Raw genomic sequence first — 54,947 nt, 5'->3', positions numbered from 1 at the left:
ACCGGTCTCGAGCCCGGAACCGAGTACGAGTTCACGTCGCACATCCGCACCGAACGGGAACACGGGCTGTCCACGGGGTACGAGCAGTTCGCGACGGAGACTCGCTTCGCCGTCGAGACCGGGTCAGCGACGGGCGTGACGGCAACGAACGCGACCCTGTCCGGCGATATCGCGGACTTCGGCGACGCGACCGCGGCGACCGCCCGGTTCGAGTACCGACGGCTTGGGGCTTCCGAGTGGACGACGACCGAGGCGGTCGAATCCGGCTCCGCGGGGCAGGTCAGTACGACCGTTCGCGACCTCGAGCCCGGAACGAGCTACGAGTTCCGCGTTGTCGGCGAGGCGGCCGACGGCGATTCGGCCGTCGGCGCGGTCGAGACGTTCGAGACGGTCATCGATCCCGACGTCGAGACCGGGGGCGCAGTCAGCGACGACGAGTCGGCGACGGTCTCCGGCGAACTGATCGATCTCGGCGGTGCCGACGCGGCGACCGTCGCCATCCAGTACCGCGAGCCGGGCGCGAATACGTGGCACGAGACCGACGATGAGACGCTGACCGCTCCCGGGGCAGTCGAGACCTCGCTTACGGGACTCGAGTCCGGAACCGAGTACGAGTACCGCGCCGTCGTCCGCGCCGATAGCGTCACCGAATCGGGAGCGACGGCGACGCTGACCACCGACATCGCGACCCACGAGCCGACCGTCGACGCGCTCTCGGGGAGCGACGACAGCCCGCCGAACCCGCACGCCGAACTCGCCGCCGACTGGCGCGTCAGCGATGTGGACGGTGATCTCTCGTCAGTCACGGTAACGATCCGAGATGGGAACGACCGAGTCGTCGTCACCGACGAGGCGTCCGTCGAGGGCGAGACCGCCGGCGGATCGCTCGCCGAGACGGTGAAACACGGTGCCGGCGACGACTACGGCGTGACCCTCGCGGTTACCGACGAAACCGGAACCACCGTCACGGACCGAACGACCGTCGCGGCGTAACGACGGCGACCGGCGACAGCGAACGCGGATCGACGACTGAGGCGCGACTCGCAGTTTCTGACGGTCGTTTTATTCGAACATCGCGAGAACGAGTAGACGTGTTCGAGATCGTCACGCTGCTCCTCATGGCGGCCGTCGGGACGGCGGTCGTCTGGAAAGGGAGCGCCTGGCTCGAGGACGCGGCGAACGACCTCGCGGTCGCGTACGGGCTGCCGGCGGTCGTTCAGGGGGCCGTAATCGCCGCCGTGGGCTCGAGTACGCCGGAACTGGCGAGCGTCCTGCTCGCGACGCTGTTGCACGGCGAATTCGAGCTCGGCGTGGGTTCGATTGTCGGTTCGGCGACGTTCAACCTCCTCGTGATCCCGGGACTCGCGGTGCTCGTCGGCGGCGACATCGATACGACCCGCGAACTGGTCTACAAGGAATCGCTGTTCTACATGCTCGCGGTTGCATCGTTGCTGTTGACGTTCTCGCTCGCGGTGATCTACAATCCCGCCGACGCGGCCGGCGTCCGGATCGGGGGAACCGTCTCGCGGCCGCTCGCCCTGTTTCCGGTCGCGCTGTACGGGCTCTACCTGTTCACGCAGTACCTCGACGCCACCGAATCAGACGACACGACGGACGCGTCGATCGCGCTCGCACGGACGTGGGCCCGGTTCGTCGTCGGGCTGGTACTCATCGTCGTCGGCGTCGAAGCGCTTGTTCGGTCGGCGATCGGCCTCGGAGACGCGTTCGGAACGCCGTCGTTCCTCTGGGGGATGACCGTCGTGGCCGCCGGCTCGAGCCTGCCCGACGCGTTCGTCAGTCTCACGGCCGCGCGGGCCGATCGGCCGACGGTCACGCTGGCGAACGTCCTCGGGAGCAACACCTTCGACCTGCTCGTCGCCGTCCCGGTCGGCGTCCTCGTCGCAGGGTCGCTGACGGTGAACTTCGCCCACATCGTGCCGATGATGGGGTTTCTCGTCCTGGCGACGATCGTGTTCTTTGCGATCTCCCGGACCGGCATGGAACTCTCTCGACGGGAAGCGTGGGTCCTCCTGGGGTTGTACGCGGCGTTCGTCTGCTGGCTCCTGCTCGAGAGCCTTCGGGTCGTTAGCGTACTCCAATTCTGACGGAATAACGGGTCGTGTACTCGCTCGAGAATGATATACATCGCATACAGTAAATATCACGAATATGTTCGTCTAATGATTTTACCGTCTCCCGTTTGATATCCGTGTATGAGCGACGATCCCGATTCCGACGAGCACCGATTCGCCACGAACAGCGTCCACGCCGGCCAGGAGCCCGATCCGACGACGGGGGCTCGCGCGCCGCCGCTGTACCAGACCACTTCCTACCAGTTCGAGGACACCGAGCACGCCGCCGCGCTGTTCGGGTTAGAGGAGACGGGCAACATCTACTCGCGGATCATGAACCCGACGAACGCGATGTTAGAGGAGCGCATCGCGACGCTGGAGGGCGGCGTCGGTGCGCTCGCGACCGCCTCGGGGATGGCCGCCTTCGATCTGGCGACGTTCATCCTCGCGGACGTCGGCGACAACATCGTCTCCTCGTCATCGCTCTACGGGGGAACCTACACCTATCTCACGCATACCGTCTCGAAACGGGGAATCGAGACGAAGTTCGTCGATACGCTCGACTACGAGGCTTACGCGGACGCCATCGACGATGACACCGCGTTCGTTCACCTCGAGACCATCGGTAACCCCGCGCTGGTGACGCCGGACATCGAACGGATCGCCGACATCGCCCACGACCACGACGTGCCGCTGTTCGTCGACAACACCTTCGCGACGCCGTATCTCTGCCGACCCTTAGAGCACGGAGCCGATCTGGTCTGGAACTCGACGACTAAGTGGATCCACGGCGCGGGGTCGACGGTCGGCGGAATCCTCGTCGACGGCGGCTCCTTCCCCTGGGAGGAGGGCGACTATCCCGAGATCACCGAGCCGAACCCGGCCTATCACGGCGTGAACTTCTACGAGACGTTCGGCGAGGCAGCGTTCTCGGTCGTCGCCCGCACTCGCGGCCTGCGCGATCTGGGCAACCAGCAGGCTCCCTTCGACGCCTGGGTCACGCTCCAGAAACTCGAGTCGCTCCCCCTTCGCATGGAGAAACACTGCGAGAACGCGATGGCCGTCGCGGAGTATCTCGAGGACCACTCGAAGGTATCGTGGGTCAACTACCCCGGCCTCGAGAGCCACGAGACCCACGAGAACGCCCAGAGGTACCTCGAGGGCGGCTACGGCGGCATGATCACGTTCGGCCTCGAAGGAGGGTACGACGCCGCGGAGACGGTCTGTAACGAGGTCGACCTGACGAGCCTACTGGCCAACGTCGGCGACGCGAAGACGCTGATCATCCACCCCGCGAGCACGACCCACCAGCAACTCTCCGAGGAGGAGAAACTGGCCAGCGGCGTCACCGACGACCTCATTCGGATTTCCGTGGGGATCGAGGACGTCGACGACGTGATCGCGGACCTCGACCAAGCGATCGAGCAGGCGTAATTCGGCCGTGACTGCGGCTCGCTCGGCGGTGACTGCGGCCCGGATCGACCGCGGCTCGGAGTGACTGCGACCGCGGTCGGGCGACGATTCCAGTGCACTGTGACTAGCCCTCGTCGTTAAGTTCTCGGGGTCCGACTGATCGACTATGCCGACCGGGCTACTCACGTCAGACGCGTCGGAACAGATCGTTGCGACCTGTCGAACGGCCATCGGCGACAGCCTCCGTTCGGTCACCTACTTCACGCGGGACGACTACGAGCAGCTCTACCTCCGGGAGGACTTAGAGCGCGACGCCGACCTCTCGACGTTCATCGGCCACGAGTGGCGCGGGTTCAAGACGACCCAGACCGCCTACGAGGGGTCCGAACTCGGCGCGTACGACTACACGATTCGGGTCTTCGAGAACGGCTTCCTGATCCGCGTGACCAACGACAGCGAGGGCGTCTTCGTCACCACCGACGGCCTGACGGTCAAGGACTTCGAAGAAGTCGCGACGGCGCTCGACTCGTTCCTCAGCAGTCACGAGATTTCGTAACGGAGTCGTCGCCCGCACTCGAGCGGTCGTCGTCATCGGACTCCGTCCGATCGTCCGCCTCGTCGTCGGCGTCCCGCCCGCCGATCGGCAGGCCGGACCCGTGGTCGCCGTCCGTTCCGAGGAGGCGAGCGAAGCGACGACGTTCCGCGGCGTGTCTGTCGAGACTCATGCCGCCGCTAGAGGATCGTTTCCCTTGTAGTAATGCGGGCCGTTTCCGGGAGAAATTCGGTACTTCCCTCGCGAAACGGTCCCGTCGCCGCCCCGCGATTTCCGCTGCGTAACAGTTTCCTACGAGGTGGACCGCGCAACGTCGGCACAGCGTAACACCCTTTTCCGCCACGCCCGTGGATGTCTCTAATGACCGATCTTCCAGACCCCGTCGCCAGCGAACTCGAGTCCCACGACGCGTTCGACCGGACCGGCGACGGCTACGATCTCGCGACGACCGTCTTCGAGACGACGATCACGGCCGACGACGCCGACGGGAAACGCGACGGCCGATTCCGCGTCACCGTCTTCCTCCCCAGCCTCGACGCCGCCGTCGCCGACGAGGTCGTCGCGGATCCCGTCGAGGACGGCTGGTTCGAGACCCTCGAGCGACGCCTGCAGGACGTCTTCACCGTCGCCCACACGAGCACCCACGACGAGCCGGTCGTCGAACGCGACGCCGACGAAGTCCGCGTCCGCCTCGAGTACACCGCCTGGGACGCCGGCGAGGGCGTCGACGATGCCAAGGCCCTGATCGAGTTCGTCGAGGGCACCTTCGCACAGGGAATCATCCCCGGCTACGAGTATCAGGGCGAGGCGGCGACGCTGCTCGAAAACGCCCAGAGCAGAGGGCAACAAGCCGCGGACGGGGACGGAAGCAGCGGCGGTATGCCGCTATAGCCCGCCGACGAGCGTTTCCCACTCAAGGTTTTGTTCTGTGGCCGAGAATGGGGCTCGAGCAGACGCGAGATCCTCACGACTCGGGGGAGAGCAGGCGGTTACCCGAAATTCACCGCGAGCGAAGCCGCAGGCTGAGCGAGCGGGCCGACGACTGACCCGGAACGAGAGCGCGGCTTCGCCGCGCCCTCGGCAAAAATTCGTCTTTAGTCCATCGCGATGTACGTCTGTGTGTCTTCGACGCCCTCGATGGCCTGGATGTGGGTGGCCGCGATTGCTTTGACTTCAGCGGGCGTCTCGACCACCGCTTTCGCGATGAGATCGACGTCACCGGCGACGATGTGAGCCGATTGAACGCCGTCGATGGATTCGATACTGTCTCTGAGTCGATCCGCCTCGCCCGTGTTCGCCTTGATCATGATGAACGCGGTAACCATCAGTTGACACCTCCGGAATCGGACTCGGTCTCCGGCTCCGAGTCCGTCTCGGTCTCCAGCAGTTCCGTCGCCGCTGAACTCGAGCCCGCGCCCGCGTTCGCGGCCGCACGCTTCGCCGTCTCGCCGACCAGGAGCTGGCGGACCTCGCTCAGGACGGCGAAGTCAGCCAGGACGACGAGTCGGTCGTCGTCCTCGATCGAGAGGTCTTCGGTGGGAATCTCGAGCGGGGCCTCGCCCTTCCCGAAGGCGAGGAGGGTCGCATCGGCGGGCAGTTGCAGTTCGCTGATCGTGTAGCCGTTGACTGGGGCCTCGCTGGTGATCGTGAGTTCGACGACCTGCAGATGCGGGGCGATGTCGGCGATGGCGCGGATCGTCCCGCCGAGCAGGGCGTTTTTCGCGCCGATCGCGCCGAGGCGTTCGGGATAGATGATCTCGTCGACCTGCTCGGCGTACTTGCGATAAATCCCCTCGCGGTAGGCCTCGTCGATCCGCATGACGGTTCGACAGCCGTAGTGGTCGCCGATCATGCAGGCGGTGAAGTTGACGTTGAGGTCGCCGGTCAGCGCGCCGACGGCGTCGGCCTCCGTGATGCCGGCCTCCTCCAGAACGTCTTCGCGGGACCCGTCGCCCTCGACGACGGGAAAGCCCTGGTCACGGGCGCGTCTGAGCGTCGGTTCGTCGCGTTCGACCATCGTCACCTCGTGGTCCTCGTCACGCAAGACGCGTGCTGTGCGCAGACCGACCCGTCCGGCCCCGATAATCACGAACCGCATGGACGGGAGTACACCGGCCCCGGTGAATAAGTTTGCCCCCGACTACCATGGGATACCGTCGAACGGGTCGTTCGACTCGACGATCGATTCCGACGGAGAAAGGAAGATCGAACGAGCGTCGACGGCCGCGACGACCGTCTCGCGAGAACGAGTGACCGAGCCGTTATCCCATCGCAATGTACGTCTTCGTGTCGGTGACGCCGTCCAGCCCCTGAATGCTCGAGGAGACGGTCTGGAGCACGTCGTAGACTTCCGCTGCGTCGACCTCCGCGATGATATCGTAGTTGCCCGCGACGATATGCGCGTCGGCGACCGACTCGAGGCCGTCGATCTCTGCGAGCAGCCCCTCGGACTTTCCGGCGGCCGTCTTCACCATGATGAACGCGTGGACCATCGAAGGTGTGGTACACTCTGGCACGACTAAAGGCTTTGCCCGAATCCGGCGTCGAGATTTCTCCGCCGAACGCGGACAGTCGAAGCGATGAGAGCCGAGAGAGCGACTACTCGGAGTCCGCCGCCGTCGCGATCGCGTCCGTCACCGCCTCGAGCACCGCATCGGGCGACTGCGTCGCGTCGACGCGGACGAACCGGTCGGGGTCGCGCTCGATCAGCCGCTCGTAGTTCTCGCGGACCGCCTCGAGGTACTCGGCTCGTTCGAACTTGTTCGTCGTTCCCGCGCGGGTCGCGGCGGCCTCGGGATCGAGATCGAGGTAGACTGTCAGGTCCGGCTCGGTCGAGAACGGCCGGTGGATGTCGATGACGTACTCGAGCGGATCGTCGAGGTCGTGGCCGTCGGCTGCGGCGAGCGTCGCACCCTGATAGGCGAACCGCGAGTCCGAGTACCGGTCGGAGATCACGAGGTCGCCGCGCTCGAGGGCGGGGTCGATCACCCGCGAGAGGTGGTCGGCGTGATCGGCGGTGTAGAGGAAGAGTTCCGCCAGCGGGTCGGCGTCGTCGTCCTCGATCGAGCGATAGACGGCGTCGCCGTACCAGGAGTCGTCCGTCGGTTCGCGCGTGAACACGGCGTCGGGATAGCGCTCCTCGAGCGCCTCCCGGACCGTCGTCTTGCCGCTGCCGTCCAGTCCCTCGAGCGTGACGAGCATGGTCGCCTCTCGTCGTGACGGCTACTACAATCTGTCGAGCCTCGAGTCGCCTTCTCACGTAGCCGCCCACTATTTATCGCTGCGGAGTCATATTCCGTCCATGAACGTCCTCGTCGCCGGTGGCACCGGCTTCATCGGCACGAACCTGTGTGCGGAACTGGTCGAGCGCGGCCACGAGGTGACGGCACTCTCTCGATCCCCGGACGATGAGGGGCTCCCCGACGGCGTGGAGTCTGCGATGGGCGACGTCAGCGCCTACGATTCGATCGCCAATACGGTGGCGGACCACGACGCCGTCGTCAACCTCGTCTCGCTCTCGCCGCTCTACAAGCCCCGCGGCGGGCCGGGTCACGAGGAAGTCCACCTCGGGGGCACCGAGAACCTCGTCCGGGCCGCCGAAGCCGGCGACGCCACTCGATTCCTTCAGATAAGCGCGCTCGGTGCCGATCCGAACGGTGCGACGGCCTATATCCGCGCCAAGGGGAAGGCCGAGGCAGTTGTCACGGAGTCCTCGCTCGAGTGGACGATCGTTCGCCCGTCGGTCGTCTTCGGCGACGGCAGCGAGTTCATCGAGTTCACGAAGACCCTGACGACGCCGTACGTGACGGGATTGCCGGGCGGTGGAAAGACGCGGTTCCAGCCTATCTGGATCGGCGACCTCGTCCCGATGCTGGCCGAGACGCTCGAGGACGACGCCCACGTCGGCGAAACCTACGAGCTCGCCGGGCCACAGATCGCTACGCTCGCAGACATCACGGAGCTGGTCTACGCGGCCGAGGGAAAAGACGTCACGATCGTCTCGATCCCGATGGGGCTGGCGAAACTGGGCCTCTCCGCGGTCGACTCGCTCCCGTTCGTCCCCTTCGGCCCCGATCAGGCCCGATCGCTCGAGTTCGACAACACGGTCGACGACAACGACGTGACCGCGTTCGGCCGCGATCCCGCGGACCTGCGGACGCTCGGTTCGTATCTCGGCCTCGAGCGAACCGGTACCCGGGAGAAACGTCCGGAAACGGTTTGACGTCGCCGCCCGGTCGTTCGGATTTCACTCGCCGCCTCTGATGTAAAAATATCTATGGGTCGAGTGACACCGTTTTTTCGGACACAGAATCGGCCCGAATACCGTCTCGTTCCGTCGATTAGCTTCAATAGTAACTCAATCGAGAAAGTCAGATTTGCACAAGATTTATATCCTCCATTGCACTGGTACCAATCCAACGGAGCCCCCTGACAAACAATGAAGCTGGCGATGATCGGATTCGGACAGGCCGGTGGCAAAATCGTCGATCGGTTCCTCGATTACGACGATCGGACGGGTAGCGGAATCGTCCGGGCAGCGATCGCTGTCAACTCCGCGAAAGCGGACCTCATGGGTCTGGATAATATTCCACAGGAGAATCGCGTACTCATCGGCCAGGCCCGGGTGAAGGGCCACGGCGTGGGTGCTGACAACGAGCTCGGCGCGGAAGTCGCCGAGGAGGACATCGACGAGGTCCAAAACGCCATCGACCAGATCCCGACTCACGAGGTCGACGCCTTCCTGATCGTTTCCGGGATGGGCGGCGGTACCGGATCGGGCGGCGCGCCGGTCCTCGCCAAACACCTCAAGCGAATCTACACGATCCCCGTCTACGGGCTCGGCGTCCTGCCGGGCACGGACGAAGGCGGAATCTATACGCTCAACGCGGCGCGGTCCTTCCAGACGTTCGTTCGCGAAGTCGACAACCTGCTCGTCTTCGACAACGACTCCTGGCGACAGACCGGCGAGTCCGTTGAGGGCGGCTACGACCAGATCAACGAGGAGATCGTCCGCCGGTTCGGCATCCTCTTCGGAGCTGGCGAAGTCGGCGACGGCCAGGAAGTAGCCGAGAGCGTCGTCGACTCCTCGGAGATCATCAACACGCTCTCCGGCGGCGGCGTCTCCACCGTCGGATTCGCCTCCGAGGAAGTCGAACTCAACTCCGGCGGCGGGCTGCTCTCGCGGTTCACCGGCGACGGTGGCGGCGGGACGGACGACGATCTCGACGCCGCGAACACGACCAACCGCATCACGAGCCTCGTCCGCAAGGCCGCACTCGGCCGACTCACGCTCCCCTGCGAGATCGAAGGCACGGAGCGCGCCCTGCTCGTGCTCTCCGGTCCGCCGGAGTACCTGAACCGGAAAGGCATCGAACGCGGCCGCAAGTGGCTCGAGGAGGAAACGGGCAGCATGGAAGTTCGCGGTGGCGACTTCCCCCGAGAAGAGCCCGAGGTGGCCGCGGCGATCTTGCTCTCGGGCGTGACGAACGTCCCGCGGATCAAGCGCCTCCAGCAGGTCGCTATCGAGGCACAGGACAACATCGACGACATCCAACAGGAGAGCGAGGAGAACCTCGAGGAACTCGTCGAGGACGACGAAGACGAGCTCGAGCCGCTGTTCTAGGCCGCCGTTCTTTCGTATTCGACGGCGCGAGGGCCGGACTCGTGTCAGGGGGCGCGGCGATCGATACCACCGTTCGATAGCGGCGAGTGATCCGCTCGCGACGGCGGTCACCGCCGACGGCCGGTCACACTCCGACGCGCTTTTGAGCGCGCTCGGAGTACCACAATCAGATTCAGATGCGCGTCGTGGTCCCGTTCGCCGCCGAGACGCCGAAGACTCGCCTCGAGTCCGTGCTCTCTCCGGGCGAGCGCTCGCGGTTCGCCCGCGCGATGCTCGCCGATGTACTGCGTGCGATCGTCGCAGCGGGCCACGAGCCGACGGTCGTCTCGACCGCCCCGCTCGCGGTCGACGACCTCGAGCTTCCGGGCGAGGTCACTGCGGCCACCTCGGTCACAGTTGACGAGCGGCCACTGACCGAGGCGGTCAACGCGCGGCTGCCCGGCAGCGACGGCGGGAACGAGGGAGACGGCGTGGACAGTGGTTCCGATTCCGATCCCAACCGCGACCCCGTCGCCATCGTCATGGCGGACCTCGCGCTGGCGACTCCCGACGCGCTCGAGACGCTGCTGACGACGTCGGCCGACGTCGCGATCGCACCGGGGCGGGGCGGCGGGACGAACGCGCTCGTCGTCCGCCACCCCGCGTTCCGCGTGGACTACCACGGGACCTCCTATCTCGACCACCGCGAGATCGCCCGCGAGGTCGAGGCCGACCTCGAGACGGTCGACTCGTTCCGGCTGGGGACCGACATCGACGAGCCGGCGGACCTGGTCGAAGTACTCGTCCATGGGCGCGAGAGCCACCGTGCGCCCGCCCGCCTCCGCGAGTTCGGGTTCGTCCTCGACGATCGGGACGGGCGGGTCGACGTCGCTCGCGAGGACGATCGTCCGCCGGAGTGATGTCTTCTTGTCATGAATATCACCGCGAAGTGAAGCCCTTATGTGCCGAGCGACGACACTGAGAGGTAATGTTTCCCGGGGCGAGCGAGTACGGCGTCGATATCGCGGTCGACGATGCGGCCGTCGAAGACCTCCTGCAGGTCAGTCCGAGCGACGTCGAGGCACCGTCGGCGCTGACGTTTTCGCGGAACGTGTTCGTTCCGCTCACGACGGCCTGTCGCTACACGTGTACCTACTGTACCTACTTCGACCCGCCGGGCCAGGCCTCCCTGCTCTCGCTCGAGGAGATCCGCGAGATCTGTCAGCGCGGGGCCGACGCGGGCTGTACGGAGGCGCTGTTCACGTTCGGCGACGACCCCGACGAGCGCTACACCGAGATTCACGCCCAACTCGCAGAGTGGGGCCACGACTCGATCCACAGCTACCTGCGCGAGGCCTGTGAAGTGGCACTCGAGGAGGGGCTGCTCCCCCACGCGAACCCGGGCGACCAGACCCGCGAGCAGCTGGCGACCGTCGCGGACGTCAACGCCAGCATGGGCGTGATGCTCGAGACGACCGCCGAGGTCGGAGCCCACGCCGGGCCGCGGCGCAAGGTGCCGGGCCAGCGGCTGCGCACCCTCAAAAACGCGGGCGGACTCGACGTCGCCTTCACGACCGGGATTCTCGTCGGGATCGGCGAGAACTGGCGCGACCGCGCGGAGAGCCTGCTGGCCATCCGCGAACTCCACGAGCGCTACGATCACATCCAGGAGGTGATCGTCCAGCCCGTCGTGGACAACGAACGCTGGTCGGACGGCTCGCCCGATCTCGCGACGATGCGGCAGGTGACGGCGATGGCTCGCGTCGCCCTACCCGAGGAGGTCTCGGTGCAGGTGCCGCCGAACCTCGCCCCCGCGAAGGAACTGATCGATTGCGGCGTCGACGATCTGGGGGGCGTCTCGCCGGTCACCGACGACCACATCAACCCCGACTACACGTGGCCCGCGCTCAGGGAACTCGAGGAGATCGCCGCGTCGGCGGCCCTCCCGCTCGGGGAACGGCTCCCGGTCTACGAGCGGTTCCTGCCGCCGGCCCTGCGAACGGACGGGTTCGACGGGCGGGTCGCCGACGGTGCAGGGAGCGGCGGGTCGGACGGAAATCGCGACTGGATCTCGCCGACGATCCGGGACGCGCTCGCGGCCGACGATTCGGCGGGCGAGCGCTATCGCGCAGTGCTTCGGGACGAGACGGCGACGGCCTCGAACTGAGCGCGGCTACCGGTACGCTACCGGACGAATGTCGATCGGACTGCTCCGGAGAGCCGACACTACCAGTAGTTTGTACTATAGTTTCGGTATTCAGAGTTGGCCACGGAATTCACGATACGTACAGGACAAGCAGTTACCGAGGCAGCTATTGATTTATCCGAAGGATGCCAAAAGTTGCCTGCTGAATATAGAGAATGGATGCAGTAAACCGACTCTATTTATCCCAACCAACTGTGCTGAAGTAACTGGTTAATAGAGATATTGTGGTCGGACGCTGAAGTCAGAGGAGGTCTACGATAGTATGGGGCCTATTCTCGTCGATCCGATCGAATTGTGCCGTACTGACTGCAAAAATTTTATCATGTTGACGTTTGCACCTCGAAGGTATGTACCGCCGTGCCCTCCTCACACTCGTCGGCGGGAGTCTCACCGCCGTAGCAGGGTGTAGCGATGTCGCCGACGAGCAGACAACCAGTCCACAGTCGAACGACATACCTGATGACACCCCTACCGGGGTCCCGTCGGAAGATCCCCGCATCGATGTCGACCTAACGACGGCACAGTACCGCGTCCACGTCGACGAGGTGAGCCACCCGACAGGAATTAATCAAGGGATTAATCAAAGAAACATCCTCTCTGCTGAGGATCGGCATCCGGACTTCGAGACGGCGATACGGGAAGCTCGAGACGACGGCGAGTTCCAGACAGTGGATCCCTCCGAGGGGCTGCTACAGTCGATCGACGAGTTCCGGCGGTTCGGGATCGGCTATCGGTACCTCCCGTATGTCGAACTCGATGGCCAGGAGTACAAGTTCGCTGCCGCGGTTCCGGAGTACGTCTACCGATTAGACAGAAACCATTCCGACGCTGGCGATCCCGACGACATCGATGTCGACCCCGACCGCATCGCCCACTTTGAGGACGATGTTGACTCCGAACTCGTCGAGGCGTTTGTCGACACGCTCGCCGCCCTGACGCCGGGCTCGCCACGTGACTCGTATCGTAGATCGATCGTTCCCGAGGAGGTTGCGTCTTTCGTCGAGACATACGATTACCTCGAGACGCCACAGATAGTTGCTCCCATCGAGGCCGACGTTGAGGACCCCGGCGTCCCGTACACGATCAGGGTCGAGGAACTCACTGAGAGGGATCTGAGGGGGCAGGAAATCCTCGATATTGACGAGTTCGATCCCGAACTTCGCTCATTTCTCGGGACTGCGATTGCCTCGCCACATCGTGCTGAGACCATCTCGACCGACCAGCGGGAGTATCGGACGGATGAGATTCCCGACCTGTACTGGGAATACGTCACCTCCTCTCGCAGGGACGTCATGGATCCGTACGTCCGGCACGAGGGCGAGGTGTACGAGGTCCGCGTCGAGGAACCCGACCGCGATCACCCCATCAACCTCACAGTTACTCCGGTCTCCGACGTAGAGCGTCCGACTTTCGAGATCACGATCTCGCCCGACGAGACCGTCGAGGAGGACGACGAGGTAATATTGCAAAGCCACGGACTTCTCCCGAGTGTACTGTGGGTCGGCGATGGGGACGAACGTCATCTCCCGAGTGTACTGTGGGCCGGCGATGGGGACGAACGTCACCGACTGGAGACGCCTGTCGATGACCGCATCGAGTGGCAGGAGGTGGATCAGGACGAGGCTGACAGAAAAGATGCCGAATATGCTACCCCTGACCGAGTGATCGTCAACCGCCAGCGTGACACCCTGGTTGCGGGCCAGTCTATCACTCGAGCGTACACGTTACCTGAGTCTGTATCCGATGGGACCTACCGTGGGTGGGCATCGCTCGAGGTAGGGCTGAACGGCCCTCATTATGATATGACGGCACATCCATTCGGCGTCACGCTGGAGATAGACACCGAGTGAGTTGAAGCTTACTGACTACATTCTCTGTACTGTCTGATCACTCCCCTTCACAAATTGACTCATAGTCTGTGCCACATTCGCGCTCTGTATTCAGCACGAGAGTCTGAATGCCTCTCAGTCCTGATAAAAACCCTGTTCAATAAGCACACGCAGCTATCGAATCGCCCGACCCGTTTTCAAGTGGAATCCCGATAGAGAAATCGTGCTACTATCTACTGGTAGGTGAGTCCCCGACGACCCATCCTGCACGTCGCTGCGGCGCTCAGTTGTAGAATCGCATGACTGCGAAAAGAATCACCGGTGGGATCATGATGATGCCGATGGACACGATTGCGGCGAGCGAAGTGAATGCCGCCACGACCGGGAGAACGGATACGAGCAGTAGTCAAACCAGTAGCACGATAATGATGTTGAGACGAAATATTACTTCTTTTTCTGTCCTTGTACCAAATTCTGATTTTTGATATAAAAATACTCGGGTGCGACCGAGTCGGTTACTCGCGCTCGAGGCGACCCGGTGCGACGGCACAGCCACAGGGGGAGGCGGTCGCCTCGAGCGGCCCGCTTACGGTCACGACCCAGACGGAGCGACCGCAGGTGGGGCAGTCGGGGAGCGACGATTCGACCGCCTCGAACGATTCGTCGTCGGTCATCGCGACCCTCCGGGACGGCGCGACCGCCGAGGGCAGTGCGAACGGTCCCGGGAATCGGGCGCTGTCGCTGGTCGTTGGAGTTGATTCCACCGTCGTTCGGGACGTTTATATCCCGGTAGAATGTACGCGTTCATGGCTTTCGAAGCCTTCCGGCTTGGAAGCCAGGTCTCGGGTGGCTCTAGCACCCGGGACATTTCGATGCGTGCCCCATTGTGTGTGCGCTCGGAGACCGGCTTCCGCTTGAATGTTCGTACGGCATGACTTATAACTACTGGATAGTACTATGAGAATTATCCGATGCGGCTCGAATAGAGGTGGTTTCTTCGCTGGAATTCTCGAATGAAGCGGTTCGGTCGAGAGTGAGACTGACAGCGACGGGCGTCTTGCTCATGCTGGCAAGAGGGAGTCGCCACGCCCTCCCCAGCCGATTCACTCGTTCCCGCTGGTCACTCGTTCATCCCTCGCGCGAGGTCGTGTCGCGGTTCGTCTCTCGAGGCGCTCCGCCCGTCGCACCTCGCACTCACCGCGACACAGCACGCGCCACCGCACGGTAGAGGGCAGGGGCTGTGGAAGAGCCGACGACTCGATCCGTCTCGAGGTTACGGCGAAAAGTACGCCTCGTGAACCGCCAGCCCCTCGTCCTCGAGCACCGGACCCTCGACGGTCGTCGATCCGCCGGCCCGGTCGACGACCTCCTCGCAGGGAATTTCGATCACGCCGTCGTCCCGCAGTTCCGCCAGCGAGTCGACGGGGACGCTGTAGACGACCCGACCGAGCCCCGCGTAGACGATCGCGCTCGCGCACATAGGACATGGCTCAGTGCTGGTGTACATCGTACACGCTGCGCGATCGCTCGGCTCGAGTTCGCTCGCGGCCCACCGGGCCAGTTTGAACTCCGGATGCGCCGAGATGTCGTCGTCGGTGAGCGTGGTGTTCTCTGCCGTCCGGACGATATCGTCGTCGAGGACGAGTAAGGAACCGAAGGGGGTGTTGCCGCCCTCGACCGCCGATTCGGCGAGTTCGATCGCGCGTCGAACGTGAGATTCGTCGGTCGCCATACCGGCCGCTTCCGTCGCCGCAACCGAAACGCTTCCCCTCGCTCGAGCGGCGGCGGCGGTCGCCGATCGCGCTCGCCCGGCCTGCTGACTACGAACAGGAGAAGCCGCCGTCGACGACCAGCGCGTGTCCGGTGACCCAGTCCGCTTCGTCGCTGGCCAGGAACAGCATCGCGTTGGCGATGTCCTCGGGCTCCCCGAGTCGCTTGAGCGGATAGTACCGCGCCAGGTCCTCCTTGGCCTGTTGCCACTCCTCTTCGGTCCGGTTCTCTCGAGGCATCGCCGTGTCCGTGACGCCCGGACAGACCGCGTTCGCCCGGACGCCGGCTGGGCCGACCTCCGCCGCGACGGTCCGCGTGAAGTTGACGACCGCGCCCTTCGACAGCGAGTACGCGCCGAGTTCCGGCGCGCCGATGACGCCGGCCAGCGACGCGGTGTTGACGATCGCACCCGATCCCTGCTCCTTGAAATGCGGAATCACGGCGTGGCAGCCGTTCCAGACGCCCTTGACGTTCACGTCGATGACCCGATCGCGCTCGCCCTCGTCGATCTCCTCGATCTTCGAGCGCTGGTGGCTGACCCCCGCATTGTTGAGCATGATATCGAGGCCGAACTCCGAGACCGCCTCGTCGACGGCCGCGTGGACCGCGTCAGCGTCGCGGACGTCCAACTCGAGAGCAGTCCCCGCCTGACCCGCGCTCTCGACGCGATCGATCGTCTCCTCGGCTCCCTCGAGGTCGATGTCGGCCGCGACGATCGTCGCGCCCTCCTCGGCGAACAGTTCGGCCGCTTCCCGGCCGAGTCCGGATCCTGCACCCGTGATAAACGCTGTCTTGCCTTCGAGTCGCATACTCATGCCTTCTCGAGTAACCACATAAATTATCGGACCGACGCGTCAGGACGACGATTCAGGAACGATCGACGCCATCGGTTCGCTCCGGCGGTATTGACAATAATAAAACAGATATACGACCACGGTTTTGTCGTTTCCACCTTCAGCGTCAGGCGGAACCATCTTCCGGTCATTCACTCGGAGGTAGATAATGATAGTCCGATTTCAAATAGAAGTCGGTGAAGATCACGAACATCCATCATTCTACGTTTCGTTTCCGTAGCGAAACGCTCGAGCGGGCTTTCATGACCGTTGTAACGAACGACGGAAGCGGGACGGTCTCGGCGGACGATTTCGAAAGACGAACCTTATCAGTCGCTATATCGGCGATTCATCCCCCGATTATCGGTCATCGATCTACTAATCATTGATGAAGGAATCTGTGATACCGCTAAGAAGAGCGAGTAACGTACCTGACTACGGCAATTTCACTACCGCGAACGTCCGACTATCACGTTCTCGAAGGGAAGCGTCCGGAACGTTCGGAGCCGTTTTTGCGAGTTCGGGGCCCCGTTTCACTTGGATCGTCATGAGAGAGAATCCAAGCCGACGGACGGTATTGAAAAGTGCAGTAGCAACAGGTGCGGTAGCGACAGGTATCGGTGCAATCGGCGGACAGGCAGCCGCACAGCAGGACGCAGATATTACCGTAGACGCGAGTGACCTCCAGATCACCCCTCAGCGAGGACAACAGCGAGCCGCTGGCCTGATCAACGTCCAAGTTCAGAATCTGGCGATTCAAGACGTTCTCGAGGTGACCATTGCCGGTATTGCAGTCAACATCCAGAACGTTAACATTCTGTCTGATAACGTAGTTAACATCAATGTTTCTGACGCAGTTGACATCGAAGGAAACCAAGTGCAAGTAGCTGTTACCGTCCTCGGAGAAACGGTACAAGGGGCGGAACAGACTGTTACTGGGACCGACACGATAGACGTTCAACAGACTGGTCAAACAGGCAACTGACCAGCGGTCTCGACTTGGCGGAGCTTCCCACCGGAAGTAAATTTCTAAGAGAGGAATACTTCCGGTGCCAATTCTCTCATCTATATTAGTTACCTGTAATCGTTGAGTATGACTCGTCATCCCTCGTAACACTGTGAGAGGGACTGTCCATACGCAGTGAACTGCTGCTCAAGCAGCGTCGTCAACAAATACGCGGCTGATCGCGCCGCGTCGTACGGCGGCGCGACCTCCATCGGGTCGGCAGTATCGTTGGCGGAGAGTTCCCCCGAGGATTTCGACGACGGCCAGCGCCTGTGAGACCGAGAGGCCACTGGGTTCCGGCATGCCGAGAACGACTGGGGATCGAACGAGTCGATGTCGAAGGTGACGGAACCGATATCGGTCCTGGCCGCGGCGTCTGCGATGACGTCGCGCACGATGGGACAATTCTCGACAGTGCGCGCGGTGTACTGTTGTATAGAGAACACCACACACTATTATGCTGCTCAACTGCCGGGTACCCCGTATGCACGTCGATCTGACTCACCCGATCGAGACTGGGATGCAGACGTATCCCGACGACCCCGCGGTCACCGTCCGGCGACATGCGACGCACGAGGACCACGGCGTCCGCGTCGACGCCCTCGAGTGTGGGAGCCACACCGGCACTCACGTCGATGCGCCCGCACACGTCGACCAGGACGGGAAGACCCTCGACGCCTATCCCCCGGAGCGGTTCGTCTTCGACGCCGTCCGGGTCGACTGCCGCGATCTCGGAGCCCGCGAGCCGATTCCCGCCGCTCGAGTGCCCGACGTCGACGCCGACCTCGCGGCGTTCCGGACCGGTTGGGACGCTCACTGGGGGACCGACCGATACCTCGAGCATCCCTATCTCTCGCCGGCGGCGGCCGAGGCCTGCGTCGAACGGGGGTTCGACGTGGCCGTCGACGCGCTCAATCCAGACCCGACGCCGACGGACGACGCCGGCGAGGACGAGCCCGAGGGGTTCCAGGCGCACCACGCGCTGTTGGGGGACGATCTGCTGATCCTCGAGAACCTGACGAACCTCGGGGCGGTCGAGGAGCGGTTCGAACTCCGGGCGTACCCGATCGCGCTCGCGAGCGACGGCGCACCGGTGCGAGCCGTCGGCGTCGAGCGGACGGACGAGTGACGCCAACCTTGTGTGAGCCGTGGGTTCGATTCGGTTCAAAACGAGTGACCCGAAAGCGTCGGCCGGGAGCGCCGCTCGGATAGCGAGCGACGCCCGACCGAGAACGGGCTACCGACCGCGTCTGCCGTTCGTTTCCGGCCCGGACAGGAGCCACTTGAGCAGGGTCGCTTCGCCGCGACGGAGAATCGTGCTCGCCGTTCCCTTATCGATCCCGACCGTCTCGGCGACTTCCGCGAGCGTACACTCCCGCGGGACTTCGTAATAGCCCTCCCGTATCGCGATTTCGAGGAGTTCACGCTGGCGATCGGTCACCAGGGTGTCGGCGTCCGTAGTGCTCACCAGCGACTGCAGTTCGTACGCCGCGTCCGACGCCTCGAGCGTCGCCTGGAGTCGGTCGAGTTCGTCGCGCGTCCCGGTCAGGTCGAATTCGAACCAGCCATCTCGAGCGGTGACTGGGAACTCGACGGGGAGCGACGACCGTTCGACGAAATCGTAGAGGCCGGTATCGGTCGTCTCGTACTTGCCGAGCGCGCGTCCGTCGGCCAACTCGAGCAGTTCGAACCGGGTGGTCGCAGGATGAGAACGCAACGCGTCGACGCTCGCGTCCGGGTTCTCCGCCCTGATCTCACCGAGTTCGATCGCGCGGTCGCCGGTTCGGTATCCCGTCAGGAGCGTAAACGTCGCGTCGGGGAACGTCTGTGAGAGCTCTCTCACCCAGATGCCCTCCGGGAGGCGGATCCGAAACTGTGCGCGAATCATGGCCCGGTACCGGTGAGAGCCGAGAGCCGTCGGACGCTGGACTCGCGCCGGTCTCCGCCGTTCGGATAGCGGCCGATCGGGTCTGACGCCAACATGTTGGGGTAATCGGCACGGACGATCCCCGCGATCATTAACGTGATGTCGGAACAGCATCGCAGCGCCGACGGAGTGATCGAGAGGAGAGTGACCGCCGACCGCGACGAGGCGTTCGTCGTCTTCCAGATCGGACTCCGTATCAACGCGTTCTGGAAGGTTCACCGCTGGCTCCCGTTGTTGCTCGTCGCACCGCGGATGGTTCGAGAACTGGTCGCCGATTCGGAGTCGGGACTGCTCGAGAGTCGAACGGTGGTCGGTCCGGGACTCCGCCATATCGGGTTCGTCCAGTACTGGGAGTCGTTCGACGCCCTGCGAGAGTACGCCCGTGACGGCGACCGATTACACGCTCCCGCCTGGCGAGACTACTACCAGAGTGGAACCGGATCGGACGCTGCCGTCGGTATCTGGCACGAAACGTATCTCGTGCGGGCCGGCGAGTACGAGACCGTGTACAACAACATGCCGCCGCACGGACTCGCGGCGTGCGACGGGACTGAGATCGTGCCAGCAGCCGACCAGCGGGAGACGGCCGCCGGCCGGCTGGGTCACACGGACGAAGAACCGGATTCCACCGGCGACGTGAGCGAGGCGAACTGACCGCGGAGCTCGGTCTCGTTACGCTTCGAGCGAGTTACGCGCTGGATCGACGGCTATCGTCCGTTGCTGATCGACGCGGCTCGCCGATCAGTCGTCGGCGAGAACGCGTTCCTCGCGCTCCGCTCGAGTCAGGAGCGGCGTGCCGTCGGCCTTCGGCCCGAGCCGGGGAGCGAAGGGCGGTTCGTCGGGATCGATGACGCGGCGCTTCTCGTAGTCGGTCGAGCGCTCGACGGGGACCCGCCCGATCGAGGCGATCATCTCGACGTAGTCCTCGAACGAGCGGAACTCGCCGTGCTCGCCGCCGGCACGGGTCGTGATCTCCTCGGAGAGGATCGTCCCCATGTAGTCGTCGGCCCCGCAGTTGAGCATCTTCAGTCCCTGCTCGTCGCCGTACTTGACCCACGAGGACTGGATGTGGTCGATGTTGTCGAGGAACAGCCTCGAGACGGCGATCATCAGTTCGTCCTCGTCGATGCTCGGGCCGCTCGAGACGACGTCGTGTTCGAACAGCGGCGTGTTCTGGTGGATAAAGGAGAGGGGGACGAATTCCGTGATGTTGCCGGTTCGATCCTGCAAGTCCCGAATCCGCTTCAGGTGCATCGCGCGATGGGCCTCGTTCTCGACGTGGCCGTACATGATCGTCGCCGTCATCCCGAGACCGGCGTTCGCGGCGGCCTCCATGGCCTCGAGCCAACCGTCGGTACTGATCTTGCCGGGGCAGATGACCTCGCGGACCTCCTCGACGAGGATCTCCGCCGCAGTGCCGGGAACGGTATCGAGCCCCGCCTCCTGCAGCCGTCGGTAGACCTCCTCGTAGGACCAGTCGGTGCCCCGCCGGGCGTGGTAGGCTTCTTCGGGCGTCATCGAGTGGACGTGAACGCCGTCGACGCTCATCGCCGAAATCTGGTCGGTGTACGTGCCGGGGCTGGTCTCGTAGACCGCCGGCGGCTTGTAGTTGACGTCCTTTGGGTTCGGGTGGTCGTCGAGGATCTCGCGGTGCTCCGCGTCGAGGGCGAACGCGGGGTGGAGACCGGAGACCGAGGTGACCTCGTAGATGCCCCGATCGACGGCGTCGGCGACGATCTCGCGGGATTCGGCGGGCGTCTTCGTGAAGCCGGCCGTCTCGATCTCCGTCTCGCTCTCGAAGGTGTGGGCGGCGTCCTTGAAGTTACAGAAGAGACAGCCCACGTTACAGGCCGTCGTGACGTTGTTGTTCAGGTTCGCGATGAAGGTGACCTCCTCGCCGACCTGCTCGGCGCGGCGGCGGTCGGCCGCCTCGAGCACGCGCTCCTTGCGTTTCCGGTCGATCCCCTCGCTGTCCGTTCCCGTGGTGAATAACTCGATCGCGTCGTCGACCGTGAGTCGGTCGCCGTCGCGTGCCTTTGCCAGTGCGTTCTCGAAGGACTGGTCGGTCTCGGGAACGTGATCGAACGTGAGGTCGGCCTCGGTCACCGGTCGCTCCATCGACGTAACGATACCCGTACAGCGAGAAAAGCATGGTGGATGCGGTATCGCGGGGACGACGCAGCCGTCGCTCGAGGCGCGCCGCCGGCTCACCATCGAGCGGACCCACCGAACTGTCCGGGACCGGTCTCGAGGCGAGACGACGCTCACGCCGATTCCGCGGTCGGCCACTGGCGGACGTCCGATTCGACGAGCGCGAGCAGCAGTCGGCGGCGCTCGCGCAGGTCCGCCACGGACGCGTCGAACGACTCGTCGGAAACGGTCGGCACGTCCCCATCGCGCAGCGGCTCGAGCGACGGGGCCGGCGGGGACCGATCGGCGGGGTCGATGAACGCGTCGTCGAGCGTTCCGAGATAGCTGCGGACGCTCGCCCGCGCGTTTCTGACGATCGTGTCGCTGGGCCGGTCCCCCTCGGGAACGCCGAAGCGCAACAGCGTGAGCGTCTCGTCGAGGAGGGCGACGCTCGTCACCGGCGCTCGGTCGGTCTGCCCGCTGTGGAAGTAGTGGAGAATCGGGTACGCCTTGTGGTTCGCCGTGAGCGTGTTCAGCTGCGACGTGAGCTCGTTCAGGGACAGCGCCAGCCCGTCGAACTCCTCGCCGTTCCAACTGGTTCGGAGGATCCCGTCGCTTCGGGTCCCGAGGCCGCTCACGCTGCTCGCGAACGACCGCTTTTGCGTGACGGCGTCGAGAACGGAGAGGACGTAGGTGACGCTCAGGGTGACGAAGAGCATCCCGCTGGCCGTCGCGAGCGTCGTCGCGATCTGCCACGGTCCCTCGCGCGGAACGAGGTCGCCGATTCCCAGGGTGAATATCGTGTAGCCGGTGTAGTAAATCCGGTCCGACCAGGAGATCGGACTCCCGTTGACCGTATCGACGAGGGGATATTCGGCGCTCGCGAAGAGAAGCGTCCAACCGGTCCAGAGGAGGACGAGCCAGGTGACGAGGCCGACGACGAGGATCGATGGCCCCGAGAGAGTGAGCAGGCGAGAGCCCGGATCGCCGACCCGCCGGAACCCGCTCCACGTCGCCGCCATCAGCCACGAGGTGAGCGGCCCGGCACCCCCCTCGACCCAGAGCGTCGTCCACAGGAGATCCGCGACGACGGCGGCGAGCAGGAGTATCCCGAGACCGAACGGGATCGGATTCATCGCATCGCCACCTCGAGACCGAACGAGTCGCCGATCCGTCGCGGTCGTCGGCCCGCGGACGAGCGGCGGTCGGACGCGGCGTCCCGGGCCGAAATCGGTATCTGCACGCAATCGCGTTCGGTCTCGAGGCGGAAAATACTCCGACCGGATGCTCCCTGCCGTCGAACCACCGCTTCGGTCGCGGTCCGCCCGTCCGTCGAACGCAGGTCTCGGAATTATCGGTGTGGACCGCGAACGCTCACGCATGAGCTCACGGACGCCGGACGAGTGCGTGGATCTCGCCCTCGACGAGGGGGCCGACGAGGAGAAGCGAGCGGACGCGATTCACGAACTGAAAACGGCGAACGAGTGCGACGAACTCGCCGCGCTCGTCCGCGAGAACGGTATCGACGAGCGGTATCGCCGGCAGGCCCTCGAGGCGTTAGCGACGCCCCAGTGTGATTCGACGCTGCGCGAACTCGTCGAGGAGGAGCCGCTCGAGGGATCGCTCGGCGAGGAGGCCGAGGAACTGCTGGCGACCGTCGAGGACGACTGAGCGCGGCGGAGCCGTCCGAACGCGGCGAGGGACGTCCTCGACGGTCGCGAACCGTCCGCCCGATATTGAAACCTTCTTACGGTCCGGCCACGGCAACTGGAGTATGAGCGACGGCGGCGAATCCATCCTGAGGTGTCACGCGTGACGAGCGTCAAAGAGTTCCGCATCGAGGACGCGGCGACCGACGAGGAGTTCGGCCGCGGAGCGTTCGTCTTCACCGACGACTACTCGGTGTTCGACTGGGGGAAGATGCCCGACCAGATCCCCCAGAAGGGCGCGAGCCTCTGTACGATGGGCGCGTTCAACTTCGAACTGCTCGAGAGCGAGGGCGTCCCGACCCACTACCGCGGCGTCGTCGAGAACGGCGACGTCGTCGCCCTCGAGGACGCTTCCCACCCGCCCTGGGAGATGGCAATCGACCTCACGCAGGTGCCGGACCTGCCCCACGAGGGTCGGGAGTACGACTACGAGCACTACCACGATGCGGCCGGCGAGAACTACCTGATTCCCCTCGAGATCGTCTTCCGCAACCGGGTCCCCGTCGGCTCGAGTCTGCGAGACCGAACCGAGCCCGCCGATCACGGTCTCGACCTCGAGAGCTGGCCCGACGAGGCCGTCGACCTTGACGAGCCGATCGTCGAGTTCACCACGAAGTACGAGGAGAGCGACCGCCAACTCGAGCGCGACGAGGCCGACTCGATCGCCGGCAAGGCGTCGATTGGGGACCTCGAGTCGCTCGCCCGCAAGGTCAACCGGATCGTCACCGAGCAGGCCGACTCGGCCGGATTGGTCCACGAGGACGGCAAGATCGAGTGCCTCTACTATCAGGGCGACCTCCGCGTCGCCGACGTCGTCGGCACGTTCGACGAGAACCGCTTCAGCTACGAGGGCACCCAGCTCTCGAAGGAGGTGCTCCGCCAGTACCACAAGCGCACCCAACCCGAGTGGGTCCAAGCCGTCGACGCCGCCAAGGCAACGGCGAAGCGGAAAGACGTCGCCGACTGGAAGTCCCTCTGCGACGAGGAGCCCGAACCGCTCGACGACGACGTCCTCGAGACCGCCAGCGATCTCTACCGCGCCGGTGCCAACGCCTACACCGGCCGGGACGTCTTCGACGCGCCCCCGCTCTCGAGCGCGATCGGTGCAGTACAGCGGCTGTAACGACCGACTTCTGTCGCGACGCTCTCGATCACGCGCGACCCGAGACTCAGTCAAATGGTATCGGTTCGCAATCGCGGTCGGACAAAGTAACCCTCATATTGGGGGACTGGCCACATTCGGACGACCGCAAATGAGCCTCGCTACCAGTGGAGTCACAGCGGGTATCGTCCTGTTCAACCTTACCACCGGCATCACGGCCGTCGCGAGCGCCATGTTGACGCTGTTCGTGCTCGTGATGGTGCTGTTCGCCGCCGCACCGCTGTTCTCGTCGACGTGGGTCGGCCAGCAGGACGTGACGTCGACCGCCGGGTCCCGCGCCGAACCGAGCGACGACTGACGGGCCATTTTTCGGTCGCCGGTCGCGAGTCGACGCGGAGCCACTCTCTTGTCCGTCCGCGACGACGACCGACTATGGAAACGGCAGTTACGGTGTACGGTCCGCTCCGGAGTGCGACCGGCGGAAAAACCGTGACGCTCGAGTGGGCGGGCGGGACCGTCGCGGACGCCCTCGCGGCCATCGTCGAGGCGTATCCGCGAGCGGAGCCCCACCTCTTCGACGGCGACGCGGTTCGCTCGAGCGTCAGAGTCTCGATCGACGGGGAGCGTGCGGGGCTCGAGCGGGCGGTTCCGGACGACGCGTCGCTGACGGTGGTTCCGGCGGTTCAGGGCGGCGCTGCGGAGAAGTGGCCGGCGTGAGGAGAACGTGTCAGGAAGGCTGAACGGGACCTGTCGACGAGCCGCGACGGATTCGATACCGCAGCGGGCTCGATCAAGTAGCGCTTTTCGTGCTCCGATTCGAAGGAGGACCGTGGACCCAGACACTGCTGAGTTCGGGTTCGAGCTCCGGGCCTGCCGGTGGGCCGAACGCGAGTGGCCGCCGGGAGGGGACCCCGCCGGCGACGACACCGCGATCGTCGTCGCCCGCCAACTCGGGACGAAGCGCCGCCGTTGGGACACCATCGTCCTCGAGTGCGATCCCGAGGCTCTCCGCCAGCGAGCGAAATTCGGCCTCGAGCGGCTCGACGATGATCTCCGCCACGTCGTCCGAAACGCCCCCGAAGAGTGGGCCTACTACCGCGACGCGCTTCCCCACCCCGGCTACCCGTGGCGATACGTCCGCGAGGCGATCCACGGCGCCGCCGACCGCGGAATCCTCGAGACCAGAAAGAACGGTAATCGCATCGAGATCCGGCGAAAGTGGGTCTATCCGGACTGGCTCGAGCGGATCGTCGCGATCGAGAACAAGCCGGATCTCGACGCCAGCGCCGCCCGCGCGCTCGCCTCGCAACTCGAGTACGACGTCGCGATGGGGCTGGCCGACGAGGTCTGGGTCGCGACCCGGCAGACGGGCGACGCCGTCGAACCCGCCCTCTTCGAGGACCTCCCGATCGAGGCGGGCATCCTCTCGCTCGAGCCCGATGACCTGACCGCCGCGGTCGAATGGTACCCTCGATCGCTCGCGGTCGACGAGCCGGGGAGCCGGATCCTCGATCGGCCGGCCGGCGGCGAGCGCGACGGCTCCGCCGCCCGCTTCGAGTACGTCGATCCCGACTGGAAGGCCGACAAACGGCTCACGATCGCCGAGCGCGCCTACGAACGCGGCTGGCGCTCGTTCGTCGACACGATGCGTCCCGACTGCCGCCACTTCCAGTTGCGCGCTCGAGACGCGACCCAGGCGCTGCCGTACTGCGCCGCCGAGGACCGGTGCCAGACGGCCGCCGAGTGTTCCGGCTCCTGTGGCGAGTTCGAGCCCGAGCCGCCGGTCTGGCGCACCCGCGGCTGGCCGATCGAGGGCGGCCCCGGAAAACGATCGCAACGGGTTCTCGAGGAGCGCCGGCGGCGACGGCGACCCGGACTGTAGCGCCGCGAACGCTCGAGGCGTCAGTCCGAGACGGCGACCTCGAGGTCGTCGCGCTCGACTGCCAGCCGGAACGTCGGAACGGTGCGGTACTCGACCTCGACGACGCCCTTCCGGCGCAGACTCTGGAGCCCCGAGCGGACGTCCTCGGCCTCGGGGTCGATATCGTACTCGTCTCGGAGCTTGTGGAGCACCGAGACGACGCTCTCGGATCGCTCCTCGGGACCGGCTAGCACCGCGACGATCCGGGCCTGGAGTTCGGGCACGCGGATCTTGGAGGGAGCCCCGTCGGCCTCGGGATCGCTCTCGATGCCCGGTTCGACGTCGACCAGATCGGCCGCCTCCGCGGTCGCGCGGATCAGGCTGTTGTCGTCCCGGAAGTAGTAGTCGCCGAGTTCGTTCTCGAGGTACTGGTGGACCTCGCTGCCGCTTTCCATCCCCCATCGCTCCTGTAGCTCCGAGTTCTTCGTCGGCTGTAGCTCCACCACGTCCGCCAACCGATCCTTGGCCTCCTCCGAGAGCGTCATCGTCAAACCGTATGCGCATCCGGTACTTTTGCGTTGCGTCCCACCGCGGGCTCGAGGTCTCTCGCCTCGCCTCTCTCAGCCGACCTCGTCGAGGAACGACCGCAGGTCCTCGACGAACAGGTCGGGAACTTCCATCGCCGCGAAGTGGCCGCCTTCCGGCATATCGTTCCAGTAGGCGACGTCGTAGACCTCCTCGGCCCAGGCGCGGGGCGTCTTGTACACTTCGGCCGGATAGCGGGCGTGACCGGTGGGCACGTCGACGGACTCCGGCGTCGCCGCCCCCACGTCCGTTTCGTAGTAGAGTCGCATCGAGGCGTTGATCGTTCCCGTCAGCCAGTAGACGCTGAGATTGTCGAGCAAGCGGTCGCGGTCGATCCACGACTCGAGGTCGCCGTCGCAGTCGCTCCAAGTGCAGAACTTCTCGACGATCCAGCCGGCGAGCCCGGCCGGCGAGTCGGTGAGCCCGTACGCGAGGCTCTGCGGTTTCGTCGCCTGAATCTCGTGGTACGCGGTCTCGCCGTCGCGAAACGCCGCGGTCTCGCGGTAGTCGGCCATACCTTCCTCGTCCAGCAGCGCGGTCGGATCGTCGCCCTCGAGCGACGACGGGTTCAGGAAGAGCATGTTCGTGTGGATCGCGTCCACGCGGTCTGGATAGTTCGCAGCCAGGAGAGCGGTGACCAGCGCACCCCAGTCGCCGCCCTGGGCGACGTATCGATCGTAGCCGAGGCGAGCCATCAGTTCGGCGACGGCGTCGGCCACCCGCGGCACGTCGTACCCCCGTTCGGTCGTGGGACCCGAGAACCCGAATCCCGGAAGCGACGGCGCGACGACGTGGAACGCGTCCGCCGGATCGCCGCCGTGGCTCGCCGGGTCAGTGAGCGGACCGAAGACGTCGAGGAACTCCGCGACCGACCCCGGCCAGCCGTGGCTCACGACCAGCGGCGTCGCGTCCGGTTCGGGCGAGCGGACGTGATAGAAGTGGAGCCGCTGACCGTCGATCGTCGTCACGTACTGGTCGAACGCGTTGAATCGGTCCTCGAACGCCGCCCAGTCGAACGCCTCGCGCCAGTACTCACAGAGGTCCCGGAGCGACTCGCGTTCGGTCCCGTACGCCCAGCCCGCGTCGGGGAGTTGATCGGGCCAGCGGGTCCGTTCCAGTCGCGTCCGGAGGTCGTCGATCTCGGCTCGATCGACCGATACCTCGAACGGACGAATCGAGCCGTCCTCTTCCGTCGTCACGGCGAGCCCCCGTTGCCGGTGCCGTCGATTCGTATAGTATTGATAGCAATGCGCATATAGACTGCAACTCGGTCGCGCCACAAAGTAATGCCGCGAGTTCAATCGCTCCCGACGACCGGCACGGAGGCCGTCGCCTCGAGCGTCTCTTCGACCTGCGTATAGACGAGAATCGTCCCGAGCACGGCGAGCGCGGTCCCGAAGACGAACGGGACCTCGAAGCCGAATCCCACCAGCGCGCCCGAGGAGAGCGGGCCGACGGCGATGCCGTAGCCGAAGGCCATCGTGAGCACCGACAGCTTCGAGCCGGACTCGCCCTCGCCGGCGAGGTCACCGACCAGGGCGAGCGACGGGGCGAACACCATCGCAGCGGCGATCCCCTGACACAGCCGCGCGAGAAACATCAGTTCGGAGGAGAGAATGAACCCCTGCACGAGCGTCGTCGGGATCAACAACACCATGCCGGTGACGATGAACGGCCGGCGGCCGTAGCGGTCGCAGGCCCGCCCGATCGGCGTCTGCAGGGCGACCTGCGCGATGATGAACGCCGCGAACTGCAGGCCGAACCAGGTCGCGCCCTGCTCGAGGCGGGCGTTGACCTGGGGCTGGATGGTCGCGAACAGTGCGATCGCGGTCGCCATGAACAGCGACGCGACGCCGAGCGTGAAAACGGGATCGAGCAGATTGGTGCCCGACCGGTCGAGGATCGGAATCGAGAGGTCCGCGCCGGCGTTGGCCACCGTCGACTCGGGGTCGGAGACGAGGATCGTCACCAGGACGTAGCTGATCGTGGCCGTGATCGTCGCGACGTAGAAGGCCGCGTCGAAGCCGTCGACTCTCACCCCGGCGGGGAGCGCGTACGGGCCGCGACTGACGACTGCACCGGCCACCGCCGGACCGGCACCGAAGCCGACCAGTCGGAACGTGTTGTAGACGCCCATGTTCCCACCGCGGTCGCCGGTCGTCGCGAGTTCGTTCACGAGCGCGACCGACGCCGGGATGATGAAGGCGACGCTGACGCCCTGGAGCCCGCGGATGACGAGCAGGGAGACGTACGTCTCGGCGAAGACGTAGATGAGGTTCGTCATCGCGAGGCCGGCGAGCCCAACCAAAATAAAGGGCTTTCGACGGCCGAGACGGTCCGATAGCCGTCCGGTAAACGGTTGAAAACTGCTGTTGAGGAACCCGAACAGGGAGAGGATCACTCCGATGATCATCGACTCGCCGAACCCGAACGTCATCCCGTCGACGACGCCGCTGGTCACGTACAGCGGAATGACGATGATCAGAAACGAGTTCCCGATCCCGTCCGCCATTCGAGCGCCCGCGAGCGCGAGCACCCGACGATCGACGGCGAAGGGTGCGACGATCCGATCGACGATCCCTCGCATCGGCTCTACCTGCGATAGCCCGCCCGATTATAGTTTCGAAACGAAATGTTATATTCCGTGACAGTGTCCCGAATTATCGCGGAGCTACAAGCCTGTCGCCCGCGTTCGTTCGCCCATGTCCGACGTCAAACTCAGCCGCATCGAAACCGTCCTCGAGGACCTCGAGTACCCGATCGAACGGGACCGGGCCGCCGCCGAACTCGAAGACGTCACGCTCCTGCTGGCGGACGGCGAGCGAAACTTGGGGTCGCTCATCGAGCAGAGCGGCAGCGACCGCTTCGAGTCGATGGACGACCTCGAGTCGGAACTCAACAATGTCCTCCCGCGGGAGGCCGTCGGCGAGCCGTATCAGTCCGAGGGCGAGGGGTAGCGCTCTGCGGCGGGAGCGCCGCCGCGACCGATCAACGATCCTAAACAGGTTCCTTAAGTCGCTCCACCTCCGTAGCCCGGACAACGATGGAATTCTGCGACGAATGCGGTTCGATGATGAAAGCCGAGGACGGCATCTGGGAGTGTGGCAGCTGCGGGTATACGGAGCCGAAAGGCGACGCTGATCAGTACGTCATCACCGACGACCAGGAGATCGGCGAGGTCATCGAGTCCTCCGGCGAAACGTCACTGCCCGAGACCGACGCCCGCTGTCCCGAGTGCGGCAACGACCGCGCCCACTGGTATATGCAACAGATCCGGGCGGCCGACGAGTCCGAGACGCGCTTCTTCATCTGTACCGAGTGCGAGCACAAATGGAGGGAGGACGACAACTAACGAAATTTTGCTCTGCGGTCTATCGCGAGCGAGGCGCTCAGCGCCTCGCTCGCGATGTCCCTCGGCAAAATTTCGATTAAAAGCACTCCTCCCTCCGGTCCGTTCACTACGTTCACTTCACATCGGTCGTCGGCCCGCTCGCTCCCTTCGGTCGCTCGCGGTCGTGTCGGGTGACGGCCTGCCCTCCCCCGGATCGCGGACTCCTCGCGTTGCTCGGAGCCCGCTCTCGGCCGCTGTTCTCGAGTTACTGGTAAATCCGAGCTAGAACTGACTGAAAAATCGTCTCGCTGAACGGTGACGCAACTCGAGCAAAGAGAGGCCGCGCTACTCGTTGCGCGCGATCGTCAGATAGCCGGTGTGACCGACGGGGGCGGTCGACGGCCGCGATCCCCGTTCGTCGAACTGCATCTCGCGCTGAATCGTCTCTCGAGTCGTCACGTTCGCGAGGCCGACCTCGCGGGCGGTCTCCGCGACCTCTCGAGTCGACTCGATGAACGGACTGTAGACCGCGACGAACCCGCCGTCGACGAGCAGTTCCGGCGCGTGCTCGACCATCGCAGGCGCGTCGGCCGTATCGAGCGTGAGCACGTCGAACGACGACGGCTCGAGGTCGTCGAGCTGCTCGAGAACGTCACCGGTTCGGACGTCGACGGCGTCCGCAACGCCGCCCAGTGCCATGTTCTCGCGGGCGACATCCGCGAAGTCGGCGTCCTGCTCGTAGGTCACGACGTCGGCACCGGCCCGTGCCATCAGTGCCGTGAGCACGCCCGTTCCAGTGCCGGCGTCAAGCACGCGGTCACCCTGGGCGATCCCCGTCTCGCCGATCACCAGTCCGATGTCGCGGGGAACCATCGGCGCGCCCGTCCGCTCGAAGTGATGAAAGAGGTCCGGCCCTCGCAGTCGGCGGACCCGAAACTCGTCGCCCAGATGCGTCTCGATCGTGTCGCCCGACTGGACGTCCTCCGGGACCTCGAGCACGCCGAGGTCGGTCCCCATCTCGTCGCCGGGTTCGACGAGGTACTCGCGGTCGCCGCGAACGAGCAGGACCGGGACGCGGTCGTCTTCGCTCTCAGTCTCTACTTCGGTCTCCGTCTCGGCGTCGTCCCCGTCGTCCGCGATATCCTCACCGCTCACGCGAGTCACTCGAGGGACTCGACTGCTGCGGCGAGGTCGCCGTCGTTGTCCTCGAGGGCCGCGCGGGCCTCGTCCTCGCCCACGCCGGCTCGCGTGGCGACGAGTTCGACGTCGTCGTCGGGGATCGCCGGACCGGCGTCGCTACCGGAGTCGCCGCCGGCGCTGCCACCGGCCGAGCCGGCCTCGACCTCTTCGGGTGAGCCGATGACCTGGTAGGTCTCCTGGCCGCGGGCGTCCATCTTCGTGACCTCGGCGTCGTCGAAGACGAGGTCGTACTCGTCGGTCCGGATGATGACCTCTTCGGCGTCGATGTCCTCGACGTCGATGCCCATCTGCTCCATCATCTGTTCCATCTTGCGCGGGTTGAGTCCGCCGCCGCCTCCTCCAAACATACTCGACACGTCGCCACCGGCGACCTTTTACTTTGTCGTTCGCTCGAGCGTCACCGCCCGCTCGAGCGCGAGTACTCCGGATCGAAGATCTGCGCCGACATCGGGTCCGGATCGCCCTCGGTGAGGTTGTATCTCGCGAAGTCCTCGACGCCGGCCTCGCGGAGGAACTCTTCGTCGTAGACGCAGTTTCCGGTGAACTCGGCCGGGTCGCGGGTCAGTATCTCCAGGACGGTGTCCGAGACGATTTCGGGCGTCCGCCAGTCGTCCTCGGTCCCCATCTCGAAGTAACGCGTCGCGCGCGTATCGATGGCAGTCACCGGCCAGAAGGAGTTACAGCCGACGTCGTCGTCCGCCAGTTCCTGGGCCAGCGACAGCGTGACGAAGGACATCCCCATTTTCGACCAGGAGTAGGCCGCCGCCCCCGGCGCGCGGTCGATCTCGACTGGTGGCGCGTTCGTCAGAATCCAGGCGTCCGCCTCGGCGTCCCGAAGGTGATCGATGAAGCCCCGCGAGACGAGATAGGTGCCGCGGACGTTGACCTCGTTCAGGAGGTCGTACCGGTCGGCCGGCAGCTCCTCGACGGTCCCCATCTGGATGGCCGAGGCGTTGTTGATGACGATGTTGATCTCGCCCATCTCCTCGATCGCTTCGTCGATGGCCGCGTCGACGGCGTCCTCGTCGCGGACGTCCAACTGGATCGCGTGCGTCTCGACGCCCTTCGCCGCGCACTCCTCGGCCGTCCGGTGAATCGTCCCCTCGAGGTCGGAGTCCGAGTCGTCGACGGTCTTGCCCGTCGAGACGATGTCACATCCCCGTTCGGCGAGCGCGAGCGCGAGTTGCTTTCCGATCCCCCGCGTCGTTCCCGTGATAAACGCGGCTTGGCCGTGTAGATCTGGTTGCTGTCGCATCCGTGTTTGATACACACTGTCACACACTATTAGTCCATTCAAACTCCCGGAGCGTCGACCGACGTTTTCAATCGGTCCCGGCGCGTGGTGTCCCGCAATGGTCGACGAATTCGACGCCCTGCTCGAGGCGTTCGAACTGAAAGACGAGCGCCGGACGGGGTGGGTACTCCGCGGGATCGAATCACCGGAGTCGGTCGCGGCCCATACCTGGGGCGTTGCGACGCTGTGTCTCCTCTACGCCGACCGCGCCGACGGGGACGTGGACCGCGAGCGGGCGGTCTCGATGGCGCTGGTTCACGACCTCGCGGAGGCGCGCACCGGCGATATCGCGACTCGAGCGGACGACGGCGACCAACGGGTGTCCGGTGAAGAGAAGGCCGACCGCGAGCGGACGGCGATCACCAACCTGCTCGAGCCGTTCGGCGGTGCGGAATCGGACGTCGACGCTCGGTCGCTCTGGGTGGAGTACGAGGCCCGCGAGACGCCGACCGCACGCTTCGTCAAAGACATGGATCTGGTAGATAACTGTCTGCAGGCGCTCAAATACGAGCGCGAGAGTCGCTACGACGACACCGACGAGAACGATGCGTTCGACCGGTACGAGAATCTCGACGAGTTCTTCGCGACGGCCGCCCCGCGGCTCCGAACGGGGATCGGCGAAACGCTGTTCGAGGAGGTCAAAACGCAATATGAACGAGAGATCGGGCGGGAGTGTCGGCTGTAGCGGTCTCGCTGTGGCATCGATAGTCGTCGATTCGGCAGCCGTCGGTCACGTCTCCGCGGGCGCGCCCTCGCGGACGTTCACCGCCATCCCCGTCTCGAAGTCCCGAATCGCCCCGGCATCGAGCCGTGCGGTCCCGACCGCGAGCAACTCGCCGCGCTCGTGGACGACCAGCACCTCGTCGCCCGGGCGGATCTCGTCGCCGACCTCGAGGACGAACTTCGTGAAGACGTTCTTCTCGTCGCGGACGAAGGGTTCGCTCTCGTCGTCGACGACGACCCGGTAGGCGGGCTCGGCGAGTGCCGCGTCGAGCCGGCGACCGCCCTCGAGACCGAGGGTGAACCGGCCGTCGGTGCCGAAGGAGACGATCCGACCGGCGTCGGCGTGGACCTGCTGGGGCCGCCCCGAAGAGGTGCGTTTGACCGTCAGCGATTCGGCGGGCGGGAATAGCGCCGCGCCGGCCCCTGACCCGAACTGGTAGTCCGCGATGGTCCGGAGCTGTGGCAGTCCCGCGCTCCCGTCTGTTGCGCTCATTACCTGGAATTCGAGACGGCGGGTCGAAAGCCCTTCGACCTGACTGCACGGGCCGCTATCGGTGTCCCCGCGGTGCAGTCGCCGTCGGCGAACTCAGCCAGCGGCGACGCTGGACGAACCGTCGATTATCAGTCGTCGGGTCGGAATGAAATGGTGAATGTTATAATAACCGATGCGGTACTACCGGCATCGCATGGACGTCACGCAAATCGGGCTCGGGGTCGCCTTGCTCGTTATCGGTACCCTGACACTCGCTGGCCCGGCCGCGCTCGTCACGGGCCCGTTCGTCTATCTTCTGACCGGCGCGACCCTGCTCGTCACGGCATACGCGCTGTTGATCGGCCTCTGGCAGTCCCGGAAACCGAACGCTCGTACCAATTGAAGCGGTCGGTACGATAGACCGACGGCCACGCATCGCCGCTCTCGAGGGGCGATTTCGGTCGACTGCGATCGGGATCTCCCGCCAGTTCAGAGCAGGAACGTCTCGTGGCGATCGCCGAGATCGAGGAACGAGTCGGCCGCGTCGATGAGTTCCTCGGCCGTCGAGGACTGGAATGCCATCACTTCGACGCGGACGCCCTCGTGACGCAAATGCGAGCAGAGCCGCGAGAAGTCGCCGTCGCCCGTACAGAGGACGATCGTATCGACGTGGTTCGCGAGCGTCACCGCGTCCAAACTCATCCCGACGTCCCAGTCGGCCTTCTTCGTGCCGTCGGAGAACGTCTTGATATCCTTGATCTTCGGCTCGAAGCCGATATCGACCAGCGCCTCGAAGAAACTCTCCTCCTCGGGCGAATCCGCCCGGATGACGTACGCGATCGCGCGCGTGAGTTGGCGGTCCTGAACGGCCTTCTCGAGCAGCGCGGAGTAGTCGATATTCCGGCTGTGAAGGCTCTGTGCGGTGTGATAGAGATTCTGCGCGTCGACGAGAACGGCGACGCGCTGCCCGGGATGAATTTCCGTCATACACTAGCATGGCGCGGGCGACCATAAAAAATCGCGGCGTTTGGTCCCGCCGCGGTGCCCGCCGACCGGTGTTCAGTTCCGGAGCTTCTGGATACGCTTTTCCGTCGGCGGATGCGTCGCGAACAACGTCTGCAGGAGCCCCTTCTCGGAGTTGAAGATACACAGCGCGTTCACGCTGTCGTCGATCTGCGACTCGCGGCCCTGCGATCCCTGCGAGATCTTCTCGAGGGCGCGGGCGAGCGGGTCGCCACTGCCGATATACTGGCGGGCGTCCTCGTCGGCGACGTACTCGCGGTACCGCGAGATGGCGAGGACGAAGATCATCACGAGCATCTGTGCGATGTTCGAGAGGACCATGCCGACGATGATCCCGCCGATTCCGCGCTCGCTACTCATGATGTAGACCATGTAGGCGACCCAGCCGACCATCATGGCGATGGAACTGCCCAGCACCATCGCGAGGACGTCGCGGTTCTTGATGTGGGCGAGTTCGTGGGCGATCACGCCCTCGAGTTCGTCGCGCTGGAGGAGGCGGATGAGTTCCGTCGAGACGACGACGACGCCCTTGCCCTTTCGGCCGGTCGCGAAGGCGTTGGGGACGCCCATGTCCATGACCATCAGTTTGGGCTTTTTGATGCCCATATCTCGACAGAGAGAGTCAACCATATGATGTATTTCCTGATACTGGCCGTCTTCGGGCATCGGTTCGGCCTTTCTGGTCGCCGACCACGTCCCGATCTTGTACTGGATGACCGGCAACACGAGCAGTCCCAGCGCCACTAACGGCCACGCGCCGAAGCCGAACATCGCCAGGCCGAAGGCGCCGACGAGCATGTAGAACGCGAACAGGATCGAGCCGACGATCGCCATTCGCACTTTCAGTCCGAAATCTGTCATAGATGCTGGTAAGTAACGCTCGGGCATAAATTACGCGGAATTGTATGTCAGGTATTGAATAGCACGGGACTGATCCGACCGAAGACACAACTAATAAGTCTGGGTAGGCCAGTTGACCGTATATGCGCCACGCCGCTCACCCGACCATCGGTCCCGTCGTGAGTGGTGTCTGCCCTCGTTTTCCGAAACGTAAACGTGCGTAGGTGTGCTCGCGGCGGGCTGGCACTCCGTCCCGGGGACGATTCGACCGCGCACGACTGATTCACGGACGATCACCGACCGTCCACCGATCGGAACCGATACACCCTACCGATTGGGGACGAACACACGACCCAACGACACCGTATCCGACACATGAGTTCACCTATCGACCTTTCGGGCGTCTTCCCGGCGATGTGTACGCCCTTCGACGACGAGGAGCGAATCGACTTCGAAACACTGCGGACCGACGCCCAGCGCCTCGAGGCCGCGGGCGTCGACGGGCTCGTCCCCGTCGGCTCGACCGGCGAGTCGGCGACGCTGACCCACGACGAGCACGTCCAGGTCGTCGAGGCGGTCATCGATGCCGTCGACGACGTGCCCGTCATCGCGGGCACCGGCTCGAACAACACGCGAGAGGCGCTCGAACTGTCCGAGCGCGCCGCCGACGCGGGTGCGGACGGCCTGTTGCTCATCTCGCCGTACTACAACAAGCCCGAGCAGCGCGGGCTGGTCGAGCACTATCGAACGATCGCGGACGCCGTCGACCTGCCACAGATCGTCTACAACGTCCCCTCGCGGACGGGTCGGAACATCGATCCCGACACCGCCGTCGAGCTGGCACGGCACGACAACATCGCGGGGTTCAAGGCCGCGAGCGGCGATCTGGGTCAGATCGGCGAAATCGCCGAACGGACGACCGACGAGGAGTTCGCGGTCCTCTCGGGCGACGACGCGCTCACCCTCCCGACCATCTCGGTCGGCGGGACCGGGACCATCAGCGTCGCAGCGAACATCGAACCCGAGCGGACCTGTGCGATGGTCGGCGCGGCGCTCGACGGCGACTACGAGCGCGCACGGGACCTTCACCACGAACTCGGGCAGCTGTTCCGCGGACTCTTCGTCGAGACCAACCCGATCCCGGTCAAGGAGGCCATGCAGATCCGCGGCTACGGCCCCGCTCGGATGCGCTCCCCGCTCACCCGACTGGCCGACGAGTACCGCGAGGACCTCGAGGCGGTGCTGTCCGACCTCGAGCGCGACTCGGCGGCGGTCGCCGACGCGGAGGGCGATCGATGACGGCGCGGATCGGCGTCACCGGCGCGACCGGCCGCATGGGCCGGGAAGTGATCGCCGCGGCGACGGCCCGCGAGGACTGCGAGGTCGTCTTCGCCGTCAACCGCGATCCCGACGGCGGGACCGTCGACGGCGTCGAGATCGAGTCCGCAGCCGAGTTCGACTCGCTGGTCGCCGACCGCGAGCCGACCGCCGTGATCGACTTCACCGGGCCGGAGTCGGCCGTCGACTACGTCGAGGCGTGCGTCGACGCCGACGTCGCGTTCGTCACCGGAACGACCGGCTTCGACGACGACCAGTACGAGGCGCTCGAGGCGGCCAGCGAGGACATCGCCGTCCTCCACGCGCCGAACTTCGCGCGCGGCGTTCAGGCGCTCGTCAACGTCGTCGGCGAGGCGGTCCGGAACCTGCAGGGCTACGACGTGGAACTCGTCGAGACCCACCACAACGGCAAGCGCGACGCGCCGAGCGGCACCGCGAACCGGCTGCTCGAGGAGATCGAAGCCAACGGCGACTTCGGCGAGCGCACGCACGGCCGCGAGGGCGAGTCCCCCCGGGAAGAGGCCGAGATCGGCGTTCACGCGCTGCGCGCGGGGGAGATCACCGGCGAACACGAGATCCTCCTCGCGGGCAATCACGAGGAGGTTCGGCTCACGCACCGTGCCGAGGATCGCGGCGTCTTCGCCGCGGGCGCGGTCGACGCGGCGGTCTGGATCGCCGGACAGAAGGCGGGGTGGTACGACTTTTCGGACGTGATCAGCGAATGAGCGCACTCGAAACCGAAATCGACGAGCTGTGGGAGCGCAAACAGACCGACGATATCAGCGCCGAGACCGCCGGCGAGGACGCGTACGCGACCCTCGACGCCTTCCTCGACGCGCTCGAGGCGGGCGAGGTCCGCGCCGCCGAGAAGTCCGGCGGCGAGTGGGAGGCCAACGAGTGGGTCAAGCAGGGCATCCTGCTCAACTTCGGCCTCCGCTCGATCGGCCAGTACGAACACGGCGGCACCACGTACAACGACGTCCTGCCGCTCGCGGACTCGAGCGAGTACGGCGACCGCGGGAGCCGCAACACGCCGGACGGCACGGTCGTCCGCCGCGGCGCGAACATCGGCTCTGACTGCATCCTGATGAGCCCCGCGTTCGTCAACATCGGCGCTCGCGTCGGCGACGGCACGCTCGTCGACTCCTGCGATACGGTGGGCTCGTGCGCCCAGATCGGCGACAACGTCAAGCTCGGCGCGAACACGCTCATCGGCGGCGTGCTCGAGCCGGTCGAGGACGCGCCGGTCATCGTCGAGGACAACGTCTCGCTCGGCGCTGGCTGCCGGGTCACCAGCGGCTTCGTCGTTGGCGAGAACAGCGTCGTCGGCGAGAACACGCTCCTGACGCCGCGCATCCCCGTCTACGACCTCGTCGAGGAGGAGGTCCTCTACGGCGAACTGCCCGCCGACCGACGCGCCTTCACCCGCTTCGTCGAGTCCTCGATCAGCGACCACGACCTCTTCGAGGGCGGGGCCTACAAGCCCGCCGTCGTCGCGACGGATCTCGAGACGGAGACGCTCGAGGCGACCGAACGCGAAGACGCGCTTCGCGAGTAACGTCGTCAGCTGCCGGTTTTCTCCGGGACGAGTCGGGTCTCTGACATCGGCTTAGCGGCGCTCGTCCCCGACGTAGGTCACCTCGACGCGCCGAGAGAGATACCCGAGCAGCGAAAGCCCGAGCAGCGGCGCGAGATACGTCAACAGGAAATCGAGACGGCGTGCCGCCAGAGACGGGTCGCTCTCCTCGGTCAACGTAACGTACTGGAACGTCCCGTCCTCGAGTCGGAGCAGCGTATCGGGACTCTCGACCTCGCGGTGGGATCGGGCGTCGCCGCTCCGTGCGGCCTCGGCGACGGTCGGCGACACCTCCTCGGCCGTCATGGGGCGACTCACCTCCTGTAGCACCTGCTCGAGCGTCGTCCGCTCGAGCGCCAGATCGATGCGGTAGCCATCGCTCCGTAGGGCCGACTCGTTCGCGATGTAGATCGTCTCGTAGACGGTCCCGTTGAGGAGGATGTACTGGTATCGGTCGTAGACCGGCGGCCGTACGCGACCGGAACTCCCGTAGTAGATGTCCGTCGGGACGGTCCGATTCTCGAGCAGTGATCGCTCGAACGCACACGGTCGGACCTCCCAGGGTATCCCGTCCGTACAGGCGATCTCGTCGCGAAGCGGCGTTTCGTGCGATACCATGTCGCTGTCGGCATAGTCGATGCTGCCGTTGTCGGCCGTCACCGCCGTTCGCTCGTACCGATAGGTCGGATCGTCCAAGTGCAACGGGAGCACCCACAGCGGCGCAGCGAGCAACCCGAGCGCGAGGAGAGCGAGACCGACATCGCGACGGATCGAGGGGGAGGGCATCGGGCGAATGTCCCGAGAGCAGCGAGATAATATTTATTATCTAACCAGGAGGTAGTGTATGATATCTGGGCGGACCGTCAGATCGCGGAGTGAGACGGTGGCCCGGAATCCAAACCTTGAATTCTCACGGTCACTTGGACATGACAATGACTGACGCCGCGGATTCGTTGCCCGTTCGCCGCCTCTCCGACTGGGACGCGGCCGAACTGCAGGGACTCGCCGGGGAGTACGGCTCGCCGCTGTACGTCCTCGACCTCGAGCGCGTCCGACAGAACTACCGGCGGCTCGAGGCCGCCTTCCCCGACGCCGACATCCTCTACGCGGTGAAGGCGAACGCGCTGGGCGACGTGCTCTCGGCGCTCCGCGAGGCCGGCGCTGGCCTCGAGTGCGCCTCCGCCGGGGAAGTGCAACGGGCGCTCGAGGCGGGCGCGTCCGGGTCCGAAATTCACTACACGGCGGTCAACCCGCCCGCGGGCGACCTCGACTGGATCGTCGACGTCTGGAAAGACCACCCGGAGCTGACGGTCACCGCCGGCTCCGAGGACACGATCGACCGCCTCGCCGACCGCGGCTACGACGGGCGGCTCTGTCTGCGGGTCAACCCCGGCATCGGTGCCGGCCACCACGAGAAAGTGCGGACGGGCGCCGCCGCGAAGTTCGGCGTCCCGGCGGAGCGCGCGGTCGACGTGCTCGCCGACGCCGCCGACCGCGGCTTCGACGTCGTCGGGGTTCACGCTCACGTCGGCTCCGGCGTCTCGAACGATCAGCTCGACGCCCACCGGGAGTTCGTCGCGCGGGTGGGAGATCTCGCTCGGGAGGTGAACGAGGCGCTACGCGCCTCGGATAGCCGAACGGGGAGCGAAGCGACTCGTGAGGCGAGCGAGGCGGTGGGAAGCCTCGAGTTCGTCGACGTCGGCGGCGGCTTCGGCGTGCCGTACCGCGAGGACGAGGCCCCGCTGGACCTCGAGTCGGTCGCGGAGGCCACGCGGGACGCGCTCGGCGAGATCGACGCCGAACTGACGATCGAACCCGGCCGCTACTTCGTCGCGGACGCGGGCGTGCTCCTCACCGAGGTGAATACGGTCAAGGACGCCCGCGAGACGACCGTCGCCGGCGTCGACGCGGGGATGACGACCCTGATCCGGCCGGCGATGTACGACGCGTACCATCCGATTCGGAACCTGACGGCCGACGCGGAGGAGGTCGCCTCGAGCGATCGCATCGAGCACGCCGACGGGCGCGAGACGGTTCCGCAGACGGTGGCCGGCCCGATCTGCGAGAGCGGCGACGTTTTCTGTGCTGAGCGAGAACTACCAGTAAGCGAACGTGGGGACATCCTCGCAATCGGCAACGCGGGGGCCTACGGCTACGAGATGGCAAACCAGTATAACACCAGACCCCGACCCGCATCGATCGTCCTCGAGGACGGCGATGTCCGGCTCGCTCGCCGCCGCGAGACCGTCGACGACGTGACGCGGGTCGAACGCGAAGCGCGGAGCGCTTCGAACGCAGACCGAAAGAACGACCACGACCGAGCGAGCGACACCGACAACGGACGCGTACGATAGCACGATGAGTATCCCATTCCAGAAGTACCACGGTACCGGCAACGACTTTCTAATTATCCACGCGGACGAACACGTCCCCGATCGGGGCGCACTCGCCGAGCGCGAGTGCGATCGGACCGACGGCGTCGGTGCCGACGGGATCCTCTTTCTCGCGCTCGAGGAGACGTTCAATCCGCCACGCGTCGTGATGACGCTGTTCCAGCCCGACGGCGCGACGGCACCCATGTGCGGCAACGGCGCTCGCTGCGCCGCCGAGTGGGCGATGGATCGAACGGGCACCGAGAGCGTGATGATCGACACGCAGGCGGGCACGCTGCGCGCCGACCGCGACGGCGAGGACGTCGTCATCGAGATGACCGACCTCACGTTCGACCCCGCGGCGGTCCCGGTCGCAGCCGACGAACCGGTCCTCCGCGAGGAGATCGAGGGCCTCGAAGTCTCGGTCGTCAACACCGGCGTTCCCCACGCCGTGAGCTTCGTCGACGACGTCGACGACGTCGACCTCGAGGCGGTCGCGCCGCCGGTTCGCTACGCCGACGCCTTCCCCAAGGGAACGAACGTCTGTCTGGCGAGTCCCGACGGCTCTGGCGGCTTCCGCCAGCGCACCTACGAGCGCGGCGTCGAGGGCGAGACCGACTCCTGTGGCACCGGCGCGGTCGCCATCGCCGTCGCGGCGCGTCGCCTCGGCCTCACCGACGCCGACCCGGTCGACGTCAGCCCGCCGGGCGGCGACCTCCGAGTGAGCTTCAACGATCGCGGCCGGCCGACGCTCGCCGGCCCCGTCGAACACGAGTTCGACGGCGAAGTGGCCGTCCACTCCCCAGTCGAACTGTGACGGGGGCCGGGTCCGCCGACGAAGCCGAGCGCGACGGCGCGTTCGATCCCATCGCCTTCCTCGAGACCGCCGTCCAGTTCCCTTCCCACGAGGATGTCGGACCGATGCGGGAGTTCCTCTGCGAGACGCTCGCGGATCGCGGGATCGAGCCTCACGTCGACGACGCCGGGAACGTCCTGGCGAGTCGCGGCGTCACGAAGAGCGAGGCCGAGACGCACGTCGTTTTGAACACCCACATCGACACGGTCTCGCCGCACGTTCCCTACGAGCGCGACGCGGACGCCCCCGAGGCAGAGGGGGGCCCCGTCGTCCGCGGTCGCGGCTCCTGTGACGCGAAGGGACCGCTCGCGGCCCTGCTCTCGGCGTTCTTCGCGACCGAGCCGACCGACGGCCGCGTCACGCTCGCGATCACGCCCGACGAGGAAGTGCTCTCGACGGGGGCCGACGCGCTCGTCTCAGGCGACGAGTCGCCCACGCGGGACGCCGACGCGGTGATCGTCGGCGAACCGACCGATCTCGACGTCTGTACGGCCGCGAAGGGGCGATTCCAGGGGACGATCCATCTCTCGGGAGCGAACGCTCACGCCGCCGAACCCGAAACGGGGACCAACGCCGTCGCCGCCCTCGAGCAGGCGCTCGAGGCGATCCGAACCTTCGGGGACCGCGCGGATGCGCCGCCGGCCCACCCCCAACTCGGGGCGGCGACGCTGACGCCGACCGTCGTCGAGGGCGGCGAGGCCACGAATCAGGTGCCCGCCGACTGCGCGCTGACGGTCGACCGGCGGAGCGTCCCGCCGGAGACGGCCGAGGAGTTCCGCGAGGCGCTGACCGCCCACCTGCGGGCCGCCGTACCCGACGGCGTCGGCCTCGAGTTCCGCTTTACCGATCGGCCGACGCCGTTCCTCGAGGCGTGGGAGACCGACCCCGACGCACCGGTCGTCGATATCCTCGCGGCTGCGGCCGGCGGCGAGGTGCGTCCGTTCACCGCGGCGACGGAGGCCTCTTACTTCGCGGCCGACGCCCCGACGGTCGTCTTCGGCCCCGGCGTGCTCGCCGACGACGAGGGAGCCGTCGCGCACGCGCCTCGGGAGTACGTGCGCGTCGACGCCGTCCGCGAAGCGGCGCGGGCGCTCGAGGCGACGTTGAGCGAACTGGTCGCGTAACGCCGTTCCGATTGTCGGTAGCAGACGATTTAACCGACGGGTCGGTGTACAACGGGATCCATGGGTAGCGACTCGGACGCCGTCACACGGCCGGCCGACACGATGCGCGAACGCGTCGGCGAGACCCGCGTGAAGGTCTGGTTCCTGATCAGCGCGAACCGCTGGCTCGTCACCGGCGTCATTCTCGCGGTCACGTACGCGCTGCTCCTCGTCTTTCACGTGTTCGGCCCCACCGAACCGCGACAGCTCACTGCCACCAGCAGCATCACGTCGCTGTTCGGCTCGATGGTGATCGCCATCGTGACGAGCGTGACGCTCGTCCTGTCGATCTCGCAGTTCGTCCTCGCCGGGGAGATCGGCCCGCTCGGGGAACAGCGCGAGCGGATGACGAACGAGACCGAGTTCCGCGAACAGGTCGAAGACGCCGCGAACATCGGTGTGAGCCCGGTCGAACCCGCTCGATTCCTCCAGACGCTGGTCGAAACGGCCGAGACGCGTGCGCGGAGCCTCAACGATATCATTGCCGAGGGCGATCGCCCGGAGCGACTCGAGGAGATCGCCGCGTTCACCGACGGTCTCATCGACCACAGTCAGACCGTCAGCGACGACCTGACGGACGCGGACTTCGGCTCCTTCGAGACGCTGCTGCCAGTCCTGAACTACAACTACTCGTGGAAGATATTCACCGCGCGAACGCTTCGCGACAAGCACGCCGAGTCGCTGTCGGCCGAGGCCGACGCGGCCCTGGAGGATCTGATCGAGTCGTTGCGGTTCTTCGGCCCGGCGCGGGAACACTTCAAGACCCTCTACGTCCAGTGGGAGATCATCAACATCTCTCGCGGCGTCCTCTACGGCGCGATGCCGGCACTGGCGATCGCGGGCTACATGATGCTCGAGTTCGACGCCGCGCAGGTCACGGGGTCGGTGGCCGGCATCAGCACCGCCTACCTCGTCGTCAGTGCGCTGTACGTCCTCACGCTCTCCCCGTTCGCCGTGTTGCTCGCGTATCTCCTCCGCGTCCTCACGGTCATGAAGCGGACCCTCGCCATCGGGCCGTTCATCCTCCGGGAAACGGAGCAACTGGAGCCGGTCCGCCACGAGGATCCGAGCGAGGTTCGGGCGAAGGAGCGGTGACGATCGGCGAATCCAGAGCGGTCACACCGACATCAGCGCGATCGCCAGCACGCTCAGCGCGATGGCGGCGACCTTGCGAGCGGTGACGGTCTCGTCGAAGGCGATGATGCCGACCAGCGAACTGATGACGATAAAGAGGCCGTAGATCGGCACGACGATGCTCACCGGGCCGAGCGCGAGCGCTCGATAGTAGGTCAGCAGCCCGACGGTCAGCAACACGCCCATCGCGGCGATGTGGGGCGTTCGCGGATGACTGAGGTACGGCCGCACTGACAGCCCGCGATAGCGGATCACCAGCCCGATGGTCACGAACATGACGGAATTCGAGAGGAAGACTGCCAGGGTACTGGGGAGGTCGGTCATCGCGATCGAGAGTAATGGCGCGACGAGGCTGTAGGTCAGACAGGCGACGATCGAGAGACCGAGATACCGCCGCATCACTCCTCACCTCCGGCGGCGAGATAGATCGCGGCCGCCGCGACGACGATCCCGGCGGCGCGAGTCGTCGTCAACTCCTCGCCGAGGAACGCGATCCCGATGATCGAACTCCCGACGATGAAGAGGCCGTAGATCGGCACGACGACGCTCACCGGTCCGCGCTCGAGGGCCTGATAGTACGCGAGAATGCCGGACGACAGGAACAGGCCGGCGACGTAGACGAGTCCGGCGGACGGCGTCACCACGTCGGTGGGGTCGCTGGCCCCCGTCGCGACGAGGACGATCGTCGTCAGGCAGAGAAAGATCGTCGTCGAGAGGAAGAGCGCGACCGCGGGCGGCACGTCCGACGTCACGACGCTCGTCAGCGGTGCCATTAGGCCGTAGGCCACGAGGGCGACGAGCACCCACACGAGATACTCCATATCGACTCTCGGCACAGGCCGATTAATACAGTCACGGTCTCGGAACCGAGAGCCGGAGCGGGCTCCCGGAAATCGGATGGCGGTCGGGGAAGCGGTCGACAGGTGGATAGCGGAGCGGGCGGCAGTCGAACGACAGGAACGGTCGGTCGTGAGCTACTCGAGGTCGTCGACCAGTTCGCTCGCGACGCCGGTGTAGTCCGCCGGGGTCAGCGCGTGGAGTTCCTCGCGCACGTCCTCGTCGATCTCGAGGTCGTCGAACATCTCGCGGAAGTCCGCGAGGGTGACGTCCTTGCCGCGGGTGACGGCCTTGACGCGCTCGTAGGCGTCTTCTTGGCCCTCGCGGCGGAGGATCGTCTGGACGGCCTCGCCGATGATCTCGGGCGTGTCCGCGAGGTCCTCGCGCATGACCTGTTCGTTGGGGACGACCTTCGACAGTCCCGACGCGGTCTTCCCGTAGGCGATCAGGCAGTGGGCGAAGGCGCCGCCGATGTTGCGCTTGACCGTCGAGTCCGAGAGGTCGCGCTGGAGCCGGGAGGTAGTGACGTAGTCCGCGAGGAAGGTGAGATCCGAGTTCGCCTTCGAGAGGTTCCCCTCGCTGTTCTCGAAGTCGATCGGGTTGACCTTGTGGGGCATCGTCGACGAGCCCGTCTCGCCCTCGACGGCCTCCTGTCCGAGATAGCGGTCGGAGACGTAGAGCCACATGTCCAGGTCCAGATCGAGCAGGACGGTGTTGGCCCCGCGAACGGCGTCGAACAGCGCCGCGAGGTCGTCACACGGGTTGACCTGCGTCGTCAGCGGCTCGAACTCGAGGCCCAAGCCCGTGACGAACTCCCGCGCGAAGGCCTGCCAGTCGACGTCGGGGTAGGCGGCGACGTGGGCCGCGTAGGTGCCCGACGCGCCGCCGAGTTTGCCCCGGAGTTCGTCGGTCGCCTGCCGGATGCGGCCGGTCGCTCGACCCAGCCGCGCGGCGTAGACGGCCATCTCCTTGCCGAAGGTGGTCGGCGTCGCGGGCTGGCCGTGAGTGCGCGCGAGCATCGGAAGGGCCCGGTACTCGCGAGCCATGTCCGCGAGGGTTTCTCGCACGTCGTACAGTGCCGGCAGGAGCACCTCGTCGACCGCGTCGCGGACGAGAAGCCGGTGGGCGAGGTTGTTCACGTCCTCGCTCGTCAGCCCGAAGTGGATCCAGGGCGAGGCGTCGCTACCCTCGGGCAGCCGGTGACGGACGAAGTACTCGACGGCCTTGACGTCGTGGTTCGTCGCCTCGAACTCGGCGTGGCCCTCCGTCTCGAGTTTCTTGATCAGCTCGGCGTCCTCTTCCGCGAAGTGCTGGTAGAGCCCTCGCAGGTGGTTGCGCTCGTCGAGGTCGAGTTCCAGCGGCGTCGCCTCGAGTTCGGCCAGCGCGACGAGGTACTCGACTTCGACGCGGACGCGAGCGCGCATGAGCGCGGCCTCGCTCGCGTACGGCGACAGCGGTGCGGTCCGGCCGTCGTACCGGCCGTCCAGCGGCGAGACGGCGTACAGGGCGTCGGTCTCGGTCATGGTTCGAGCCTGTCCAGCGCGGTGCAAAAGCGTATCGAAACCCGGGCCGCGCGACGCCACGAGCGTGCATACCTCTCCGAATTTCGACGCGAATACCGCCATATTGATCCACGAACGTGGATATCTCGTCCGCCGAGACCGCAACCACTTTGCCGTTCGCGGGCGGGAGTCCGACCATGACGCGAATCGCCGGGATGGCCGGCAACCGAGGGCGCAACCTGTTGAACATCGCCGACCGCGAACCGGGCGGAGCCGAGTTCGCCGTCGTCCTGACGACCGACGCGGACGCGCCGGTGCTCGAGGCCGCCGCCGAGCGCGGGATCCCGACCGAAGTCGTCCCGCTCGAGGACGAGATGAGCCGCAGCGAGCACGAGGAGGCCGTGCTCGAGGCCCTGGCCGACTACGAGTTCGACCTCGTCTGTCTGGACGGCTACATGCGGATCCTCTCCGACACCTTCCTCGACGAGGCCCCGACCACGCTGAACGTCCACCCCGCACTGCTGCCCGCGTTCCCCGGAATGGACGCCTGGGGCGACGCGCTCGAGGCGGGCGTCTCGGTGACGGGCTGTACGGTCCACGTCGTCACGGACGCGACCGACGAGGACGGCGCGGTCGTCGAGAGCGAGGTCGACGGCGGCCCGATCGTCACGCAGGAACCGATCCCCGTCTACGAGGGCGACGACGAGGAGACGCTGAAAGAGCGGGTCCTCTACGAGTGCGAGTTCCGCGCGTACCCGCGCGCCGTGAAGTGGTTCGCCGAGGGCTCGGTCAACGTTGATCTCGAGACGGAGGAAGTCACCGTCGATGCCGACGTCGCGACCGCCGAGGGAGACGATCACGACGGCCTGCCCGCCCGCAGACTCGTCTCCGACGACCGCGCGGACACGCTTCGTTACGGGGAAAACCCCCATCAGGACGCCGCGGTCTACACCGACTACACCTGCGACGAGGCCAGCGTCGTCCACGCCGATCAGCTGAACGAGGGCGCGAAGGCGCTGTCCTACAACAACTACAACGACGCCGACGGCGCGCTCAACCTGATCAAGGAGTTCGACGAGCCCGCCGCGGCGGTCATCAAACACACCAATCCCGCGGGCTGTGCGACCGCCGACTCGCTCGCCGAGGCCTACGAGAAGGCCCTCTCGACGGACCCGATGAGCGCCTTCGGCGGCATCGTCGCCCTCAACCGCGAGTGCGACGCCGAGACCGCCGAACAGGTCATCGACTCGTTCAAAGAGGTCGTCGTCGCGCCCGGCTACACCGAGGACGCACTCGAGATCCTCTTCGAGAAGGACAACCTGCGCGTGCTGGACGTGGGCGAGTTGGGTGAGCGGACGGAGCGCTTCACCGAGAAACCGCTCGTCGGCGGACGACTGGTCCAAGAGCGGGACCTGCAGTCGATTTCGGCCGACGACCTCGAGATCGTTACCGAGCGCGAGCCCACGGAGGACGAACTCGAGACGATGGTCTTCGCGTGGCAGACGCTCAAGCACGTCAAGTCGAACGGGATCCTCTTCGCGGACGGCACCGAGACGGTCGGCATCGGGATGGGACAGGTCTCCCGCGTCGACGCGGTTCGCCTCGCAGCGATGAAGGCCGACGAGCACGCCGAAGGGAAAGACGCCGAGGGCGCCGTCATGGCTTCGGACGCGTTCTTCCCGTTCCCGGACGGCATCGAGGAGGCCGCCGAAGCGGGCATCGAGGCGGTGATCCAGCCCGGTGGTTCGGTCAACGACGAGGACGTGATCGAGGCCGCGGACGAGCACGACATGGCGATGGCGTTTACCGGTCAGCGGAGCTTCCGGCACGATTAGGACCGCGAACGATCCACGGGAGTGAGCGGCTTTTTTGTCCAGATTCTCGAGGTGAGAGAACCACTCAGTGAGAGATCATCGGAAGTCGAATCCGCCCGACCGTCCCGCGTATCCAGTCGCCGACCCACGCGCCGAGCATCGCGACCACGACGGATAGCCAGAAGCCCAACGCGGTGAACAGCACCATAAATATAGCGGCCACCGCGAGAAACGGCAGTGGTGAGGCAGTCTCAGTGCCGATGATGACCATGGTATCGAAGCACAGCCACAGCATCGGCAGTGCGCCGATGAGTCCGACTCGAGTCGCGACTCGAGAGCGGTCGGTCGGCCCCGACTCGTAGAGGTAACCGGCGAGGAGACCGCCGTAAAACACCGCTTCCAAACCGATATTGTCGCCCGTTTGCACGTAGGTGGCAGTCGTGAACGGCAACGCGAGACACCCGCCGATGACCGCTATCCGCCACGCGTCGTCTTCGAACAGCGCTCGGAGGGACAGGTTGCGGGTCACAGTCATCTATTATGTAGAAGGCAGTATAAAGACAATAGATATACATTTCGGGCTCGCAACGAAAACTGGCCGCTTCAGTAAGTGTGCCGACTGGGTCGCGGTCGGAACCCGCTAATTTTAGCGGTTCCCGAAATACAACCCGTCTATGAGAACGACGGGTCTTGTCGATCGAGTCGCGGTTTCGTACACACCGGTGATACAGGATCTGAAACCGTTCGAAACCAAGGCTTCGGGATTGATACCGGCCACTGGTGGCTATTCCGGAGCGTTAGCGGGGCCTTCCGCAGGTGATCGCATATGATCGAGGATCGCGACCGTCTCGCCTCGAGCGAGGCCCGCGCGGTCGCCCTCGACTGTCTCGAGGCCGGCATCGAAGCGGGCCACCCCCGTACCGTCGTCCGCGACGCCGTGACGCTCGAGGACGACACCCTCCGCGTCGCGGACGCGACGTTTAATCTCTCCGAGTACGACGAGATCGTCGTCATCGGCGGCGGCAACGCCGCGGCACACGTCGCGACCGCGCTCGAGGACGTGCTGGGCGACCGAATCGACGGCGGCGTCGTCGTCACGGACGACCCCGTCGAAACGGAGCGCGTGACGGTCCGCGAGGGCGACCATCCGGTGCCGAGCGAGCGCGGCGTCGACGGGGCGCGCGCCGTCCTCGAGGCGGCGGATTCGGCTACCGAGGACACGCTCGTGCTGGCGGCGATCACCGGCGGCGGCAGCGCGCTCATGCCCGCGCCTGCGGGCGACGTCTCCCTCGCCGATCTCCAGTCGACCACCGACGCCCTGCTCGCGAGCGGGGCCGACATCCACGAGATCAACGCGGTCCGCAAACACCTCTCGGTGCTGAAGGGCGGCCGACTGGCGCGCCGCACCGCGCCCGCGACGGTCGTCTCGCTGATCTTGAGCGACGTCGTCGGAAACGACCTGAGCGTGATCGCGAGCGGCCCCGTCGCGCCCGACGCGTCGACGTTCGATGACGCGCTCGCGGTGCTCGAGCGATACGGGATCGACGCGTCGGACGCCGTCGCCGACCGCCTCGAGCGCGGCGCGGCCGGCGAGATCGACGAGACGCCCGGACTCGACGACGCAGTGTTCGAGAGCGTCTCGAATCACGTTATCGCCGACGGGATGACCGTGCTCGAGGCGGCCAGCGATGCGGCGGCCGAACGGGGTTACGAACCGCTCGTGCTCTCCTCGCGCGTTCGCGGCGAGGCCCGCGACGCGGCCGCGATCCACGTCGCGATCGCGGAAGAGGCTCGAGCCACCGGGACGCCGGTCTCGCCGCCGGCCGTCATCCTCTCCGGCGGCGAGACGACGGTGACGGTCCGGGGCGACGGGACGGGCGGACCGAACCAGGAGTTCGCGACGAGCGCGGCGCTCGAGATCGAAGGCGGTGGCGGAGACGAGAACGGGGCCGAGAGCGGAAGCACCGGCGGAATCACGGTCGCCGCGGTCGACACCGACGGTATCGACGGCGCGACCGACGCGGCCGGCGCACTGGTCGACGGGACGACCGTCGCCGACCCCGACGCGGCGCGCGAGGCCCTCGCGGAAAACGACGTCTATCCGTATCTCGAGTCCCGGGACGGCCTGCTTTTCACGGGGCCGACGGGGACGAATCTGAACGACCTGCGGGTGCTGGTCGTCCGTTAGAAGACCATCCCCGCGACGTTTCGGAGGACGGCGATCCAGATGATACTCGAGACGCCGAGCACCAGTGTCGCGAGCGTCCAGGCCTGGTAGGCCGTCCCCGTCTCCATGTCGGAGAACTCCGTGATGATCCAGAAGTAGGAGTCGTTCGCGTGGCTGACGGTCATGCTGCCGGCACCGATCGCGAGGACGGTAAACACCTGGCCGATCTCGGTGTTCAGGCCGAGCGAGCCGAGCAGCGGCGCGACGAGGCTGGCCGTGGTCAGGATCGCGACCGTCGAGGAGCCGAGCGCCGACTTCATCGCCGCGGCGACGACGAACGCGGCGAACAGCCCGATGCCGAGACCGCCCAGCGTGTCGGTAATGAAGTTCTCGAGCGGGAGCGCCGAGAGGACTTCGCCGAACGCGCCGCCGGCACCGGTCACGGCGAGGATGACGGCGGCGTTTTTGATCCCGTCGGAGACCCAGTCGTCCGTGACGCTGCTGTCGAAATCGGGGACGATCGCGAAGGCGATGAACGCTCCGATGAGCAGCGCGACGGCGGGGTCACCGAGGAACAGGAGCCAGCGCTGGAGCGTCCCGGTGATGAGTTCCGGATTCTCCGCTTCCGGGTAGGCGGCGATCGATCCGAGCGCGATGAGCGCGATCGGGACGAGCAGCGGTGCGAACGACGCGGCACGCGAGGGCATCGTCCCGTACTCGGCTTTGATCTCGTCGATCGTCATCTCCGGGTCCGGATCGATGTGGTAGTTCGAGGCCACCTTGTCGGCCCACGTCGCGGCGACGAGGACGATGGGGGCGCTGACGATGATTCCGGCGAGCATGACGAGACCGATGTCAGCGCCGATGATTCCCGCGGCCGCGATCGGGCCGGGCGTCGGTGGAACGAAAACGTGCGTGACGTAGAGTCCGCCGGCGAGCGCCACACCGAGCGTCGACAGGGAGAGCCCCGACCGCTGGGCGAGCGACCGGTTCAGTCCCGAGAGGATGACGAACCCGGAGTCACAGAACACCGGAATGGAGACGAAACTCCCCGTGATAGCCATCACCTGGGTCGTGTACTCTTCGCCGACGTAATCGAGGATCGTCTCCGCGATGACGATCGCCGCACCCGACCGCTCGAGGCAGGTGCCGATGACGGTACCGGCGATGATGACGATCCCGATATAGCCGAGGATACCGCCGAACCCGTCGGTCACCAGCGAGGCGACCTCCGCCGGGTCGAGCCCCGCAGCGAGACCGGTCAGATAGGCGGCGAGGAGTAATGCGAGAAACGCGTGTAGATCCAACTTCGCCGTGGCGAGGATGATAAACGCCACCGCCGCGGCGAGCAACAGTACCAGTGGGAATCCTTCGAGCATGCAATCGGCACCCAATCATGAAATATGATGAATGTTGCGATATAACGGAATTTCTTGGTATTAGATGTACGAGATATCGGTAAAGATAGCGCTCGAAACGTAGGAATTGAGATATCAAGTTAATATCTACAGAACTATACTAATTATTGTCACGACCCGTTCCACCATCGGTTGCCGGTATCGAGTCTCGAGTCCCGGCGCTCGAACCGGTCCGTCGCGGTCCCTGCCGTTCGATACCAGTGGACCGGTTCGACGGCGAGACGTCGGTCCGATCGCCGAAGGAGCCCGCGAACTGGCGGTCAGACCCGTACGATTTCAGTTCCAGTGGTCTACCTCGGGCGCGAGCGCCTCGATCACGCGGCACGCGTTCTTCGAGAAGGCGCGTCGAAGCAGGTCCTCCGAGACGTCGAGGGTGAGGATCTCCATGACCGCGACGTTGGGGTGACAGGCGGGCGCGCCGCTGCCGAAGAAGACGCGGTCGGGATGTTCCATGAGCGCCCGCTCGAGTAGCTCGCGATACCGGACGAAACTCGTCTCGAGGTAGCAGTCGTCGTACTCGTCGAGCAGGTCGATCATCTCGTTCATGAGCGGCCGATTCAGCGGGTGGCCGCCGAAGCGACCGACGACGACGGGGAACGAGCGCTCGAGGAGCACGTCCGCGAGCGTCGCGGGCGGTGCGTCGACGCCGCCGCGAACGATCACCGGCAGGCCGACGTCGTCGAGGGCCGCGAGGACGTCGTCGTCGGGGTAGTCGTCGACGGCGGGATCGAGGACGAACCCGTGAAAGCGGTCGTCGTACGCGTACTTCTCGATGTCGCCGGGGGAGGTGTGGTGGTCCTCGCGGCTGCTCACCGCGTTGCGGAGTCGCCCCGTCGCGTTCCGGCCCGGCGTCTCGGTGCCGTTGATCCGAGCGAAGGCGACGAACGGCCGATCGACGCTGCGCCTGGCGACGCCGTTGTTCGGCGCGAGATAGCTCGTCTCCGCCAGCGCCGGCGGACAGACGATCGACCTCGTGATCCCCGCCTGATGCATCTCCCGCTCGAGCCGTTCCGCCGTCATCGCTCGGTCCCGATTGTCCCCGCCGCCGTCGGTCGGCGGCAACCGCGTCGAAACGTCGACAACGCGGAACCCGTGTTCCAGCTCCAGCATCTCCCGGGGTGTTTCTGGTCGACCCATATCGCCCTACCGGCTCCGACGCCCGCCGCCGTGGCGGCTGTTCACATGCGCAATCGCAAGACGGAGCGGCGGTTGGAGGGAAAGAGTTATATAGAAGTGCTGACGACATGGTTAGTGAGGATCAACGATGGCACAACAGCGACGCATGGGTGGGCAGCCCATGTTCATTATGAGCGAGGATAGTCAGCGAACGCAGGGTCGCGACGCGCAGTCGTCCAACATCATGGCCGGCAAGGCCGTGGCCGAGTCGGTACGCACGACGCTCGGACCCCGCGGTATGGACAAGATGCTCGTCGACTCCGGCGGGGACGTCGTCATCACCAACGACGGCGCGACCATCCTGAACGAGATGGACATCGAGCATCCCGCGGCACAGATGATCGTCGAAGTCGCCGACTCCCAGGAAGAGGAAGTCGGTGACGGAACGACCACGGCAGCGGTACTCGCCGGCAACCTGCTGGGCGAGGCCGAGGACCTCATCGAGCAGGACGTCCACGCGACGACGATCGTCGAAGGCTACCACGAAGCCAGCGAGATCGCCCTCGAGGCGATCGACGAGCAGGTCAACGAGGCCGACGTCGACGACGAAATCCTGCGACAGGTCGCCGAGTCGAGCATGACCGGCAAGGGAACCGGCGGGCTCACCGCCGCGTCGCTGGCCGAGACCGTCGTCGATGCGATCCGCCACGTCGATACCGACGCGGGCGTCGCACGCGATAACGTCACCGTCCACACCCAGATCGGTGCCTCGTCGAACGCGACCGAACTCGTCCCCGGGATCATCGTCGACGAGGAGCCCGCCCACGACGGCATGCCGAGCGAGGTCGAGGACGCGTCGATCGCCATTCTGGACGTCGAACTCGGCGTCCAAACCGGCGACATCGACGCTGAGTACGCCATCGACTCGATCGACCAGCTCAACGCCGCCATCGACGCCGAGGAAGGCGAACTCGAGGGCTACGCCGAGACCGTCGCCGAGAGCGGTGCCGACGTCGTCTTCACGACCGAAGACGTCGCCGACCGCGTCGCCAACGCGCTCGCCAACGAGGGCGTCCTCGTCTTCGAAGGCCTGGGCGACAGCGACGCCCGACAGGTCGCCTCCGCGACCGGCGCACGCCGCGTCGGCGACCTCGACGACCTCGAGGAGTCCGACTTCGGCTCGGCCGACCGTATCCACACCGAGACCTATGGCGACGACGACCTCGCGTTCGTCGAGGGCGGCGCGGCGGCCGAGACGGTCACCGTCTTCGTCCGCGGCGGCACCGAACACATCGTCGACGAACTCGAGCGCGCCATCGGTGACGCGCTCGACGTCGTCGCGACGGCGCTGGAGTCCGGCGAAGTCGTCCCCGGTGCCGGTGCGACCGAGATCGCGATCGCGGACAAGATCCGCGAGGAAGCCGCCGGTATCGAGGGCCGCAAGCAGCTCGCCGTGACGGCCTTCGCCGACGCGGTTGACATCGTCCCCCGAACGCTCGCAGCTAACACCGGCCGCGATCCCATCGACGTGCTCGTGGACCTTCGTGCCGCCCACGACTCCGAGGGTCGGGCCGGCCTGATCACCAAGGGCGACGAGGTCACGATCGACGATCCCTTCGAGTACGGCGTCGTCGACCCTGCCGACGTCAAGCGCGAGGCCGTCGAGAGCGCGACCGAAGCCGCCACGATGATCGCCCGTATCGACGACGTCATCGCCGCCGAATAACGTCGCTGACAGTTTTTTCGCCGTTTTCGAGCGGTCGTCAGACGGGAGTGATCCGTTTCGGCAGCAGTGGTCCGTCCCGATAGCAGTGATCCGCCTCGACAGCCAGTGGCCCGTTTCGGCAGCGGCTCGACTCGTCGATAAAAGACACCCCTGGTTGGGACCGCTATCGAGGTCTCGGGAGAGGTCATAGCAACGCAATTTGAGGAGAGATCAGACAGCCGATGCATGGATCGAACGGAGTATCCGCAACTGGGGACCGCCGTCCGTGCGGCCAGACGAGCGAGCGAGGCGCTTCGATCGTTTCCGGACTCGCCGGCGGAGTTTCGGCACAAGACGAACGGGGACATCGTGACGGCGGCCGACCGTCTCGCGGAGCAAGCCATCTTGGACGAACTCCGGAAGCAGTTCCCGGATCACAATATCGTCTCCGAGGAGCGATCGCCCGAG

The 54,947-nt window shown here is 65.7% G+C and carries 61 protein-coding genes (2 of these 61 running past the window's edge); 33 read left to right on the top strand and 28 right to left on the bottom strand.

The window, feature by feature from the left end; translation table 11 throughout:
- The 4 genes from LDH66_RS11915 to LDH66_RS11900 all read left to right on the top strand — a co-directional run.
- Positions 1-993, top strand: the 3' portion of a protein-coding gene (locus LDH66_RS11915) for a fibronectin type III domain-containing protein (RefSeq protein ID WP_226481294.1). 516 nt of this gene lie to the left of the window's left edge; only the last 993 of its 1,509 coding nucleotides appear in the window; its start codon lies beyond the left edge, outside the window; the stop codon is at positions 991-993.
- Positions 994-1,091: 98 nt separating this feature from the next.
- Complete coding sequence (locus LDH66_RS11910) at positions 1,092-2,105, top strand: sodium:calcium antiporter (RefSeq protein WP_226481293.1); 1,014 nt, start codon at positions 1,092-1,094, stop codon at positions 2,103-2,105.
- A 108-nt stretch (positions 2,106-2,213) separates the two neighbouring features.
- Complete coding sequence (locus tag LDH66_RS11905; protein WP_226481292.1) at positions 2,214-3,506, top strand: O-acetylhomoserine aminocarboxypropyltransferase/cysteine synthase family protein; 1,293 nt, start codon at positions 2,214-2,216, stop codon at positions 3,504-3,506.
- A 145-nt stretch (positions 3,507-3,651) separates the two neighbouring features.
- On the top strand, positions 3,652-4,041 hold the full coding sequence (locus tag LDH66_RS11900; RefSeq protein ID WP_226481291.1) for a DUF7522 family protein: 390 nt from the start codon (positions 3,652-3,654) through the stop codon (positions 4,039-4,041).
- Here the strand turns inward: LDH66_RS11900 and LDH66_RS11895 are convergent.
- Complete coding sequence (locus tag LDH66_RS11895) at positions 4,019-4,210, bottom strand: hypothetical protein (RefSeq protein WP_226481290.1); 192 nt, start codon at positions 4,208-4,210, stop codon at positions 4,019-4,021. The two genes, LDH66_RS11900 and LDH66_RS11895, sit on opposite strands and share 23 nt — an antisense overlap.
- 188 nt (positions 4,211-4,398) lie before the next feature.
- Here LDH66_RS11895 and LDH66_RS11890 point away from each other — a divergent pair, with 188 nt between their 5' ends.
- Positions 4,399-4,929, top strand: coding sequence for a DUF5813 family protein (locus LDH66_RS11890; protein ID WP_226481289.1), 531 nt, complete (start codon positions 4,399-4,401; stop codon positions 4,927-4,929).
- A gap of 203 nt (positions 4,930-5,132) precedes the next feature.
- On the opposite strand, the gene LDH66_RS11885 is transcribed toward LDH66_RS11890, so the two are convergent.
- The 4 genes from LDH66_RS11885 to tmk all read right to left on the bottom strand — a co-directional run bounded on the left by LDH66_RS11885 (position 5,133) and on the right by tmk (position 7,239).
- Entirely contained in the window at positions 5,133-5,363 is a 231-nt protein-coding gene (locus LDH66_RS11885; RefSeq protein WP_226481288.1) for an Lrp/AsnC family transcriptional regulator, read from the bottom strand.
- Positions 5,363-6,136: a potassium channel family protein gene (locus LDH66_RS11880; RefSeq protein WP_226481287.1), complete on the bottom strand. Its 774-nt coding sequence runs from the start codon at positions 6,134-6,136 to the stop codon at positions 5,363-5,365. Before LDH66_RS11880 ends, LDH66_RS11885 begins: the two co-directional genes overlap by 1 nt.
- A 163-nt stretch (positions 6,137-6,299) precedes the next feature.
- A complete protein-coding gene (locus LDH66_RS11875) occupies positions 6,300-6,530 on the bottom strand; it encodes an Lrp/AsnC family transcriptional regulator (RefSeq protein ID WP_226481286.1) in 231 nt (76 codons plus the stop codon).
- A 106-nt stretch (positions 6,531-6,636) separates the two neighbouring features.
- Positions 6,637-7,239, bottom strand: a complete 603-nt coding sequence (gene tmk, locus LDH66_RS11870; protein ID WP_226481285.1) for a dTMP kinase — start codon at positions 7,237-7,239, stop codon at positions 6,637-6,639.
- Positions 7,240-7,339: 100 nt separating this feature from the next.
- Between tmk and LDH66_RS11865 the strand changes: the two genes are divergently transcribed.
- The 5 genes from LDH66_RS11865 to LDH66_RS11845 all read left to right on the top strand — a co-directional run bounded on the left by LDH66_RS11865 (position 7,340) and on the right by LDH66_RS11845 (position 13,696).
- Entirely contained in the window at positions 7,340-8,260 is a 921-nt protein-coding gene (locus LDH66_RS11865; protein WP_226481284.1) for a complex I NDUFA9 subunit family protein, read from the top strand.
- Between the two features lie 216 nt (positions 8,261-8,476).
- On the top strand, positions 8,477-9,661 hold the full coding sequence (locus LDH66_RS11860) for a tubulin/FtsZ family protein (RefSeq protein ID WP_226481283.1): 1,185 nt from the start codon (positions 8,477-8,479) through the stop codon (positions 9,659-9,661).
- Positions 9,662-9,837: 176 nt separating this feature from the next.
- Positions 9,838-10,560, top strand: a complete 723-nt coding sequence (gene cofC / locus LDH66_RS11855; protein ID WP_226481282.1) for a 2-phospho-L-lactate guanylyltransferase — start codon at positions 9,838-9,840, stop codon at positions 10,558-10,560.
- Positions 10,561-10,628: 68 nt separating this feature from the next.
- Entirely contained in the window at positions 10,629-11,807 is a 1,179-nt protein-coding gene (cofG, locus tag LDH66_RS11850) for a 7,8-didemethyl-8-hydroxy-5-deazariboflavin synthase subunit CofG (protein WP_226481281.1), read from the top strand.
- A 386-nt stretch (positions 11,808-12,193) separates the two neighbouring features.
- Positions 12,194-13,696 (top strand): hypothetical protein, encoded by a 1,503-nt coding sequence (locus LDH66_RS11845; protein ID WP_226481280.1) that lies wholly within the window; start codon positions 12,194-12,196, stop codon positions 13,694-13,696.
- 494 nt (positions 13,697-14,190) lie between these two features.
- On the opposite strand, the gene LDH66_RS11840 is transcribed toward LDH66_RS11845, so the two are convergent.
- The 3 genes from LDH66_RS11840 to LDH66_RS11830 all read right to left on the bottom strand — a co-directional run bounded on the left by LDH66_RS11840 (position 14,191) and on the right by LDH66_RS11830 (position 16,254).
- Positions 14,191-14,439: a hypothetical protein gene (locus LDH66_RS11840; protein WP_226482027.1), complete on the bottom strand. Its 249-nt coding sequence runs from the start codon at positions 14,437-14,439 to the stop codon at positions 14,191-14,193.
- 509 nt (positions 14,440-14,948) lie between these two features.
- On the bottom strand, positions 14,949-15,407 hold the full coding sequence (locus tag LDH66_RS11835) for a nucleoside deaminase (RefSeq protein ID WP_226481279.1): 459 nt from the start codon (positions 15,405-15,407) through the stop codon (positions 14,949-14,951).
- 88 nt (positions 15,408-15,495) lie between these two features.
- On the bottom strand, positions 15,496-16,254 hold the full coding sequence (locus LDH66_RS11830) for an SDR family NAD(P)-dependent oxidoreductase (protein ID WP_226482009.1): 759 nt from the start codon (positions 16,252-16,254) through the stop codon (positions 15,496-15,498).
- Positions 16,255-16,825: 571 nt separating this feature from the next.
- Here LDH66_RS11830 and LDH66_RS11825 point away from each other — a divergent pair.
- Positions 16,826-17,263 carry a hypothetical protein gene (locus LDH66_RS11825; RefSeq protein WP_226481278.1) on the top strand — a complete coding sequence of 146 codons (438 nt, stop codon included), beginning with the start codon at positions 16,826-16,828 and terminating at the stop codon, positions 17,261-17,263.
- Between the two features lie 116 nt (positions 17,264-17,379).
- Here the strand turns inward: LDH66_RS11825 and LDH66_RS11820 are convergent, their stop codons facing one another.
- Positions 17,380-17,679, bottom strand: a complete 300-nt coding sequence (locus tag LDH66_RS11820; protein ID WP_226481277.1) for a hypothetical protein — start codon at positions 17,677-17,679, stop codon at positions 17,380-17,382.
- Between the two features lie 89 nt (positions 17,680-17,768).
- Between LDH66_RS11820 and LDH66_RS11815 the strand changes: the two genes are divergently transcribed.
- Positions 17,769-18,413, top strand: a complete 645-nt coding sequence (locus tag LDH66_RS11815) for a cyclase family protein (protein ID WP_226481276.1) — start codon at positions 17,769-17,771, stop codon at positions 18,411-18,413.
- 108 nt (positions 18,414-18,521) lie between these two features.
- Here the strand turns inward: LDH66_RS11815 and LDH66_RS11810 are convergent, their stop codons facing one another.
- On the bottom strand, positions 18,522-19,172 hold the full coding sequence (locus LDH66_RS11810; protein ID WP_226481275.1) for a helix-turn-helix domain-containing protein: 651 nt from the start codon (positions 19,170-19,172) through the stop codon (positions 18,522-18,524).
- Positions 19,173-19,355: 183 nt separating this feature from the next.
- Between LDH66_RS11810 and LDH66_RS11805 the strand changes: the two genes are divergently transcribed.
- Positions 19,356-19,865 (top strand): DUF4188 domain-containing protein, encoded by a 510-nt coding sequence (locus LDH66_RS11805; RefSeq protein WP_226481274.1) that lies wholly within the window; start codon positions 19,356-19,358, stop codon positions 19,863-19,865.
- A gap of 87 nt (positions 19,866-19,952) precedes the next feature.
- On the opposite strand, the gene cofH is transcribed toward LDH66_RS11805, so the two are convergent.
- Positions 19,953-21,329, bottom strand: a complete 1,377-nt coding sequence (gene cofH / locus LDH66_RS11800) for a 7,8-didemethyl-8-hydroxy-5-deazariboflavin synthase subunit CofH (RefSeq protein WP_226481273.1) — start codon at positions 21,327-21,329, stop codon at positions 19,953-19,955.
- 146 nt (positions 21,330-21,475) lie between these two features.
- Complete coding sequence (locus tag LDH66_RS11795; protein WP_226481272.1) at positions 21,476-22,477, bottom strand: potassium channel family protein; 1,002 nt, start codon at positions 22,475-22,477, stop codon at positions 21,476-21,478.
- 244 nt (positions 22,478-22,721) lie between these two features.
- On the opposite strand from LDH66_RS11795, the gene LDH66_RS11790 reads away from it, so the two are divergent.
- From LDH66_RS11790 to LDH66_RS11770, 5 genes are all read left to right on the top strand, one after another.
- Positions 22,722-23,012 carry a hypothetical protein gene (locus tag LDH66_RS11790; protein ID WP_226481271.1) on the top strand — a complete coding sequence of 97 codons (291 nt, stop codon included), beginning with the start codon at positions 22,722-22,724 and terminating at the stop codon, positions 23,010-23,012.
- Positions 23,013-23,153: 141 nt separating this feature from the next.
- Entirely contained in the window at positions 23,154-24,173 is a 1,020-nt protein-coding gene (locus LDH66_RS11785) for a phosphoribosylaminoimidazolesuccinocarboxamide synthase (protein WP_226481270.1), read from the top strand.
- Positions 24,174-24,303: 130 nt separating this feature from the next.
- Positions 24,304-24,510, top strand: coding sequence for a hypothetical protein (locus LDH66_RS11780; RefSeq protein WP_226481269.1), 207 nt, complete (start codon positions 24,304-24,306; stop codon positions 24,508-24,510).
- 74 nt (positions 24,511-24,584) lie between these two features.
- Complete coding sequence (locus LDH66_RS11775) at positions 24,585-24,869, top strand: MoaD/ThiS family protein (protein WP_226481268.1); 285 nt, start codon at positions 24,585-24,587, stop codon at positions 24,867-24,869.
- A gap of 112 nt (positions 24,870-24,981) precedes the next feature.
- Positions 24,982-26,034 carry a DUF5787 family protein gene (locus LDH66_RS11770; RefSeq protein WP_226481267.1) on the top strand — a complete coding sequence of 351 codons (1,053 nt, stop codon included), beginning with the start codon at positions 24,982-24,984 and terminating at the stop codon, positions 26,032-26,034.
- Positions 26,035-26,054: 20 nt separating this feature from the next.
- Here LDH66_RS11770 and LDH66_RS11765 read toward each other — a convergent pair whose 3' ends face one another.
- The 3 genes from LDH66_RS11765 to LDH66_RS11755 all read right to left on the bottom strand — a co-directional run bounded on the left by LDH66_RS11765 (position 26,055) and on the right by LDH66_RS11755 (position 29,185).
- Positions 26,055-26,558, bottom strand: coding sequence for a DUF5797 family protein (locus LDH66_RS11765; protein ID WP_226481266.1), 504 nt, complete (start codon positions 26,556-26,558; stop codon positions 26,055-26,057).
- Positions 26,559-26,633: 75 nt separating this feature from the next.
- Complete coding sequence (locus LDH66_RS11760; protein WP_226481265.1) at positions 26,634-27,797, bottom strand: epoxide hydrolase family protein; 1,164 nt, start codon at positions 27,795-27,797, stop codon at positions 26,634-26,636.
- A 98-nt stretch (positions 27,798-27,895) separates the two neighbouring features.
- Positions 27,896-29,185, bottom strand: coding sequence for an MFS transporter (locus LDH66_RS11755; RefSeq protein ID WP_226481264.1), 1,290 nt, complete (start codon positions 29,183-29,185; stop codon positions 27,896-27,898).
- Between the two features lie 115 nt (positions 29,186-29,300).
- On the opposite strand from LDH66_RS11755, the gene LDH66_RS11750 reads away from it, so the two are divergent.
- The gene (locus LDH66_RS11750) at positions 29,301-29,555 is read left to right on the top strand and encodes a DUF5789 family protein (RefSeq protein ID WP_226481263.1); all 255 of its coding nucleotides are present in this window, start codon (positions 29,301-29,303) and stop codon (positions 29,553-29,555) included.
- An 86-nt stretch (positions 29,556-29,641) separates the two neighbouring features.
- A complete protein-coding gene (locus LDH66_RS11745) occupies positions 29,642-29,950 on the top strand; it encodes a transcription factor S (RefSeq protein ID WP_006429196.1) in 309 nt (102 codons plus the stop codon).
- A 324-nt stretch (positions 29,951-30,274) separates the two neighbouring features.
- Here the strand turns inward: LDH66_RS11745 and LDH66_RS11740 are convergent, their stop codons facing one another.
- From LDH66_RS11740 to LDH66_RS11730, 3 genes are read right to left on the bottom strand one after another with little or no spacing between them, the layout of a single operon-like run.
- Entirely contained in the window at positions 30,275-31,093 is an 819-nt protein-coding gene (locus LDH66_RS11740) for a methyltransferase domain-containing protein (protein WP_226481262.1), read from the bottom strand.
- Positions 31,090-31,476 carry a nascent polypeptide-associated complex protein gene (locus LDH66_RS11735; RefSeq protein ID WP_226481261.1) on the bottom strand — a complete coding sequence of 129 codons (387 nt, stop codon included), beginning with the start codon at positions 31,474-31,476 and terminating at the stop codon, positions 31,090-31,092. Before LDH66_RS11735 ends, LDH66_RS11740 begins: the two co-directional genes overlap by 4 nt.
- 50 nt (positions 31,477-31,526) lie before the next feature.
- Entirely contained in the window at positions 31,527-32,384 is an 858-nt protein-coding gene (locus LDH66_RS11730; RefSeq protein ID WP_226481260.1) for an SDR family oxidoreductase, read from the bottom strand.
- Between the two features lie 97 nt (positions 32,385-32,481).
- On the opposite strand from LDH66_RS11730, the gene LDH66_RS11725 reads away from it, so the two are divergent.
- Complete coding sequence (locus LDH66_RS11725; RefSeq protein ID WP_226481259.1) at positions 32,482-33,108, top strand: HD domain-containing protein; 627 nt, start codon at positions 32,482-32,484, stop codon at positions 33,106-33,108.
- A 45-nt stretch (positions 33,109-33,153) separates the two neighbouring features.
- Here the strand turns inward: LDH66_RS11725 and LDH66_RS11720 are convergent, their stop codons facing one another.
- Positions 33,154-33,639 carry a PUA domain-containing protein gene (locus LDH66_RS11720; protein WP_226481258.1) on the bottom strand — a complete coding sequence of 162 codons (486 nt, stop codon included), beginning with the start codon at positions 33,637-33,639 and terminating at the stop codon, positions 33,154-33,156.
- 193 nt (positions 33,640-33,832) lie between these two features.
- On the opposite strand from LDH66_RS11720, the gene LDH66_RS11715 reads away from it, so the two are divergent.
- Entirely contained in the window at positions 33,833-34,021 is a 189-nt protein-coding gene (locus LDH66_RS11715; protein WP_226481257.1) for a hypothetical protein, read from the top strand.
- A gap of 86 nt (positions 34,022-34,107) precedes the next feature.
- Here LDH66_RS11715 and LDH66_RS11710 read toward each other — a convergent pair whose 3' ends face one another.
- Together LDH66_RS11710 and LDH66_RS11705 are read right to left on the bottom strand one after the other, a co-directional pair.
- On the bottom strand, positions 34,108-34,605 hold the full coding sequence (locus tag LDH66_RS11710) for a LabA-like NYN domain-containing protein (protein ID WP_226481256.1): 498 nt from the start codon (positions 34,603-34,605) through the stop codon (positions 34,108-34,110).
- A 72-nt stretch (positions 34,606-34,677) separates the two neighbouring features.
- Positions 34,678-35,502: a M48 family metallopeptidase gene (locus LDH66_RS11705; RefSeq protein ID WP_226481255.1), complete on the bottom strand. Its 825-nt coding sequence runs from the start codon at positions 35,500-35,502 to the stop codon at positions 34,678-34,680.
- Between the two features lie 354 nt (positions 35,503-35,856).
- On the opposite strand from LDH66_RS11705, the gene dapA reads away from it, so the two are divergent.
- Genes dapA through LDH66_RS11690 form a run of 3 tightly spaced genes read left to right on the top strand, consistent with a single transcriptional unit; the run spans position 35,857 to position 38,377 of the window.
- Complete coding sequence (gene dapA, locus LDH66_RS11700; RefSeq protein WP_226481254.1) at positions 35,857-36,780, top strand: 4-hydroxy-tetrahydrodipicolinate synthase; 924 nt, start codon at positions 35,857-35,859, stop codon at positions 36,778-36,780.
- On the top strand, positions 36,777-37,544 hold the full coding sequence (dapB, locus tag LDH66_RS11695) for a 4-hydroxy-tetrahydrodipicolinate reductase (protein ID WP_226481253.1): 768 nt from the start codon (positions 36,777-36,779) through the stop codon (positions 37,542-37,544). The genes dapA and dapB overlap by 4 nt, the downstream gene beginning before the upstream one ends.
- Positions 37,541-38,377: a 2,3,4,5-tetrahydropyridine-2,6-dicarboxylate N-succinyltransferase gene (locus LDH66_RS11690; RefSeq protein WP_226481252.1), complete on the top strand. Its 837-nt coding sequence runs from the start codon at positions 37,541-37,543 to the stop codon at positions 38,375-38,377. Before dapB ends, LDH66_RS11690 begins: the two co-directional genes overlap by 4 nt.
- Positions 38,378-38,428: 51 nt before the next feature.
- On the opposite strand, the gene LDH66_RS11685 is transcribed toward LDH66_RS11690, so the two are convergent.
- Positions 38,429-39,181 carry a DUF8127 domain-containing protein gene (locus LDH66_RS11685; RefSeq protein ID WP_226481251.1) on the bottom strand — a complete coding sequence of 251 codons (753 nt, stop codon included), beginning with the start codon at positions 39,179-39,181 and terminating at the stop codon, positions 38,429-38,431.
- A gap of 146 nt (positions 39,182-39,327) precedes the next feature.
- Here LDH66_RS11685 and lysA point away from each other — a divergent pair, with 146 nt between their 5' ends.
- Genes lysA through LDH66_RS11665 form a run of 4 tightly spaced genes read left to right on the top strand, consistent with a single transcriptional unit; the run spans position 39,328 to position 43,881 of the window.
- Positions 39,328-40,749, top strand: a complete 1,422-nt coding sequence (gene lysA / locus LDH66_RS11680; protein ID WP_226481250.1) for a diaminopimelate decarboxylase — start codon at positions 39,328-39,330, stop codon at positions 40,747-40,749.
- Positions 40,750-40,753: 4 nt separating this feature from the next.
- On the top strand, positions 40,754-41,584 hold the full coding sequence (gene dapF / locus LDH66_RS11675) for a diaminopimelate epimerase (protein ID WP_226481249.1): 831 nt from the start codon (positions 40,754-40,756) through the stop codon (positions 41,582-41,584).
- Positions 41,581-42,747, top strand: coding sequence for a M20 family metallopeptidase (locus LDH66_RS11670; RefSeq protein ID WP_226481248.1), 1,167 nt, complete (start codon positions 41,581-41,583; stop codon positions 42,745-42,747). Before dapF ends, LDH66_RS11670 begins: the two co-directional genes overlap by 4 nt.
- Before the next feature lie 60 nt (positions 42,748-42,807).
- Positions 42,808-43,881: a DUF7972 family membrane protein gene (locus LDH66_RS11665; RefSeq protein WP_226481247.1), complete on the top strand. Its 1,074-nt coding sequence runs from the start codon at positions 42,808-42,810 to the stop codon at positions 43,879-43,881.
- Between the two features lie 21 nt (positions 43,882-43,902).
- Here LDH66_RS11665 and LDH66_RS11660 read toward each other — a convergent pair whose 3' ends face one another.
- The 3 genes from LDH66_RS11660 to purB all read right to left on the bottom strand — a co-directional run bounded on the left by LDH66_RS11660 (position 43,903) and on the right by purB (position 46,280).
- Positions 43,903-44,319, bottom strand: a complete 417-nt coding sequence (locus tag LDH66_RS11660; RefSeq protein WP_226481246.1) for an EamA family transporter — start codon at positions 44,317-44,319, stop codon at positions 43,903-43,905.
- Complete coding sequence (locus tag LDH66_RS11655) at positions 44,319-44,741, bottom strand: EamA family transporter (RefSeq protein ID WP_226481245.1); 423 nt, start codon at positions 44,739-44,741, stop codon at positions 44,319-44,321. Before LDH66_RS11655 ends, LDH66_RS11660 begins: the two co-directional genes overlap by 1 nt.
- Positions 44,742-44,894: 153 nt before the next feature.
- On the bottom strand, positions 44,895-46,280 hold the full coding sequence (gene purB, locus LDH66_RS11650) for an adenylosuccinate lyase (protein WP_226481244.1): 1,386 nt from the start codon (positions 46,278-46,280) through the stop codon (positions 44,895-44,897).
- A gap of 176 nt (positions 46,281-46,456) precedes the next feature.
- Here purB and purH point away from each other — a divergent pair, with 176 nt between their 5' ends.
- Complete coding sequence (purH, locus tag LDH66_RS11645; protein ID WP_226481243.1) at positions 46,457-48,094, top strand: bifunctional phosphoribosylaminoimidazolecarboxamide formyltransferase/IMP cyclohydrolase; 1,638 nt, start codon at positions 46,457-46,459, stop codon at positions 48,092-48,094.
- Positions 48,095-48,158: 64 nt separating this feature from the next.
- On the opposite strand, the gene LDH66_RS11640 is transcribed toward purH, so the two are convergent.
- The gene (locus LDH66_RS11640; protein ID WP_226481242.1) at positions 48,159-48,608 is read right to left on the bottom strand and encodes a DUF5518 domain-containing protein; all 450 of its coding nucleotides are present in this window, start codon (positions 48,606-48,608) and stop codon (positions 48,159-48,161) included.
- 291 nt (positions 48,609-48,899) lie between these two features.
- Here LDH66_RS11640 and LDH66_RS11635 point away from each other — a divergent pair, with 291 nt between their 5' ends.
- Positions 48,900-50,261: a glycerate kinase type-2 family protein gene (locus LDH66_RS11635; protein ID WP_226481241.1), complete on the top strand. Its 1,362-nt coding sequence runs from the start codon at positions 48,900-48,902 to the stop codon at positions 50,259-50,261.
- Here the strand turns inward: LDH66_RS11635 and LDH66_RS11630 are convergent.
- Positions 50,258-51,619, bottom strand: a complete 1,362-nt coding sequence (locus LDH66_RS11630; RefSeq protein ID WP_226481240.1) for a GntP family permease — start codon at positions 51,617-51,619, stop codon at positions 50,258-50,260. The two genes, LDH66_RS11635 and LDH66_RS11630, sit on opposite strands and share 4 nt — an antisense overlap.
- Before the next feature lie 315 nt (positions 51,620-51,934).
- The gene (locus LDH66_RS11625) at positions 51,935-52,768 is read right to left on the bottom strand and encodes an amidohydrolase family protein (protein ID WP_226481239.1); all 834 of its coding nucleotides are present in this window, start codon (positions 52,766-52,768) and stop codon (positions 51,935-51,937) included.
- A 187-nt stretch (positions 52,769-52,955) separates the two neighbouring features.
- Between LDH66_RS11625 and thsA the strand changes: the two genes are divergently transcribed.
- Positions 52,956-54,500: a thermosome subunit alpha gene (thsA, locus tag LDH66_RS11620; protein ID WP_226482008.1), complete on the top strand. Its 1,545-nt coding sequence runs from the start codon at positions 52,956-52,958 to the stop codon at positions 54,498-54,500.
- A 225-nt stretch (positions 54,501-54,725) separates the two neighbouring features.
- Positions 54,726-54,947, top strand: partial view of an inositol monophosphatase family protein gene (locus LDH66_RS11615; protein WP_226481238.1) — the start only. It continues 573 nt past the right edge of the window; 222 of the gene's 795 nt are visible here — the first part of the coding sequence; its start codon is at positions 54,726-54,728; the stop codon falls past the right edge of the window.

It is taken from the genome of Natrinema amylolyticum, assembly GCF_020515625.1.
Taxonomy (GTDB): Archaea; Halobacteriota; Halobacteria; order Halobacteriales; family Natrialbaceae; genus Natrinema; species Natrinema amylolyticum.
The sequence above is the reverse complement of the archived record's forward strand: the minus strand, read 5'-3'. Positions and strand labels throughout refer to the sequence as shown.

Bases quoted from the DNA above. Each gene is read 5' to 3' on its own strand.
- LDH66_RS11905 (WP_226481292.1), top strand. From the start codon at position 2,214: ATGAGCGACGATCCCGATTCCGACGAGCACCGATTCGCCACGAACAGC.
- LDH66_RS11900 (WP_226481291.1), top strand. From the start codon at position 3,652: ATGCCGACCGGGCTACTCACGTCAGACGCGTCGGAACAGATCGTTGCG.
- LDH66_RS11895 (WP_226481290.1), bottom strand. From the start codon at position 4,210: ATGAGTCTCGACAGACACGCCGCGGAACGTCGTCGCTTCGCTCGCCTC.
- LDH66_RS11890 (WP_226481289.1), top strand. From the start codon at position 4,399: ATGACCGATCTTCCAGACCCCGTCGCCAGCGAACTCGAGTCCCACGAC.
- LDH66_RS11885 (WP_226481288.1), bottom strand. From the start codon at position 5,363: ATGGTTACCGCGTTCATCATGATCAAGGCGAACACGGGCGAGGCGGAT.
- LDH66_RS11880 (WP_226481287.1), bottom strand. From the start codon at position 6,136: ATGCGGTTCGTGATTATCGGGGCCGGACGGGTCGGTCTGCGCACAGCA.
- LDH66_RS11875 (WP_226481286.1), bottom strand. From the start codon at position 6,530: ATGGTCCACGCGTTCATCATGGTGAAGACGGCCGCCGGAAAGTCCGAG.
- tmk (WP_226481285.1), bottom strand. From the start codon at position 7,239: ATGCTCGTCACGCTCGAGGGACTGGACGGCAGCGGCAAGACGACGGTC.
- LDH66_RS11865 (WP_226481284.1), top strand. From the start codon at position 7,340: ATGAACGTCCTCGTCGCCGGTGGCACCGGCTTCATCGGCACGAACCTG.
- LDH66_RS11860 (WP_226481283.1), top strand. From the start codon at position 8,477: ATGAAGCTGGCGATGATCGGATTCGGACAGGCCGGTGGCAAAATCGTC.
- cofC (WP_226481282.1), top strand. From the start codon at position 9,838: ATGCGCGTCGTGGTCCCGTTCGCCGCCGAGACGCCGAAGACTCGCCTC.
- cofG (WP_226481281.1), top strand. From the start codon at position 10,629: ATGTTTCCCGGGGCGAGCGAGTACGGCGTCGATATCGCGGTCGACGAT.
- LDH66_RS11845 (WP_226481280.1), top strand. From the start codon at position 12,194: ATGTACCGCCGTGCCCTCCTCACACTCGTCGGCGGGAGTCTCACCGCC.
- LDH66_RS11835 (WP_226481279.1), bottom strand. From the start codon at position 15,407: ATGGCGACCGACGAATCTCACGTTCGACGCGCGATCGAACTCGCCGAA.
- LDH66_RS11830 (WP_226482009.1), bottom strand. From the start codon at position 16,254: ATGCGACTCGAAGGCAAGACAGCGTTTATCACGGGTGCAGGATCCGGA.
- LDH66_RS11825 (WP_226481278.1), top strand. From the start codon at position 16,826: ATGAGAGAGAATCCAAGCCGACGGACGGTATTGAAAAGTGCAGTAGCA.
- LDH66_RS11815 (WP_226481276.1), top strand. From the start codon at position 17,769: ATGCACGTCGATCTGACTCACCCGATCGAGACTGGGATGCAGACGTAT.
- LDH66_RS11810 (WP_226481275.1), bottom strand. From the start codon at position 19,172: ATGATTCGCGCACAGTTTCGGATCCGCCTCCCGGAGGGCATCTGGGTG.
- cofH (WP_226481273.1), bottom strand. From the start codon at position 21,329: ATGGAGCGACCGGTGACCGAGGCCGACCTCACGTTCGATCACGTTCCC.
- LDH66_RS11795 (WP_226481272.1), bottom strand. From the start codon at position 22,477: ATGAATCCGATCCCGTTCGGTCTCGGGATACTCCTGCTCGCCGCCGTC.
- LDH66_RS11790 (WP_226481271.1), top strand. From the start codon at position 22,722: ATGAGCTCACGGACGCCGGACGAGTGCGTGGATCTCGCCCTCGACGAG.
- LDH66_RS11780 (WP_226481269.1), top strand. From the start codon at position 24,304: ATGAGCCTCGCTACCAGTGGAGTCACAGCGGGTATCGTCCTGTTCAAC.
- LDH66_RS11775 (WP_226481268.1), top strand. From the start codon at position 24,585: ATGGAAACGGCAGTTACGGTGTACGGTCCGCTCCGGAGTGCGACCGGC.
- LDH66_RS11765 (WP_226481266.1), bottom strand. From the start codon at position 26,558: ATGACGCTCTCGGAGGAGGCCAAGGATCGGTTGGCGGACGTGGTGGAG.
- LDH66_RS11755 (WP_226481264.1), bottom strand. From the start codon at position 29,185: ATGCGAGGGATCGTCGATCGGATCGTCGCACCCTTCGCCGTCGATCGT.
- LDH66_RS11750 (WP_226481263.1), top strand. From the start codon at position 29,301: ATGTCCGACGTCAAACTCAGCCGCATCGAAACCGTCCTCGAGGACCTC.
- LDH66_RS11745 (WP_006429196.1), top strand. From the start codon at position 29,642: ATGGAATTCTGCGACGAATGCGGTTCGATGATGAAAGCCGAGGACGGC.
- LDH66_RS11735 (WP_226481261.1), bottom strand. From the start codon at position 31,476: ATGTTTGGAGGAGGCGGCGGCGGACTCAACCCGCGCAAGATGGAACAG.
- LDH66_RS11730 (WP_226481260.1), bottom strand. From the start codon at position 32,384: ATGCGACAGCAACCAGATCTACACGGCCAAGCCGCGTTTATCACGGGA.
- LDH66_RS11725 (WP_226481259.1), top strand. From the start codon at position 32,482: ATGGTCGACGAATTCGACGCCCTGCTCGAGGCGTTCGAACTGAAAGAC.
- LDH66_RS11720 (WP_226481258.1), bottom strand. From the start codon at position 33,639: ATGAGCGCAACAGACGGGAGCGCGGGACTGCCACAGCTCCGGACCATC.
- LDH66_RS11715 (WP_226481257.1), top strand. From the start codon at position 33,833: ATGGACGTCACGCAAATCGGGCTCGGGGTCGCCTTGCTCGTTATCGGT.
- LDH66_RS11710 (WP_226481256.1), bottom strand. From the start codon at position 34,605: ATGACGGAAATTCATCCCGGGCAGCGCGTCGCCGTTCTCGTCGACGCG.
- LDH66_RS11705 (WP_226481255.1), bottom strand. From the start codon at position 35,502: ATGACAGATTTCGGACTGAAAGTGCGAATGGCGATCGTCGGCTCGATC.
- dapA (WP_226481254.1), top strand. From the start codon at position 35,857: ATGAGTTCACCTATCGACCTTTCGGGCGTCTTCCCGGCGATGTGTACG.
- dapB (WP_226481253.1), top strand. From the start codon at position 36,777: ATGACGGCGCGGATCGGCGTCACCGGCGCGACCGGCCGCATGGGCCGG.
- LDH66_RS11690 (WP_226481252.1), top strand. From the start codon at position 37,541: ATGAGCGCACTCGAAACCGAAATCGACGAGCTGTGGGAGCGCAAACAG.
- LDH66_RS11685 (WP_226481251.1), bottom strand. From the start codon at position 39,181: ATGCCCTCCCCCTCGATCCGTCGCGATGTCGGTCTCGCTCTCCTCGCG.
- lysA (WP_226481250.1), top strand. From the start codon at position 39,328: ATGACTGACGCCGCGGATTCGTTGCCCGTTCGCCGCCTCTCCGACTGG.
- dapF (WP_226481249.1), top strand. From the start codon at position 40,754: ATGAGTATCCCATTCCAGAAGTACCACGGTACCGGCAACGACTTTCTA.
- LDH66_RS11665 (WP_226481247.1), top strand. From the start codon at position 42,808: ATGGGTAGCGACTCGGACGCCGTCACACGGCCGGCCGACACGATGCGC.
- LDH66_RS11660 (WP_226481246.1), bottom strand. From the start codon at position 44,319: ATGCGGCGGTATCTCGGTCTCTCGATCGTCGCCTGTCTGACCTACAGC.
- LDH66_RS11655 (WP_226481245.1), bottom strand. From the start codon at position 44,741: ATGGAGTATCTCGTGTGGGTGCTCGTCGCCCTCGTGGCCTACGGCCTA.
- purB (WP_226481244.1), bottom strand. From the start codon at position 46,280: ATGACCGAGACCGACGCCCTGTACGCCGTCTCGCCGCTGGACGGCCGG.
- purH (WP_226481243.1), top strand. From the start codon at position 46,457: ATGACGCGAATCGCCGGGATGGCCGGCAACCGAGGGCGCAACCTGTTG.
- LDH66_RS11640 (WP_226481242.1), bottom strand. From the start codon at position 48,608: ATGACTGTGACCCGCAACCTGTCCCTCCGAGCGCTGTTCGAAGACGAC.
- LDH66_RS11635 (WP_226481241.1), top strand. From the start codon at position 48,900: ATGATCGAGGATCGCGACCGTCTCGCCTCGAGCGAGGCCCGCGCGGTC.
- LDH66_RS11630 (WP_226481240.1), bottom strand. From the start codon at position 51,619: ATGCTCGAAGGATTCCCACTGGTACTGTTGCTCGCCGCGGCGGTGGCG.
- LDH66_RS11625 (WP_226481239.1), bottom strand. From the start codon at position 52,768: ATGCTGGAGCTGGAACACGGGTTCCGCGTTGTCGACGTTTCGACGCGG.
- thsA (WP_226482008.1), top strand. From the start codon at position 52,956: ATGTTCATTATGAGCGAGGATAGTCAGCGAACGCAGGGTCGCGACGCG.